Source organism: Leisingera sp. F5, assembly GCF_001593695.1.
The window spans coordinates 1-55,981 of the sequence record NZ_LUKH01000009.1 but is presented as its reverse complement, the minus strand read 5'-3'; the positions used below and the strand labels follow the sequence as shown (position 1 = coordinate 55,981).

Here is a 55,981-nt window from a genome sequence, read left to right as displayed (position 1 = left end):
CAGATTCTTGTCTATCAGGTGCCGATCCCGGAACCTCTGCGCTTCCTTGAGCCGCGCGAAACCGAGACCCGCAAGATGCATGCCTTGCAGGAATACGGGCTGATGCACGTGAAACTTTATGAGGACATCAGCCAGCATGGTGCGATTGCCACCGCCTATGCCTATCCGGTGAAGGTAGAGGGGCGCTATGTGATGGACCCTTCGCCGATCCCGAAATTTGACAACCCCAAGATGGAAATGGCGGCGATCCAGCTGTTCGGCGCAGGCCGGGAGCAGCGCATTTATGCGGTGCCGCCCTATACCAAAGTCGTAAGTCTGGATTTTGAGGACTATCCGTTCGAAGCCAGCAAGGCAGATCATGCTTGCGACCTGTGTGCAGCGGAAGACAGCTACTTGGATGAGGTGATCCTGGATGACGCGGGCAACCGGATGTTTGTCTGCTCCGACACAGATTACTGCCGCTCGCGGCGCAACGCAGGCCATACCGGACGCCTGGGTGAGGAGGCAGCGTGATGACACCTTTGCTGCAAGTGAAGAACATCGCCAAACTCTATGGCGCCCGGATCGGCTGCACGGATGTGAGCTTTGACCTCTACCCTGGCGAGGTGATGGGGATCGTGGGCGAGAGCGGTTCTGGCAAGTCGACCCTGCTGAACAGCCTGGCGGGCCATCTGACGCCGGACCGGGGCGAGGTGATCTTTGACACCCGCGGTGATGGGCCTGTGGACACCGTCACCATGTCGGAACCGGCGCGCCGGATGCTAAGCCGTACCGACTGGGCGTTTGTGCATCAGCATGCCCGCGACGGGTTGCGGATGCCGGTCAGCGCTGGCGGCAACATCGGTGAGCGGCTGATGGCCGTGGGGGACCGCCACTATGGCGCGATCCGGGCGCGCGCCGCGGATTGGCTGGGCCGGGTGGAGATTTCCGAAAGCCGCATTGATGATCGTCCGTCGGCTTTTTCCGGCGGCATGCAGCAGCGGCTGCAGATCGCCCGCAATCTGGTGACCGGCCCGCGGCTGGTGTTCATGGATGAGCCGACCGGCGGGCTTGATGTCTCGGTCCAGGCGCGGCTGCTGGATCTATTGCGAGGCCTCGTCCGCGAGATGGGGCTGAGCGCCATCATCGTTACACACGACCTGGCGGTGGTGCGCCTTTTGGCGGACCGGCTGATGGTGATGAAGGATGGCCGTGTGGTTGAAACCGGGCTGACCGATCAGGTGCTGGATGATCCCCAGCATGGCTATACCCAGCTGCTGGTCTCCAGCGTGCTGCAAGTCTGAGGGCAGGATGATGATTGAACTGAACAATGTAAGCAAAAGCTTCACCCTGCATAATCAAGGCAGCGCGGCGATTCCGGTGATGGAAAACGCCACGCTGAGTGTGAAGCCCGGTGAATGCGTTGGCCTGACCGGGGCCTCGGGGGCCGGTAAGTCCACCTTGATGCGGGTGATCTATGGCAACTATCTGGCAGCGTCCGGCAGTGTGATGGTGGGCGGCGTCGATGTTGCCAAGGCCGAGCCGCGTGAGATCCTGACGCTGCGCCGCGAGACACTGGGGTATGTCAGCCAGTTCCTGCGGGTGGTGCCGCGGGTGCCGGCGCTGGATGTGGTGGCCGAGCCGCTGCTGGCAGTGGGAACGCCGCTGGAACTGGCGCGCGACACGGCGGCCTCGCTGCTGGCGCAGCTGAACATTCCGGAACGGTTGTGGAGCCTCAGCCCGACCACTTTTTCGGGCGGGGAGCAGCAGCGGGTGAATATCGCACGCGGCTTTGCTTATGGCTATCCGGCGCTGCTGCTGGATGAACCGACTGCGAGCCTGGATGCGCAGAACCGCGCTACCGTGCTGGGTTTGATAGAAGATGCCAAGGCGCGCGGGGTGGCGATCATCGGCATTTTTCATGATGAGACGGCGCGCCGACAGGTTTGCGACTGGTTTGTGGATGTGTCGGGCTTTGCGCCCCAGGCCGCGGCATGAGTGTGCCTGCTGAAAAGGGGGCCGTTATCGCGGTGGTCGGGCCATCGGGGGTGGGCAAGGATAGTTTGATGTCTGCCCTGGCGGTCTCCGGCCCCCAGTTGCGGCTGATGCGGCGGGTGATCACCCGCGCGCCCGAGGCCGGCGGGGAGGACTACCAGTCCGTCACGGAGGCCGAATTTTCCGCCCTAGCGGAGAATGGTGTCTTTGCCCTGCACTGGCAGGCGCATGGGCTGCACTACGGCATCCCGCGCGACATAGAAAAGTTGCGGGAAGGTTCGGGGGGTGTCCTCGTGAATCTTTCGCGTTCCGTGTTGCTGGAGGCACAGGACGTGTTCGGGGATTTCATCGTGTTGTCAGTGACCGCCGCGCCGGAGGTTCTGGCAGACCGTCTGCTGGCGCGCGGACGGGAAGATGCGCAAGAGGTACGGCGCCGTCTGACGCGCGCCGCCAATCCGCTTCCCAACGGGCTGTGCCGTGTTCATGAGATTGACAACAGCGGTGCGCTCAGCGCGGCGGTGCAGGCCGCGCTGGCGGCCATTCAGCCGGAAAGGGCGTAGCGATGGATCAGGTGGAACCGGCCGTCCGGCGCCTCGCCCATCAGCGCCAGATCCCGGATTACAAAGGGGGCAGGCAGCAGCGGGAGGAGATGCGTGTTGAGCGCGTCTTGCACTGCAGGCAGCTGCGGCTTGGGCAGTTTGCCGGTCAATGTGATGTGAAAGCGGAACTGGCCCAGGACATAGGGGTAGCCCCAGCGGCTGAGGTTTGCTTCCTGCTCCGGGTTCAGCCCTGCGCCGCGGCGGCGTTCCAGCTCAGCCTCAGACGCGGGCGCGCGGAACGGGTCAAGCTTTGTCACGCAGGCGGCGGCCAGCGCCATCAGCGCGGTCTCGTCCCCGGCCGGGCGCAGGGCCAGGAAACGGCCCAGCCGCGCCAGCTGCAGCCCATCCAGCGTGACCGGTTTTTGCGAGGCGGCCAGCGCCGCGCAGGCATCCTCCAGCGCCGATCGGGTCTGCCCCCCGGCGAGATGCATTGGCGGCTTCAGGGTGGCGTGCAGCCCGTATTTGCGCGGCACATCGGTGATTGCCGCCACATCCAGCCCGTGAACCTGCGGGTGGGGCAGGTCCAGACCCGCTTCCATGTCCCAGCCCAGCCAGCTGGCAGCAAACCGGCTCCACGCGGCCTCGGCAGGCGGGGCGTAATAGATCGCGTATCGCGTGAATGTCACATTGGCCTCCTAAACGTGGCCTTCCATAGCTCGAAAGATGTGAAGTTCAGATGACAGATGAATTGATCTTTGCCAATGCCACGCTGGTGCTGCCGGGCGAGACCCGGACCGGCGTTGTGAAAATCACCGGCGGTGAAATCACTGATATTGCCGAAGGGGCCTCGATCCCGGCAGGAGCCGTGGATTGCGAAGGCGACTACCTCTGCCCGGGGCTGGTGGAGCTGCACACGGACAATCTGGAACGTCACATCCAGCCCCGGCCCAAAGTGGACTGGCCGCATGCCAGCGCCATCATCGCCCATGATGCGGAACTGGCGGGCACAGGGATCACCACGGTGTTTGATGCTATGCGTGTGGGGTCGATCAGCCGCAGGGAAAGCCGCTACGGCGCCTATGCCAGGCAGCTGGCCTCCGAACTGCTGGAGCTGCGGGCTGCGGACGCGCTGAAGATCTCGCATTTTCTGCATCTGCGGGCCGAAGTTTGCAGCGATACGCTGATTGATGAACTGAATGCGTTTGGAGATGCGGACCGTGTAGGGCTGGTTTCGCTGATGGATCACACGCCGGGCCAGCGGCAGTTCCGCGATATCGCAAAACTCGAGCAATACGTGAAGGGAAAGCATGGGTTCGATGATGCGGCTTTTCAGGCACATGTTGCGCATCTGAAAGAGCTGCGCGAAACCTATGGCGACGTGCATGAAGCTGAGGCGGTGAAAGCCGCCAGGCGGTTCGGTGCCGTGCTGGCCAGTCATGACGACACCACAGCAGGTCAAGTGGCTGTTTCAGCCCGGCATGGCATCAGCCTGGCGGAGTTTCCGACAACGGTTGAGGCCGCGCAGGCCTGTCATGCGCAGGGGATCAAAGTCATGATGGGGGCACCGAACTTGATCCGCGGCGGCTCGCATTCCGGCAATGTGGCGGCGCATGAGCTGGCGGAGTTGGAACTGCTGGACATTCTGTCGTCAGACTATGTCCCTGCGGCGTTGCTGATGGCAGCCGTTAAGCTGGGCGATCTCTGGGGCGACATGGCGCGCGGCCTGGGCACGGTAACCCATGCGCCGGCCGATGCAGTCGCGCTGGGCGATCGCGGGCGGCTGGAAACCGGCAAGCGTGCTGATCTGATCCGGTTCCGGTTGAAAGCCGGCGCGCCCGCCCTGCGCGGAGTCTGGTCGCGCGGTGAGCGTGTGGCCTAAGCAGCCCGCAATCCGGAAGGGGGAGAAGCGCCCGCCCTCTTGGGGCGGGGCGTGCGCTGCCCGGCCAAAGGGCCGGGCGTGTACCGGCATCAGCCGGGCCGATAGAACATGTAACGCCCCGGCGGGATACCGTCCGGGCCATCGAGTTCTTCAAAACCCGCCAGCGGCTGGCCGGAAACGATGATGCCGCCCGGCGCCATGACCCGGCCAATAACCGGGGAAAGCGCAGCAGCCTCGGCGACGTCCTTTTCTTTGATGCCAAAGCCGAAATCGTAATGCGCCAGAACGATTTTGCGCCCCTCGGCTGCCAGCCGTTCCAGCATGGGTTTTGCCTCGCCTTGCAGGAAATCCTGTTCCGGCGGCACGCAGGAGGGGTGGCACTGCAGCAGCCGGTCAATGACCCAGATCCGGCGGTTGGGCAACGTTTCACGCAGGTGATCATAGGTGCGGCCGTTGCCAAGCCCCATGTCCAGCACATCGCCGTCCAGCGGGATGACCTGATCTGCGGCCCAGTTCAACCCGTCGCGCTGGGCAGTGAGGCGGCGCAGCATGGAATCAAGACGGCTCATTCAGGACATCCTTTCATCATAGATCCAGGCCTCTGCCGGGCCATCCAGCAGGCGCCTTGCAAGGGCGGCGGTAAAACCCCAGACTGCTTCGTCATGCACCAGATGGTGGGTCAGAAGGCCGTAAGGTTCTGCATTGTCGGCATCGCCAAGCCGGCGGTCGCGCAACTGGCATGCAACCTGATTGATCAGTTGTTCCGGCGGCACCAGGCTGCGGGCGCCTTTCCAGTTGATCGGGTCGAGGTGGGTGTTCACCCGCAGCAGCCCTGAGGCGGGTTTGGCGCTTTTACGCGGCGTAAAAGTGGAAACCGCGGTGAAACCGGCACCGGCCAGCCAGGTCAGCATTTCCGGAGAGATCCGGTTCCAGGGCGGCACGAACATCGGGCGCAAGCCGGTGCCGAACATCTCTTGCAGAGCGGTCAGGCCGCGTTCGGCGTCGTCCAGCAATTCCTCCAGCGGGCGGTGCGCTCCAAACTCGGCTTTCTTCTCGCCGGCAGGGGCATGGTTCTGATGTGCCCATCCATGCACCACCGGGATCAGTTGCGGATGATCTGCAACAAAACGGCCAAGGTCCGGGGTGACACCGTGCGGGATCACCGCGAGATGCACCGGAAGGTCCAGGTCCGCAGACAGTTCTGTCAAACGCTCCAGCTCGGTCGAGTGGGACATCGCGTCGTCGTCCCGCCACCACAAAGGCAGCGTCAATCCCCCCGTCTGCCAGTGCTCCAGTTCCCGGTCCAGACCGCTCCAATCCGGTGTCATTCGCGCCCTCCCGCAAGTTCTGCGGCAATCTCCACACTCCGGGCGGCGCCGTCAAACCTGAAACCGCCTGTAACCCGCGGCGGTGCGTGCAATACCGCCTTGACCGCAGCGCATAGCGTCTCAGCCGAGAGGTCCGCAGTCTTCACCACCTGGATGCCGTTCAACGGGGCCAGGCTGGCGGCGCGCAGGCCTTGTTCGGTTTCATTTCCGGCATCAAACGGGATCAGCACAGCGGGCGTGCCGGCTTGCAGCAGATCCAGTGCTGTGTTGTAGCCGCACATGCTGACGGAGGCAGCGGCATGGAAAAGCATCTGGCGGAAGTCTTTGCGCGCCGGTTCCAGCAGGGCGGGAGAGCCTGCCTTGGCAAAATCTGCGATGCGCTGGCGGGCGTCTGATCCGCCAACCAGCAACCGCCAGGGCGTGTCCGGCATCAGCTTTGCTGCGTCAAGTGCCGCCTGGTAAAGCGGTGCGCCGACGCTGCCGCCGCCGGCACTGACCAGCACCTCGCCGCTGCCTGCCTGCTCCGGGTGCAGGCCAGCAGCCGGAGGGGCAACGTAACCGGTATAGCGCAGCTTGTCGGCCAGCATGCTGGAGACCGGCCAGCTGGCCTCCAGCTTTGTTGCCGCAGGGTCGGAGTGGACCAGCACCGCGTCATAGAACCGGGCGATCACGGCATCGGCTTTGTCCGCTTTTCCGGGCTTGGAGGGCGGGGCGAGAATGTCGCGGATAGAGGAAAGGACCACGGGCCGCCGGGGCAAGGCATGGGCGGCGTCAAGCAGCGCCAGAAACTCCTTGCGCAGGGAACGGCGGCCAAAGGGGTACAGTTCGGTAATCAGCACATCAGGCTGCATTTCGTTCAGAGTTGCACAGAGAACATCTTGGCGCCGGATCAGGCAGGCCGCATTCGCCAGCGTTCCGTCCTCCGCCAGCAGCCGGGTGAAATTCACCCCGTCAGAGCGCAACGGCGGCAGCTGGATCAGCCCGGTCCCGCCAGTGTCAAGCTGCGGGGCGGGGAAGCCGCCGGAAACCACCTGAACCTTGTGGCCGGCAGCGGAGAAGGCGCGCGCGAGCGTCAGCGCACGGGCCAGGTGGCCGGTGCCAAGCAGATGGGTGACGGCAATCAGGACTTTCATGGTGCATCCTTGCGGATCAGCCGGACCGGTTCGGGCCAAGGCATAAGGGTGGAGCCGCTGATTTCGACCACAAACAGCCGGTTGCGCTTGATGCGGAAGGGGGCAGGGCCGTCGAAATCCCAGCCATGGGCGCAGGCCAGGATCATCCGCATGATGCCAATGTGGCAGACCGCCACTGTGTCCTGCTTCAGACCGCGCAACCAGGGTTTAATGCGGGTCCAGACCTCTGCCGGGGATTCTCCGCCGGGCGGGCGGTAGTGCCAGCCCCAGTCCTCGATATCGCGGAATCCGCTGGCTGGGGCGGCTTTCAGATCCAACCCGTGCAGCCCTTCCCAGACACCCCAGTTCATTTCGATGAGTTCCGGTGCGGTGCGGGGCGGTCTGCCTGCAACCAGCTCTGCGGTTTCTGCGGCACGCACCAGAGGGCTGGACCAAAGGTCTGCCTGCTGCCAATCCGGGGACAGGGCGTAGCGGCGCAGCTCTTCGCGGGCTTGGTCATCCAGCGGGATGTCGCTGCGGCCCTGGATGCGGCCGGCGCGGTTCCAGGCGGTGTGGCCATGACGCAAAAGGGCGAGGCGGATCATGCGTGTGTCTCCATCAGCGGCAGAACGGTTGCCCAGAACTGCCGGGCCGCGGCGGGGGCAAGGTGGCGGGACGAAATACGGTCACGTGCATTCTTGCCAGCTTCGGCGCGCAGCGCGGGGTTTGCAAGCAAGCGTGCTGTAAAGGCTGCGAGAGCTCTTGGACCCTGTTCCGGGGCCGGGTAGCCTGAGGGCAGCAGCACATCCCGGACGCCAGGGCGGTCCTGGGCTGCGATGGGCAGGCCGTGGGCCTGAGCTTCCAGGTAGACCATGCCGAAGGCTTCATTGACGCCGGGCCAAAGGAACAGGCTGGCGTTGCCATAGGCGGCTGCCAGCTCTTCGCGGGAAAGCTGGCCGAGGAAGCGCACTTTGTGTCCGTAAGGGGCCATCAGCACCTCGGCTTCGCTGCGGGCGGGGCCGTCGCCTGCAATGTCCAGCCGCCAATCCCCAGGCAGATGAGAGAGCATTTCGGAGATGATGCGATACGAGTCCAGCTTGTCGCCCGGACGCATCATGCCGGCCGTCAGCATCGGGCCGTCCAGCGACGAGGCTACGGGCAGCTGATCCCGCGGTAGGAAGGGGGGCAGATGGGCGACTGCCTGAGCGCCAGAACGGTCGCGATCCAATGCAAAGCGGTCCTGCTGCGTGAAGTAGAAGATCGCCGCGGCAGCGTTGGCTGCGGCGTGAGCAGCCTCGGCAAAGCCAGCCCATGGTCCGGTCAAGCGTTTTATGGCACGGGTGGATTCGATCTGCACATAGGGAATGCCACGGGCACGGGCGACAGCAGGGCCGATCAGATCGGGGGCCTTGTAGTAGTTGTGATAAGTGACCCAGAGGTCCGTTTCCGGCAAGCTTGCGATCAGCCTTTCAGCCTCTGCTTGTGCAGCCTCGCGCAGGCTTGCTTGCAGCGCTGCGTCGCCGTGCCTGTCATAGATCCGCAAGTCAGAAACCAGCTGCACCTCCACGCCGCTGCCGGTGAGCAGACCCATCAGGTTTCGGGCGATCTCGCGGTCGCCAGAGGGCACCGGGTGATGCGGCGGCTTCATCGGTGCGTAGAAGGCAACCCGCTTTCCGGCTCCCGGCTGCATGTCCAGTCAGTTGCCTTGCAGCATCGCGCTCAGCCGTCTTGAAAGCTGGGCAATTCCAGGGTCCATGCCGAAATCACTGCGCAGCCGGGCCAGCGCAGCCTCGGCCATATCTGCCAGCTGTTGCGGGTGCCGGGCAGCGTAGAGCAGGGTTTCGGCCAGCGCCTCAGGGCTGTCCTTGCTCAGCAGGCCATGGGTTCCATGGGTGATGAATTCGGGGATGGCAGAAACCGGAGACGACAGGATTGGCAGGGCCTGCGAGGCGGCCTCCATCAGCACGTTGGGCAGCCCGTCGCGGTCGCCGTCTGCGGCGACCCGGCTGGGCAGCACAAACAGGTCCGAGCGGCGCATCGCCTCGATCACTTCGGGCTGGTCGCATGCGCCGCGCCAGGTGATGCGGTTGGCAATGCCCGCATCCTTGGCCATGCCCTGCAGCAAATCGCCTAAACCGCCGCCGCCGATGTGGGTCCAGTGCCAATCAAGCCCTGGGGGCAGCAGAGCCAGAGCGGCAATCAGCCGGTCAAAGCCTTTTTTCTCAACCAAACGCCCTACTGACATGAAGCGGATCGGATCCTGCGGCTGGCGCAGCCCGCGTTCAGGGGGGGCGGGGAACCGCGACAAGTCCAGCCCGTGGTAAACCAGATCGACCCGGTCCGGAGTATCGGCCATCTGTTGCAGGTGCTTTGCGCCAAAACCGGTGCACGTGGCGCCAAAGGCCGCGCCGTGATGGGCGGCGGAGAGCTTTTCCTTAAGCTCCCAATCCGGCGATGTCCAAATGTCCTTGGCGTGGGCAGAAAAGCTCCAGGGCAGCCCTCGCATGATCGCGGCATAACGCGCAACGGAGGACGGCGTGTGCAGGAAGTGCGCGTAAAGCCCCAGCACTTCCGCGGGCATTTCTGCGGCCAGCACACAGGCCTGGCCAAAGCGGCGGATGCGGTTCGGTGTCAGGTCGCGGCGCAGATCGGCACGCCAAATTCTATAGGCTTCAGCATAGCCCGGCAGCCGTTGAGCCATCGCGCGTGCGTTCCAGACCCGCTCTGGCTCCTCGTAAAGGTATTCGGGAACGTAGTTCACTGGTGCCTGCAGCCGCGCATGCAGCGGGTGGCGCTTGACGTCTGTGGGGTGGCGCAGAGACCAGATCTCAAGCGCGTGGCCGGCGGCCTCCAGGGCCACCAGTTCCTGTGCAATGAAGGTTTCGGACAGCCGCGGCCAGCCCTTGACCACCACCGCAAGCGGCGGGCGGGGCGTGCTCATTCGGCGGCCTCTTGATGTGAGTTCTGCAGCAATGCGTCCACCCGGCGGGTGACATAGTCCAGCCCGTCCAGCAGGCCCTCGGAGCCGGCCGCGGAGGGCGGCGGCTGGTTGGCCAGCGCGCGGATCGCCATGGCCAGCGCCGGGGCGTTCCACCCGTCGCGGGTTTCGTCCAGCATAGTGGTGAGGCCGATTTCCTCGGCCCGGCTGGCGCGGATCCATTGCTCCAGCCGCGGCGTGGTGCGTGGCACGATCACTGCGGGTTTGTCAAAGGACAAGACTTCGCAGAAGGTATTGTAGCCGCCCATGCAGACAACGCCCTGGGCGCCGGCAAACAGGGTTTCGATCTGGGATTCAAAACCGACAGCGGTGACCCGGCCATTCAGCCGGGCGACACGCTCTTCAAAGTCCTCGCGGGTTTCTCCGGACAGGAAGGGGCCATAGACCAGTACAGCGCGCGGGGAGAGTTCCGTGTCGGCTTCATAGGCCGACAGCACCAGGTCCACCATCATTTCGCCATCGCCGCCGCCGCCGGGGGTGACCAGCAGATAGGGCTGTTCGGGCGGCTCCCCCACCTGGCCAAGGTCGCGGCGCAAGTAGCCGGTCCAGTGCATCCGGGCCTGCATCTGCGGGGTGAACGGCAGCCCCGCCGTCGGATCGTAGACAGACCGCGGCCCGTAAACCCAGATTTCATCATAGAAATCGCGGGTGGCCTCAACCGCGTGCTTGCGCTCCCATTCAGCGGCCAGCACTTCGGGCTCATCCAGCACATCACGCAGGCCCAGCACCATCTTGCAGCGGCCCCGCGATTTCAGCAGGTCCAGCGCCGGCATCAGCTCTCCGCGAAAACCAGTGGGTTCCTTGTCGGCCACCAGCACATCGGGGTCGTATTGTTCCACTGTCGAGCGGATCAGCGCGGCGCGCAAGTCAGCGGTTTCCTCGATACTCATGCCCATGGTGCGCGAAGCATAAGAGCCGTCGGAGCGCTTGATCACACCCGGCAGGCGGACATGGTCGACCCGCGTCGGAAACGAGAACCGGCCGGCAACCGGTGAACCGGTCAGGATCAGCGCCGAGGTGTCGGGGTTGGCAGCGGTGAGGGCACCCGCCAGCGCGCGTGAACGGCGCAGATGCCCCAGCCCGAAAGTGTCGTGGCTGTAGAACATGATCCGCGGTCCGCGTGTGCCGGTGCCCGCCGCTGTCTGTGTGGTGCTTGCGGTCGTCATTGGATTGCCTGATCGGGTTGCCGGGCGGCGGATGTCCGGAATCCGGGATCGGCGGCGCAGCAACCAGGCCAGCCGGTATTGCCGCTCGTCCCCGGGCGCGTGCTCTTTTGCTCCGCCATCTTCCGCCTCAGTTTGCGCGCCCCTGAAGCCAGCTGCGGCGGGGGCACGGTCAGTATTTGCCTTTGCTGCTGTTCTGGTCGGGAAGATGATCTGCCTGGCCAGGATTTGCAGCTGTCCGCCCCAAGGGGCGGGATTATGAATTTGTATAGCCCGGAGCCTGTGCGCATGCAATCATGCGCCTTTGCTGCCCGGCGCACAGGAATTTGCGCCCGCGCCATTTGCGCAACGCTCCGTCGCGTGGTTAATTTGGCGCAAGTTTCCAAAAGGATAAGCGTTCATGCTGCAGTATTTGTTTCGGGTTCTCCTTTGCGGCCTGCTGAGTATCGGGCTCGCGGCTCACGCTGACGCGCAGGAAAGTGAGGCAGGCGGAGCGGATAGGCTGTCCAGGGCAATCGAGCAGGCGGCTGAAAGCGGTGTCAGTGTGGTCGTGGTGGACAGCAGCGGCCAGTTGCTGAACGCGCCTCCGGACGAGGAACAGGAAACGGACCATCCTGCATCCGACACGATGGAGCAGCCTTCGGCGCTGATGAAAGCGCAGTCCAGGGTTGCCGCCTTTCGGGCGGAGCTGAACAGCCGGCTTGAGGCGCTGCCTTATTCGATTTTTGAGATGCAGTACATTCTGCGCCAAACCAGCCCGGACGGCCGCATCACGACCTATGCCGAAGTACTGGGCTGGAGTGTTTTGTTCCTGCTGATCGGGCGCTGGCTGTCGACAGAGATTTACGGCAAGCGCATCGCCAAGCGCTTTGTGGTGGCCCGGATCCAGGCCAACCCGGAAGGCTATCAGGAAAAGATGCCATTCCTTGTCTACCGCTTTCTGATGGGGATCGGCGCCACTGTTTTCGCGATGGTTTTCGCGGCTCTCATTTCCTATCTGATCTTCGGCGCTTCGGGCGACCCATCAATCGAATTCACGGCGACGGCTGTCTATACGGCCTTTTTTCTGGCCCGCACGGTGTCCGATCTGTGGCGGATGGTGCTGTCGCCGTTCCTCGCTCAGTACCGGATACCGGTGTTTTCAGACCGGGACGCAAAACGGCTCTATATCTGGGCGTCCCTGCTGGCGACCTACGACATCTCCTCGACGCTGTTTGCCACCTGGGTCGGCGATTTCGGTCTGAACTATAATGTCTATGCGCTGGTTTACGGAGTTCTGGCGCTGGTGGGGATGCTGGGCAATCTGCTGATGGTACTGGTCAACGGGCGCGCGATATCCAACGCTATCCGCGCCGGCCGCCTGCCTGAAAAATGTTCCTGGCTGGTGCGTGTTCTGGCAGTGGCCTGGGCGCCGGTTCTGATGGCTTACATGGCTTTTGGCTGGCTTAAACTGGCTTTTGACCTGGTGCTGGAAAAGGATATTTCGATCCCGCTGATGGCGGGCAGCTATTTTGTGCTGACCACGATCCTGATTGTCTACGGGGCGATCAACTATTTCATCGAACGTTATTTCAACCGCACCCGCCGAATGCAGCCTGCACTGGCGGCAGCCGGCCTGGAAAGGCCCGTGGCGGAGGAGGCAGACACTTCTGGGCAGCCGGGTGAAGAGGCTGTTCCGCCTGAGGCGGAAACTGCCGCGGAAGGCCCTGAAACCCCTGCTTCCAGGCATCCGATTGCCACATATCAGGATCTCGCCCGCAGAGTCGCTGGTATTCTGGCCTTTGTGGTTGGGGCCTATTCGTTGGTGATCGTCTGGAATCCGGACGCCAGATGGACTGAAACCACGGCCGCCGAACGGGTGATCGATGTGACAGTGATCCTGTTCATCGGATACATCGTCTATCACCTGTTCCGGATCTGGATCGACAGCAAGATCGACGAGGAAACCGGCGATGTTTCGGAGGCCGAGCTTGGTGACGAAGGCGGTGCCGGGGGCGCCAGCCGTCTGGCCACTCTGCTGCCCTTGTTCCGAGGGGCGATCCTGGCGGTTGTGCTGGTCTCAATCGTGCTGATCGTTCTGCTGGAACTGGGTATCAATGTCAGCCCGCTGTTCGCCGGTGCCGGTGTTGTCGGCCTGGCGGTCGGCTTCGGCTCGCAGACGCTGGTGCGGGACATCTTCTCCGGTGCCTTTTTCTTGATCGATGATGCCTTCCGCAAAGGCGAATACATCGACATCGGCGACGTTAAGGGCACGGTCGAGAAGATCTCGGTGCGATCGTTCCAGTTGCGTCATCACCTCGGCGCGCTGCACACGATTCCCTTTGGCGAGATTAAGGTGTTGACCAACTATTCGCGTGACTGGGTGATGATGAAACTGCCGATGCGCGTGACCTACGACACTGACGTGGAGAAGGTTCGCAAGCTGATCAAGAAGCTTGGCCAGAAGCTGATGGATGACCCGGTCGTCGGGCACACATTTATCCAGCCGCTGAAATCCCAAGGTGTGATCGAGATGCAGGATTCGGCGATGATCATCCGCGTGAAATTCATGACCAAACCGGGGGATCAGTGGATTGTCCGCAAACGTGTGTACCAGGAGATCCGCGAATTGTTTGCCCGCGAGGGCATCAGATTTGCCCATCGCGAGGTCACCGTGCGGCTGGCGCCGGACCAGGCCGATGAGATGACGCCGAAGCAGAAAGAAGCTGCTGCGGGGGCAGTGCAAGCAGCGATTGACGAAGATCTTCTGGACGAGATGGGCGGCCCGGGCGGCGATGACCGCTGAGCAGGCCGGCTGACCCCGAACGGAGCTCTCCCGCCACCGCGCCGGATCGCTTGCGCGCTCCGCTTGGGGGTGGGCGTGGCGCCGCGCTGCGCGCGCCGCAGCCTCCGGCGGGAGTATTTCTCCCAAAGAGAAGCCGCTGCCGCGGAAACCAGTTTCTTTCTGGTTGGAAATACCCCGGGGTGAATTGGCTGAAAGCCAAGAGGGGCAGCGCCCCTTCTTCATAGACTATTCCGGCCAGCATGCCGGGGCGCTGCCGCAACGGGAGGCGGGCCGGTCCCAGTGCATTTGGCTGGTGTTCAGGGCGAGCGGCGCAGCGAGGCGGCGGCCCGGCCCCCAACCGCTGTTTTCTATCTCCTGGGTGAAGTCGCTGTTCGCCGGTTTGGTGACATCCGGTCCTTCGGCAGATTTCTGCATTCCGGCAAGCAGTTCCGTGGTGCGGGCAAGCGACAGGCGGGCCGCGGGCACTGCTGCCCCTTGGGCAGCATTTGCCAAGGCCGAGAGCACCGCTGCTGCCATCAGATAGCCTGTGGCATGGTCCAGCGCTTGCACCGGTAAAGGGTGCGGATCGTCTGCCCTGGCCTGGACGCGGCCTGTATCGGCGATGCCTGCACTCATCTGCACGAGACTGTCAAAGCCGCGCCGCAGGGCCCAGGGGCCGGTCCAGCCATAGGCATCCAGAGACACTTCAACCGCATTGGGAGCGATCCGGCGGCGGGCGTCCGCGCCGTAGCCCAGACCACCCAGCGCACCGGGACGATAGCCATGCACCAGCACATCGGCATTTGACAGCAACACCTCAAACCGCTGGCGGTCTTGGACCTTGCACAGGTCCAGGGACGCCATGCGCTTGCCGAGCGAAATATCGGATATGATCCCCGGTTCGTCCCAGCCTGGCGGGTCTATGTGCAGCACTTCAGCTCCGAAGCCGGCCAGCGTGCGGGTCGAGACCGGTCCGGCCAGAACCCGGGTGAGATCGAGCACTCTGAGCCCGGCAAGCGGGCGGTCTGCCGTTGCCTGAAGCCTGTCCCGCAGCTGGATCTTGCGCGGTGAGGTCCAGTGGATCAGCGGTTCGGCGGCAACAGCGCGGCCTTGCGGGTGCGCCAGCCAGTCTGCGCGGCTGCGCATGGCGGCGGCTGCACCGCCTGCGGTCACGATCTGATTTTCGAGAAGACCGGCCCGCCATTGCTTCACTGCAACTGCCACGGCCGCGCGATCTCCTGCGCAGTCTAGTACTTTCAGGGCAGCTTGCCGGTGGTGCGGCAGGTTGGTGTGCAGGCGGATCCAGCCATCGGCGGTTTCATAATTGCCGGCAACCGGATCCCACAGGCTGGGAAGCTCCCAGCCCTCGGGGCGGAAGCTATAGCCGAACCAGAGTGACGCCAGACGCTGGTCCACCGTGACCTCCGGCGAAACGGGCGCCAGGTTCAGCGCATTCACCAGCCGCGCCAGTTCCAGCCCCACTGCGGCGATTGAGGCAGTGGCAAGCTCCGAGACCGCAAAGGCACTGCGCCAGTGCCCTGTGCCGGTCAGATGGTAGCTTCCGGGCACGGGCAGGGCAGCGAGCAAGGTCATTGCTGGTAAGGATCCAGGCTGTCGCGCAAGCCGTCGCCAAGAAAGTTGAAAGCCAAGACGATAATCACAATCGGCAGCATCGGGATCGCGGTCCAGGGATAGATCTCGATCGAGGCCAGGTTTTGCGCGTCATTCAGCATCACCCCCCAGCTGACTGCCGGCGCGCGCAGGCCAAGGCCGAGGAAAGACAGCGCGGTCTCGCCCAGGATCATCGCCGGGATCGACAAGGTGGCCGAGGCGATCAAATGCGACATGAAGTTTGGCAGCAGATGCTTGCGGATCACCCGCCCGGAAGAGGCCCCCATCATCTCAGCGGCGCGCACGTATTCCTCTTCGCGCAGGGATAGGAATTTCGCCCGCACCGACCTTGCAAGCCCTGGCCAATCAAGAATTCCGAGGATGATCGAGATGACGAAGAACACCGCAACCGGCGACCAGTTCGAGGGCACCGCTGCTGATAGCGCCAGCCATAAAGGCAACTCAGGCAGGGACCGCAGGACTTCGATCACCCGGTTGATCAGCCAATCGGTCTTGCCGCCGAAGTACCCCGCCATTGAGCCAAAGAAGATGCCGAGAACGAAGGACACGGAAATGCCGATCAGCCCCACTGTAAGCGACAGCTGGGCACCATAGGAAACCCGGCTGAAGATATCGCGGCCCAGCCGGTCGGATCCCAAAATAAAGATCGTCGCCTCTTCGGTTGCGCAAAACAGATGGCGGTTGCTTTCGATGATACCGGCCAGATTATAGGTTTTGCCTTCACAGAAGAATTCAAGCTTCAGCGGACGCGAGGTGTCGGGACTGAATTCCCACTGGAAGGTTTCCAGATTGGCCTCGGACGTCATCGGGTAAACGAAGGGTCCCACGAATTCGCCCTCGTGGAACAGCTTGATTGATTGCGGCGGGGAATACAGATGCTCTGAAAAGCGCTGGTTCGGCCCGTAGGGGGCGATGAAGCCGGCGAACGGGATCATGAGATAGGCGACCAACAGGAATATGCCCGAGATCAGCCCCAGTTTGTGGGTTTTGAACTTGCGCCAGACCAGCAGCCAGTTGGGCGCGTCCAGGTCTTTGCGCTCCAGCTCCAGAATCGAGGCCTGCGGGTCGAAAGGTTCGTCATCGACAAAACGTCCATCAGGCAGCCGGGTCATGCGCCGCGTCCCTCATACCGGATCCTCGGGTCAAGCAGCACCAGCAGAACATCTGAAACCATGGTGCCGATCAAGGTAAGCAAAGCGACAAACATCAGCACGAAGCCCGATAGGAACATGTCTTGGGTCTTTAGCGCGGTCAGCAGGGTCGGACCGATGGTTTGCAGTCCCAGTACCACCGACACCAGAACCGAGCCTGAGATCATTGCCGGCAGCAGGTTGCCGATGTCAGCGACAAAGGGGTTGAAGGCGACGCGCAGCGGGTACTTGGCCAGCATCCGCGATGGTTTCATGCCCTTAGCGATGGCAGTTTCCACATATGGCTTGCCAAGTTCATCCAGCATGTTGGCGCGCAACCGCTGCATCATAGCGGATGCGCCGGCAGTGCCGATCACGAAGGTTGGCACGATCAGGTGGACGAGGATGGACTTCACCTTGTCCCAGTTCATCGGCACGCCTTCGTATTCGGGCGCCATCAGCCCGCCGATCGGCAGATCAAACCAGCGGTGGCCATAGTAGAACAGGATCAGTGCGAGCAGAAAGTTTGGCGTGGCGAGGCCCAGATAACCGATAAAGGCCGAGGTGTAATCAATCCATGTGCGGGCCCGGGCAGCGGCTAAAACCCCCAGCGGCAGCGCCACCGCATAGACAAAGACGACGGCGGACAAGTTTACCAGAACTGTAAGCCAAAGGCTGTCGCCGACAATATCGGCAACCGGGCTGTCGAACTCGAAAGACCAGCCGAAATTGCCTTGGATCATGCCGGAAAACCCGTGCGGGCCGGGCATAAAACCCATCCAGATCATGTATTGCTGCCATAGGGGTTTATCGAGTGCATATTCCTGCCTTAGGAATTCCGCCTTGGCGACACCTGCGGATTGGCCGGTGGCCTGCAGCTCGGCAATTTGGTTGGACAGATAGTCACCGGGCGGCAGGTTGATGATGGCAAAGACCAGCACCGACACCACCAGAAGCGTAAGCAGCATGGTGCCAAACCGGTAAATGGCGTAACGCATAATTTCCATCAGCCCTGGCCATCCTCAAAAAAGAACTCATCCGGACGGTAAAGGCCGAAATGGGCACCGGGGTCCCAGGCCCATATTGCTTGTTTGGGCACATTGCGCAGACGGTTGCTGACCACGACAGGCTGCGGCGCGGCGGCGACGACGCCGATGGCATAAACCTGATCAGCGTGGATCTTCAGCATGGCACGCCAGGCGGCGGCTCGCTCGGCATCAGTCGTGGTCATGTTCCAGTCCTGCATGAGATCCATCAACTGCCGGGCCGGGGCCATGTCAGGCGGCTCCCCCGCGTCGCCGCCGGTTTGATAGAACTGGCCCCACTTCGGCCAGGACAGGAACACCTGATCCGTTGGCGCCAGATAGGCAGGCGAGGTGTAGACCTGCGGCAAGCCATTATCCCAACCGAACCAAGCAGACGCCATGGTGCTGCCAGAAAACACCCGGTTGCGCAGGATATCGCGATCCAGCGGGCGCATCACCAGTTTGACCCCGACATCACGCCAATCGTCCGAGATTATCTGAAGTGCATTCTCGACCTCCTGACGTTCGCCTGCTGTTTCCACGACCAGCTCCATCAACCGCCCGTCGGCCAGATAGCGGATGCCGTAAGCGTCTTTCTCTGTAAGGCCGACCTCGTCCAGCAGCCGGTTGGCCTGCTCCGGGTCGAAATCCGCCCAGGCGGCGCGCAGGGCAGGGTCAAAAAACTCGCTCTGCTCCAGCACGGTCATGGCGCCGGGTTTGGCCAGATTGAAATAGAGCGCCCGGTTGATGGCGCGGCGGTTGATAGCCAGCGACAGCGCCCGGCGCACCCGGACATCGCGCAGCACCCCGCGCCAGACCGGATCCTTGGCATTCAGGTTCGGATAGATCGCGATCTGCGAGGCGGCACCGGACCCCCAGAGATATGTCTTGTAGTTTGCGCCGTCCTTTTCACCTTTGCGCAGGATCGGAATATCACGGAAGCCGAGGCCTCGGGCCTGCAGGTCGGCCTCTCCGGCGTTGGATTTGGCCGCAACCAGGCCGGCAGTCACGATCTCCATTTCCACGGTGTCGATATAGGGCAGCTGCACGCCGCGGCTGTCGATCCGGTGGTAATAAGGATTGCGCACGAATTGATGGCGGATCTTCTTGCCGGGCGAGGCGTTTATCCAGGGCTGCAGTGTTGGAAGCTCGTGATTGTCGAACTTGTACATGTTGTCGTATTTGTTGTGCAGCGCGGCCCAGCTCTTTACGCGGGCATAGTCGACTTCTTCCTCCAGCACGCCCGGGTCAGCGTAATCGGCATGAAATTGCTTCAAGTATTCCGCCGGCCGGTAGATGAAAGGCGGGCGCGCCTGGGCCAGCATGTGCAGGAAGCTGGGGTTGGGGTCGTCCCATTCATAGATGATTGTGGCTTCGTCCGGGAAGCTTACGCGCGGCAGCTTGCCGTTCACGCGCAGGAAATCCGGCGGACCGGCCGGGCTGAGCAGCTCGTGGTTGGCGACATCCTCCCACCAGTAGCGGAAATCGGCAGAAGTGAAGGGATCGCCGCTGGACCAGCGATGGTCGGGCCGCAACCTCAGGGTGTAGCGCCGGTTATTTTCGTTCTCATAGTCCAGCAGAATGTCAGGCTGCAGCCGGTAGTTTTCGTCATAGCCCGCCAGCCGCGCATAGCCATAGACCACCATCTGGCGGATATCCTTGGAACGGGTCACCATTGTGTTCAGCGTGCCGCCCTCAGTGCCGAAGGCCCGGCCTTTGGCAGCCAGGTCGACCACCAGCGGCACCTCTGGCAGGCGTTTGGCCACCGGGGGCAAGTAGCCCGCCTTGACTTCGGAGTTCCAGAATTTGCTTTCCTGCACTTCGGGGCCGCAAAGGGCAGAAATCGGGGCAAGGCATAAAGCAGCCGCCAAAAAGGATTTCAGGGCATCAAGCATGGCAGCGCACCTTATGACCGGGTTCCAGGTGTTTCAGGTTTACCAGACGCGGGGCATCGGACCCGTTAAAGCGGAATTCCTCGGGCCAGCAGTCCGGCGCGCCTGCGCCTTGGGCGACCAGTTTCAAGTCGATGGGCCGGTCAATATCAGGTTCCGGCTGGGCCGCGATCAGCGCCTTGGTGTAGGGGTGCTGTGGATTGTAGAATAAGGTTTCCGGCGGCGCCTGCTCGACAATCAATCCGCGCCGCATCACGGCGACCTCATCTGCGATGCGGGCGACCACGGCCAAATCATGGCTGATGAAAAGATAAGACAGGTTCTGCCGGTCGCGGATTTCCTCCAGCAACAGAAGGATCTGCTCCTGCACCGAAACATCCAGCGCCGAGGTCGGCTCGTCGCAGACGATCAGCGCCGGCTCCAGCATCAGCGCGCGCGCGATCGACAGACGCTGGCGCTGACCGCCGGAAAACGCGTGCGGGTAGCGTTTCAGCATGTCCGGCGACAGGCCGACCAGCCGCAGCATGTCCGCCGCCTTGTCCCGGCGTTCGGCACGAGAACCGATGCGGTGGATTTCCAGGGGTTCCACCAAAGTGTCCTGAAGGCGCATCCTGGGCGACAGTGAGGAGTAAGGGTCCTGGAACACCATCTGGGCTTGCCGTTGAAAGGCGGTGCGCGCGGCACGGTCCATGCTGTGCACTGTAACCGCCGGCTGATCAGGGGCAGGGCGGAACAGTACTTCACCGCCGGGATCCGGAAGTTCTGCCCCCAATGCAATTCGTGCGGCTGTGGTCTTGCCCGAGCCGCTTTCACCGACAACAGCCAGGGTTTTTCCGCGGGTTAACCGCAGATCAACCTCGCGGCAGGCGTGGATCAGGGTCGGAGCTTGCCAGCCCTTGCTGGCTCTTAAAGTGTAGGTCTTGGAGACCGACTTCATCTCCATGATCAGGTCATCGCGTGACGGCGGGATTGCAACGACCGCTTCATCCGGGATTTCCGGCGCGGCGTTGAACAGGGCCTTGGTATACGGATGGGCAGGGGTGCGCAGCATCGGTTCCGCACGGCCGGATTCCATCACCCGGCCCTTGTGCATCACCACCACCTGCTCTGCCATATTGGCGACCACGCCCAAGTCGTGGGTCACCAGGATCATCGCCATGCCGCTTTCGCGCTGCAGCTCTTTCATCAGCCCCAGCACCTGAGCCTGTGTGGTCACGTCCAGCGCCGTGGTCGGCTCATCCGCAATCAGCAGGTCCGGCTTTGCCACCATGGCCATGGCGATCATTGCCCGCTGGCGCATCCCGCCGGACAGTTCGAAGGGATAGGATCTGTAGGTGCGTTCCGGCTCGGGGAACCCGACCCGCTCAAAGCATTCAAGGACCTCCTTGCGTGCCTCACGTTCGCTTTTGCGGCCGTGCAGCCAAAGCACCTCGGACACCTGGTTGCCGATCCGGTGCAGCGGCGACAGCGACCGCATCGGCTCCTGAAAGATCATCGACACGGTGTTGCCGCGCACATCGCGCATCCGGCGTTCATCCAGCGTCGCCAGGTCCAGCTGGCTGCCGCGGCTGTCCAGCAGGATGCGCCCCGACCGCAGCTGCGCCACCTTCGGCAGGATGCGCAGCACGGCACGGCAAGAGACCGTTTTGCCCGAGCCGCTTTCCCCGACCAGGGCGAGTGTTTCGCCTGGCTGCACAGCAAAGCTCACGTCCTTCACGACGGAGCCGCCCTTGCCAAATCCAATGCTGAGATTTTCAACGGACAGCAGCGGGCGCATTCAGAATTGTCCGCCCGGCTGGTTCAACGCACTCATGAGATCGTGTTTTCCCCTGTTTTTTTGAGCCACCTTCGCGCGCTGAAGGCTGCTTAGTCAAACCCCATTTGGCCAGATGCCCGTTGTGCAAAGAAAAATTGATCGGCTTTCCGGTTGTGCGGTTGCGCATTTCCCAGTTCCGCCAGTCCGCATCCGCTCTGCGTATCCAGTGAGTTCGGCCCAGCTTGCCGGGGAAGTATGGCTGTGTCTCACCTAACCGTGCCGGCAGGAGATCTAAGGCAGAATGACCCTGTACTCCAGAATTTGCGGAGCTGCTGTGACCCGGGCGCCACTCGGTCCTTGCAGCAAATGCCTGCTGACAGGATCGAATTGTTGGCGCCAGCAGGCAGCCCGGCATAGGGTGCCAGGGAACGCATGCATTCCGAAAGGCCGCACATGGCGCAAAAACCTGTTCTGCACCGGGACGATCCGGAAGCCGAGCCGCTGGTCGGCAACATTAAGGTCACTCGCAACGACTGGCTGAATGTTGCGATGGATGTGCTGATCTCGGACGGGGTGGAGCAAGTGAAAGTGCTGGCGCTTGCCGAGCGGATGCAGGTTTCGCGCTCGTCGTTCTATTGGTACTTTAAATCACGCCAGGACTTGCTGGATGCGCTGCTCAAGACATGGGAGCAGACCAATACCGCCGGCATGGTGCGCCAGGCCGAAGCGCCGGCCAAGACCATTACTGGCGCAGTGCTGAATGTGTTCCACTGCATTACCAACCCTGATTTGTTCAACACTGCGCTGGACTTTGCCGTGCGGGATTGGTCGCGCCGTTCCGGCAAGGTGCGCAGCCTGCTGGACCGCTCGGACCGCCGCCGGGTAGAGGCGCTGACGGGAATGTTTGCCCGGTACGGCTATGCGGACCGGGAAGCCGTGACCCGGGCCAAGGTGCTTTACTACATGCAGCTCGGCTATGAGATGGCGGATCCGAATGAGAGCCACGCGCACCGGCTGGAGGTGACGCCCGAGTACCTCAAGGTCTTTACCGGGCGCGAGCCGTTGTCCGAAGAGATGGCGGACTTCACCGAATTCACCAAGCAGCACTGGGACGTCTAAGGCACCAGCCGCGGCCGCGGGCGTGCGGTTTTACAGGCTGCGGAGCAAATCTTCAGCCTGCGCGCGCGCGTCCACAGCCGCGTCCAGCCGGACCGGGCCATATCCGCGGATATCCATCGGTGCGTTCAGTACCTTCAGGCAGGCCTCATGCGCATCGGGGCGGTAACGGCTGGCGATGGTCTTCAGCGCGGCCTCAAACCAGGCCAGCAGGTCGCGGTGCAGGCGGGCTTCCTCGTGATAGCCGAAGATGTTGAAGGCCGAACCGCGCAACGTCTTGCCCTTGGCCAGAAAGTGCATCGCCGGTCGCAGCCAGGCCCCAAAGGCCCGTTTTACCGGGCGTCCGCGGGTGTCCTTTTTCCAGTTCAGCAAAGGCGGCGCGAGGTGGTACTTGACACTGAAATCCCCCTCGAACTCATCCTCAAGCTGGTGCTGGAAGGCGTCGCTGGTCAGCAGCCGGGCAACTTCATATTCGTCTTTGTAAGCCATCAGTTTGAATAGCGCCCGCGCCGCGGCGGTGGTCAGTTCTTCCTGCGCCTCCGCAGGCAGTGCGTCGCGGAACCGGTTCAGGGCAGCAGTGTATCGCCCGGCGTAAGCCATGTTCTGATAACCGGTGAGGAAAGTGGCGCGGCGTTCGATCAGCGCGTCCAAAGTTTCCGTCTTTCCGGGCGTCTCCTCAAAGTGGCTGGCGACCAGTTTCGGGTCCTCTGCCATGGCCCGGCCTATGGCAAAGGCGAGGCGGTTCTTTTCAATGGCAACGCCGTTCAGCTCAATCGCCTGGTCCAGCGCCCCGGCACTGACCGGCACCAGCCCTTGCTGCCAGGCAAAACCCAGCATCATGACATTTGCCAGCACAGCTTCGCCCAGCATTGTCTCGGCGGCCTCATTGGCGTTGAAACCGGACAGGTTTTGCTCTCCGACGGCCTCGGCAATGGTTTTCTCGCGCAGGCCTGCCATCAAATCAGCATCGCGTCGCAGCACCAGATCGCCAGTGGGCATTTCCGCCCGGTTCAGCACCACTTTGGTGCCTGCGCGGTAATGCGCCGAGGCCTTGGGCGCCGAACTGACCACCACGTCGCAGCCGATAACCGCATCCGCGCCGCCCTGTTCGATGCGCACCTGGTTCAAGGTGCCGGGTTCCTTGGACAGCCGGATGTAGCTGAGGACAGTTCCGAACTTCTGCGCAAAGCCGGTGAAATCCAGCACGCTTGATCCTTTGCCTTCCAGGTGTGCCGCCATGGTGATCAGCGCGCCGACGGTGACAACACCGGTGCCGCCCACTCCGGTGACCAGCAGGTCGAACGGCACCTTGAGAGAGGGCAGTTCCGGCGCCGGCAGCTTGGCTGTCAATGCGGCGGCGTCCAGCCCCGCGGGCTTTTTTTTCTTCCTGGTGCCCCCCTCGACGGTGACGAAGGAGGGGCAGAAGCCGTTCAGGCAGGAGAAATCCTTGTTGCAGGTGGACAGGTTGATCTTGCGCTTGCGGCCAAAGGGCGTTTCCTTCGGCTCGACGCTCAGGCAGTTGGATTCCACCGAGCAATCGCCGCACCCCTCACAGACAAGATCGTTGATGAAGGCGAACCGCTTGGGGTCCTCCATCTTGCCGCGCTTGCGGCGGCGGCGCTTTTCCGTCGCGCAGGTCTGTTCGTAGATCAGTACAGTAACGCCGGGGATCTCCCGCAACTCACGCTGTACCGTATCCAGCGCGCTGCGGTCATGGAAGGTGGTACCGGCCGGGAAGTCGCTGCGGATAATCTTGCCGATGTCGTCCGAGACCAATGCAATCCGTTCCACCCCCTCGGCACGGCAGGTCTGGGCGATACCATGCACCGAAACCGGGCCGTCCACCGGCTGGCCGCCCGTCATCGCCACCGCATCATTATATAGGATTTTGTACGTGATATTGGTGCCGGCCGCGACTGCCTGGCGAATCGCCAGCGAGCCGGAATGATACCAGGTGCCTTCGCCCAGGTTCTGGAACACATGCTTGTTTCCATTGAACTGCGAGGCCACGGTCCAGGGCACGCCTTCGCCGCCCATCTGCGCATAGCCGGCTGTGTCGCGGTCCATCCAGCTGGCCATCACGTGGCAGCCGATACCGGAAAACGCCTTGGATCCTTCGGGGAGTTTTGTGGAGCTGTTGTGCGGGCAGCCGGAGCAGAAATAGGGCGTACGGGTGGCGCCGGGCACGTTCAACAGCTTCGGTGGTTCCGCCGTGAGTGCCGCTGCCTTGGCCGGCAGGTTTTCCTCCGGGAAAAAACTATCGAGCCGCGCGGCAACGATGGGGGCAAGCAGCAGCGGGCTCAATTCCCCGGTCCAGGGGATCAGGGGGTCCCCTTGGCTGTCGTATTTGCCAACCATTTTTTCGGGTTTGCTGCCGGGCCAGTCATAGAAGTTTTCCTTGAACTGGCTCTCGATGATGCCGCGCTTTTCTTCAACAACCAGCACCTCCTGCTTGCCCTTCACGAATTTCAGCGCGTCGGTGCGGTCCAGCGGCCAGACCATGCCGACTTTGTAAATGTCGATCTTCAGGCGGCGGCAGGCGGCCTCATCCAGACCAAGAAGGCGCAGCGCTTCCATCAGATCCAGATGACCCTTTCCCGTGGAAACAAAGCCAAAGCGCGCGTCCTTGATGTCGTAAATCCGTTTGTCGATCGGGTTGGCCTCGGCAAAGGCGCGCACCGCGTCCAGCTTGGCGTGAATGCGGGTCTCAATCTCGGGCGAAGGCAGGTCGGCACGGCGGATATGCAGCCCGCCAGGATAATCCGGCAAATCGGGGCAGATAAATTCCCGGTCCGGGCGCAGGTCAACTGAACGGGCGCTTTCGACGGTTTCCGACACCGCCTTGAACCCCACCCAAGTGCCGGAGTAGCGCGACAGTGCAAAGCCGTATTCGCCAAAAGCCAGATATTCCGACACATCTGCGGGGTTCAGCACCGGCATGAACCAGGACATGAACGCCACATCCGACTGATGCGGCATCGAAGAACTGACACAGCCGTGGTCGTCACCAGCCACCACCAGCACACCGCCCTTTGCCGAGGAGCCGTAGGCGTTGCCATGTTTCAGCGCATCGCCAGACCGGTCCACGCCTGGACCCTTTCCGTACCACATGGAAAACACGCCCTCGACCTCGCAATGCGGGTCCAGCACCGCCTGCTGCGCACCCAGGACAGCTGTGGCGCCAAGATCCTCGTTTACCGCAGGCATGAACTTGATCCGGTTCGCCTGCATCCGTTCCTTGGCGCGCCAGAATTCCAGATCGACCGCACCCAACGGTGAGCCGCGGTAACCAGAGACAAAGCCCGCAGTGTTCAAACCGGCTTCCTGATCGCGACGCGCTTGATCGAGCATGATCCGGGCCAAGGCCTGGGTGCCGGTCAGGAAAACCCGGCCCTGGGTCATTTTGTACCGGTCGTCCAGCGTGTAGCTGCGAAAATTATGGCTCAGCTTGGTCATCTCGAGGGAGTCCTTGCGCGGTAAATGTGCTTTCCGGAAAAGTAATCCGCAATGCTTGAAAAGATTTGCCCGAGTTACTGCTTTTTCGGTAAATTATGGGTAGAATACCCAAAATGCAGCGATTAAGTGAGAAAAGTAACCGAACCATGAAGCTTGACGACCGCGATTCCCGTATCCTCACCCTGCTGCAGGAAGACTCCCGCATCTCCAACGCCGATCTGGCTGAGGCAGTGGGTATGTCGCCGTCGGCCCTGTGGCGCCGGGTGCGGGCGTTGGAGGAGGAGGGCGTTATTGAGCGTTACGGTGCGGTGGTGAATGCACCGGCAATGGGGCTGGGGTTCCAGGCTATCGTGCATGTGCACTTAACCCGCCACGATCCGGACAAGCTGGTGGAATTCATTCGCGCGGTGGAGAGCAGCCCGCTGGTTCAGGAATGTTACGCAACGACTGGGCAGTCCGATTATCACCTGCGGGTCCTGGCTCCGGATCTGGATGCCTATAACCGGTTTCTGGAGGATTTCCTGTTCCGCCTGCCAGCAGTTGCCAGCGCCCAGACCAATGTGGTGCTGCGCACGATCAAACGGGACAGGCCGGTCGTGCCTTAGAAAATTCGCTTGCGGCGGGTGTACTAGCGCAAAGTCGAAGGCGGGGCTGTCATCCAGCGTCTTCTTTGCAAAAATACTCCGGGGGTCTGGGGGCCGGCCCCCAGCTTGCGGGTGCGGTTACATCGCCGCGTATTTCACCCAGGCCCAAGCCATGGCGATATAGGTCAGCTGATGCAGCGCCTGGTCCGATCCCATGGCCTGCCAGAACATCGCTTGCTGCGGGTTCAGCTTTTTGCGCTCCGAAAACCGGGCCTTGCCGAAATCGATGTGAAAATGCACGACCCATTCCAGCGCCGCCAGCACCAGGATGAACGGCACAGGTGCACTGAACAACGCATACACAATGGCCGAGCCGATCACGTGGACACCCGCATGCTGGGCACGCCCCATATGGACATAGGCGCAGCGGCCGGACAGCATCTTGGGCGTTTGCAGAAAGAAGTCGGCAAACAGGTGCTTGACCTGCAACGCGCAGAGCAGCAGCAGAACGGATCCGACATATTCCGGCAAACCGATTGACCTCCAGCATGGATACCTCGCTGGAACCTTACGGATTTTTCGCCGTCTGGCAAATGCCGCGCCGGCAGGGTGCCGCAACGGGACAAGGCAGTCTTCTGCCCATTGCCTGTGCCTGCCAAACCGCGCTACCCATAAGGCAGACCACATCCGAAGCCGCCATTTATGGAGCTTTCCCCATCGAACGCTCTTTGTTCCGTTTCATCTGGAAGTACTCGAAACGCGACCAGCTGGTGCTGCTGCTGGTCACGGCCTGCCTGTTCCCGCTTCTTTACCTGACGCTGGAGCTGCCGAAACGGATCATCAACGATGCGATCGGGGCTGAGAGCTCCACCATAACTCTGCTGGGACAGAGCTTTGATCAGCTGACCTTCCTGTGGATCTTGTGCGGCGCTTTCCTGCTGTCAGTGCTGTGCCACGGCCTGCTGAAAATGCGCATCAACACCATGAAGGGCGTACTGGCCGAGCGGATGCTGCGCCGTTTCCGCTATCAGCTGATCGCCCGGGTGCTGCGCTTTCCGCAGCCATATTTCGAGCGGGTGAGCCAGGGCGAGTTGGTATCGATGGTCACCTCCGAATCCGAGCCGATGGGCGGGCTGATGGGAGACGCGGTCAGCCAGCCGGTGCTGCAAGCGGGGCAGATGCTGACCATCCTGTTCTTTCTGTTCCTGCAGAATTTCTGGTTCGGCATGGCAGCGATTGCGCTCATTCCTTTGCAGGGCTGGCTGATCCCGATGCTGCAGCGGCAGATCAACCTGTTGAACAAGAAACGCATCAAACAGGTGCGGGCGCTGGCCACTGAGATCGGCGAAAGCGCTGCGGGCGCCGCGACGCTGCGGATCAATGGCGGCTGGCGTTACCGGATGGCGATCATCACGGCTAGGCTGGGGCGGCTGTATGACATCCGCTTCCAGATCTACCAGAAAAAGTTCTTCATGAAGTTTCTCAATAACTTCATCACGCAGCTCACGCCGTTCTTCTTCTATGCTGTCGGCGGCTTTCTTGTGCTGCAGGGCAAAGTCTCGCTGGGCGCGCTGGTGGCGGCGCTTGCGGCCTACAAGGATCTGGCATCGCCCTGGAAAGAATTGCTGACCTACTACAACCAGACTCAGGACATGGGTTTGCGCTGGGAGGTGATCCTGGAGCGCTTTGCGCCGCAGGGCATGGTGGATGAGAAGTTGTTGAGCGGCGAGCCGGAGGAGCTGGAACGCCTGCGCGGCGATGTGGTTCTGGATGCGGTCAATGTGCGTGATACGGATGGCAATCTGGTGCTGGAGGAGCTGAGCGCAACTTTCCCCGCAGGGCAGGTTATCGGTATTGCAGCCCCCTCCGAGGAAGACCGCCGGGCCCTGGCGGAACTGCTGACGCGGGAAATCCTTCCGTCAACCGGAACCGTGTCCGTGGCAGATCGGAACCTCAGCGGGCTGCACCAGGCAACGGTGGCGGCGCGGATCGGCTATGCCACCTCGCGGCCGGTTCTGTTCCAAGGGTCTTTTGGCGACAACGTGATGATGCCAATGCGGCTGCGCCCATTGGGGGCAACCCGCGATCTGCAACAACTTGAGATTGCCAAACGCGCCGGCAACAGCCCGGATCCCTTTGATGCGCCCTGGCTGGATCCCAAATTGGCCGGTTTCTCCAGCGAGGCAGAGCTGCGGAGCTGGTGGCTGCAGCTGGTTGAAGGGATCGGGTCTGATACCGCCCTGTTCCGCCGCGGTATCGAACAATGCTTCGAGGCGCCCGCCCACCCGGATCTGGCGGAGCGGCTGGTCGGGCTGCGCCCATCGGTGCGCAAGGCCATTCTGGACGCCGGTCTTGACGTGCATGTGCATTTTCTAGAGCCGGAAACATACAATCCGGCCCTGCCGGTTGCGGAAAACCTGCTGTTTGCGGCTTCGCAACAAGCAATGACCGGCGAGATTCTGCATGGGCATGCAGAATTTCTTGATCAGCTCAAGCAGTTGGAACTGGACGAAGGTTTGGTGGCACTGACCCGTGATGTGGTGGAGATGCTGCGCCAAATCTTCGGCATGGATGGCACTGGCCACCCGCTGTTCCGCAAGTTGGGATTGGATGTGGGCGCCTATGAAACGGCACTGTCGCTGGTCGACCGGCCGGGCACCGTCAATGCGGCGGCGCTCAGCCGCGAGGAGCTGGCGCAGCTGCTGATCGTGCCTTTCACCATTTCGGCGGAACAGATCGGTCCGGCCTTTGAAGAGGCGATGAAGGAGCGGATTCTTGGCTTCCGCCGCAGCCATGGGCAAAGCTTGCTAAAAGCTTTGGGCGCCGGCTTTGTGCCGTTTGCAGAAGAGGCAATCGCCCCCACGCTGACAGTTCTGGAAAACGCTCTGTTCGGCAAAATATCGGATGCAGCCGGGGCCAAGGGCGATGAGGTGCGAAAACTGGTCTCGGAACTGATGGTGCGCGAAGGTCTGCGTGACCAGGTGGTGGAGCTGATCTTTGACATGCCGATTGCGGTGGGCGGGCAGGGGCTGGCTGCCAGCTTTGCCGAGCCGCTGGCCTTTTGCCGGGCCACAATCAAGAAACCGGATATCCTGATCCTTGATTCCGCGATGGCAAGCTATGATTTGGAAACCCGGGTCGCAGTGCATAAGAACCTGCGCAAGCTGCTGCCCGGAACCACGCTGATCTACCTTGCACCCAGCTACCAGAGCCCGGATGTGTTCGATGTTTTCTTTGAACTGCGCCAGGGCCGTCTGGTCAGCGACGAGGCGCAGGTTGCGGCGGCTGGCGACGGTGCGGCGAGCCAGGATCTGGCCCGCAAGCTGAGGGCGCTGGAGCAAACTGAACTGTTCTCGGGCCTGAACCGGCGTCAGTTGCGCCTGCTGGCGTTTGGCGCCCGCTGGTATGATGCCGCAGCGGGCGAAGTGGTATTCCTGAAGGATGATGAAGCGTCGGACGGGGCCTATATGATCCTTGAAGGCGAGGCAGAGCTTTACTTGCCGCAGCCTGGCGGTGAGGACCGGCTGATCACCACGGTTGGCCCCGGTCGGCTGGTGGGGGAATTGGGTCTGATCCGCCATGAAGCCCGGGCGCTGAGCATGATCGCGGCGACGGACCTTAGCTGCTTGCGGATTGGCGAAGAAGAATTTCTGGCAGTGGTGGAAAATGACGCCTCCACGGCCTTCAAGCTTTTGCAGGTGGTGGCGGGCTACGTCTCCAATTGATCCAGGAATTGAGACAGGGAAAAAGAACATGAAACTGCTGCGGTACCGCGCGGGCGGGGAAGTACGGCCTGGCCTTCTGGACAGCAAAGGCGCAATCCGGGATTTATCGGCGCATGTGCCGGACATCACCGGTGCGGTGCTGGGGGACGAAGCCTTGGCCCGGCTGGCAGCGCTGGACCCGGCGGAACTGCCGCTGGTGGAAGGAAACCTGGAACTGGCGCCTTGTGCCGGACAGACAGGGAAGTTCCTTGGCATCGGCCTCAACTACACCGATCACGCAGAAGAGATGGGCATGGCGCTGCCGGAGCATCCGATCCTGTTCCTCAAGGCGTCCTCTTCTATTTGCGGTCCGGATGATGACGTAATCCTGCCGCGCGGCTCAGTGGCAGCGGATTGGGAAGTCGAGCTGGGCGTGGTAATCGGCACTGCAGCCAAATATGTCTCCGAGGGAGACGCGTTGAACCATGTGGCGGGCTATTGCGTGGTCAATGATGTGTCCGAGCGCGACTATCAGACCAAGCTGACCGGCCAATGGACCAAGGGCAAGAGCTGCGACACCTTTGGGCCAATCGGTCCCTGGCTGGTGACGCGGGACGAGGTGCCGGATCCGCAGAACCTGTGGCTGACCTGTGATGTGAACGGCGCGCGCCAGCAGGCCGGAACAACGGCCACGATGGTGTTCACCGTGGCACAGATCATTTCGCATCTGAGCCAGCTGATGACCTTGCAGCCGGGCGATGTGATCGCTACCGGCACACCGCCGGGCGTCGGAATGGGGCGCAAGCCGCAACCGGTCTATCTGCAGCCCGGCGATGTGATGCGGCTGGAGATCGAAGGGTTGGGTGTGCAGACCCAAACGGTGCGGGCTGACGCGTGACGGACCGCAGGCGGGTTCTCCCGCCCGTTCCGGCGCATTCGCAGAATGCGCCTCCCCGGTTGGGCGTGGCGCTGCGCCATGCGCAGCGCGGGCCTGAATTCAGCGGCGCTAAAGCGGAACATACAGAATCTGCCTGGATGCCCGCGGTCGCGGAAACGAGCATTCAAGCGCCGCTGCAGAATTGTTTGTACAACAACGCTATCAATTCTTGTGTGTTGCCGTCAGTCAGGGAATAGAAAACCGTCTTGCCTTCCCGCCGCGTGGTAACCAGATCATCTTCACGCAGCCGGGCGAGCATTTGGCTCACCGCGGCCTGGCGCATGTTTAAAAGGGCTTCCAGCTCGCCCACAGACTTCTCGCCGGTGCCAAGATGGCATAGGATCATCAACCGCCCTTCATGGGCAAGCGTTTTGAGGAAAGCAGCCGCGGCTGCGGCACGTTCCTGCATGTCGATTGGGGTTTCGGGGTTGAAGAGGTCGTTGTTCTGGGCAGGCAATATGCGGCATCCTGGCTGGTCGTATGCCGCATATTGCCTCTATTTTCCGGGCCGAGTCACCCAGGAATTCCAGTTTCAGTCCACGATCGGCGGAGAGCCACCGGCAAAGGCGTTGCCATTGGCGTAATCACAAGGCGCTTCTTGCATATTGAGGTGCAGGTCAGTTCCGGTGAACGGATGGGCACGGGCAAGGTCTTCGTCCACCTCAATGCCCAGTCCCGGTGTCTCTGGCGGGATGACAAATCCGTTCTCTATCCGGATGGATCCCTTGATCAGCTGATCGTGGAAGGGGGTTTCGATGGTTTCCAGCAGTAGAATGTTCGGGATTGAGGCTGCCAGGTGGATGTTGGCCGCCCATTCCACCGGTCCTGCATAAAGATGCGGCGCCATCTGTGCGTTGAACACTTCTGCGATGGCCGCGACCTTCTTCATTTCCCAGATCCCGCCTGCGCGGCCCAAGGCAGGCTGCAGAATCTCGGCGGCACCAGCCCGCAGCACAGCGGCAAATTCCGCCTTTGTGGTCAGTCGTTCGCCTGTGGCCACAGGAATGCGCACGTTGCGGGCAACGCGGGCCATGTCTTCGATATTGTCGGGCGGGGTAGGTTCTTCAAACCAGAGCGGGGAATAGGGCTCTATTGCCTGGCCCAGGCGGATGGCACCTGCAGTGCTGAACTGGCCGTGGGTGCCAAACAGCAGGTCCGCCTTGTCGCCCACCGCATCGCGGATCGCGCTGCAGAAGGCTGCCGACATCGAGATGTCCGACATCGCAGGCATATGCCCGCCGCGCATCGTATACGGACCTGCGGGATCGAATTTCAGTGCGGTGTAGCCTTCGCTGACCTTTTGCGCCGCGGCCTCGGCAGCCAAGTCAGGCGAGGTCCAGAACTCCGTGATGTCCTGATGCGGCAGCGGGTAGAGATAGGTATAGGCGCGGATGCGGTCATTCATCCGCCCGCCAAGCAACGCATGAACCGGACGGCCGCGGTCCTTGCCCAGAATATCCCAGCAGGCGATTTCCAGGCCCGAGAATGCGCCCATTACAGTCAGGTCCGGGCGCTGGGTAAAACCCGAGGAATAGGCGCGGCGGAACATCAGTTCGATGTTTTCCGGGTTCTCACCCTCCATGTGGCGCTCGAATACGTCGCGGATCACATAGGTCATCGCATCTGGGCCGACGGATGACGCGTAGCATTCGCCCCAGCCGGTAACACCGGTGTCCGTGGTGACCTTTACCAGAATCCAATAACGCCCGCCCCAGCCAGGGGCAGGCGGGGCGGTTACGATGATATCCAGATCTTGCAGTTTCATAGTCTAGCTCTCCGAATCCTCGGCAAAGGCTGTTAACTCCTTATCGATCTCAACAATTGCGGCCTTTGTGCTGAAAAAGGCCAGGTCAGGGGCCTCTGTATCATCCATGAAAACCTCGATCTCGATCTGCACCCTCGACCCGTCAAAGGCGCCGTCAATCCGCCAGCGGCGGGTTTCCTCCAACGCCATGTCTTGGATCGCGCCGGTAACGGAAGCGGTGAAACCCGCAGGCAGGCCGAAACGGGGATTGTTGGCCAGCCGGGTCAGGAAAGGGCCGACACTGCCTGCATCAAAGTTCATCGATGCCTCAGACGTGATCGGCGGAGCCTTGGGGGCCTCGGGTTTGAAGAGGTCGGTCAGAAATTTCAGCACGCCCTGCGCTCCGCATTGAAAGTGTCAACCGAAGACAATCACATTGCGTTTGGCTGAACCAGTCTTGGTGTCGGCGATGGCCTCGTTGATCTGCTCCAAAGACCAGCGCCCCGAGATCAGCTCGTCCAGTTTCAGGCGGCCCTGCTGGTAGAGATCCACCATCCACGGGATATCGCGCTGGATCACCGCGTCCCCCATTTTCGACCCGATCAGCCCCTGACCCACAGCTGCCAAAACCACCGGTTCATAGGCAGCCTTGGCACCAGAGTGAGGCATCCCGATCAGCACCGCCTTGCCGCCGCGCGCCAGATAGCGGGGCGCCTGGTCATAGGCCGGTATGGCGCCAACGGTGATCAGCACCGCATCAGCACCGCGGCCGCCAAGCGCCTTGTATGCAGCTTTCCATGGTTTTTCTTCGGTGGCGAGCACCCCGTGGGTGGCGCCGAACTCCATGGCGATCTCCAGTTTCTCCGGGCTCATATCCACTGCAACGATGCGGCGGGCGCCGGCGATGCGGGCGCCTTGGATTGCGTTGAGGCCGACGCCGCCGGCGCCGATCACCACCACATCCTGGCCCGCACGCAGCTGAGCCGCATTGACCACCGCGCCCACGCCGGTGATCACCCCGCAGGAGACCAGCGCCGCCACGTCCTTGCCCATGTCCTCCGGGATCTTCACGATCTGGCGCTGGTCCACCACGACCTTCTCGGCAAAGGCGCCGCAGGCCATGGCCTGATCCAACGGCTTGCCGTCCGCGGTTTTCAGCGGGCCATTCACGGTATCATGCGGCGTTTCGCAGATCACCGGCCTGCCGCCGGCGCAGGAGGGGCAGGTGCCGCAGCTGCGGATCAGGGTCACGACGACCGGGTCGCCGGTCTTGAACCCGGTGATGCCGCTGCCCAGTGCTGTGATCACACCGGCAGCCTCATGCCCGTAGACAGCAGGCAGATGCCCGCCCCAGGCGCCCTCGGCATAGGAAATGTCACTGTGGCAGATGGCGACCGCGTCCAGTGTGACCTCAACCTCGCCCATCCCAGGGGGCGCCAGCTGGACCTCCTCGATCACCAGCGGGGCGCCGAATTCATGGCAGACGGCAGCTTTGATGGTTTGCATGTTCTCTCTCCCCGTTTTCAAACAGGGTGGCGCGGCGGGTGCCCCCCAGGCAAGCCGGAATGCGGCAGCGGCGCGACAGAGCGGTGCTTTTACGCGACGGAAGATTTGCTGCGCAGGAACACTACGCAGCCGGCGGCCATCAGAAGCAGCGCCAGCAGGAACGGCGCCCCAGGCATATAAAAGCCAGCGCCCTCGCCTGTAAAGCGGGCGAACACCGCCGTCATCATCAGCGGCGACAGGATCATTGCCAGCGCATTCACGGCAGTTATGACACCTTGCAGTTCGCCCTGCTGGTTGTCGTCAACCGCCTGCGCCATCATCCCTTGCAGCGCCGGCTGGACAACTGCCCCCAGCGCCGAGACCGGGATCAGCAGCATCGCAAATGTGCCATTGGAGATGAAGGCAAGGATGCCAAAGGCGATGAAATCAAACAGCTGCCCCCAGATCACCGTCCGCCGCTCGCCGAACCAAACCACCGTGTAGCGCAGCAGCCAGCCTTGCACCAAAGCCATCGAGATCCCGTAAACCGCCAGCGACAAGCCAATCACCTGCGGCTGCCAGCCGAAGCGTTCCAGCGTGAAATAGGCCCAGATCGCAGGGTAGACATAGATCGCAACAGAATAGAGGAAATAGACCCACAACAGCGGTTTGATGCCCGGAATGCGCCCGACCGCCCGGAAGGCTTCGAACGGGTTGGCGCGGCGCCATTCAAATGGGCGGCGGTTCTTGTTCTGAACTGTTTCGCCCATCACAAACCAGCCGAGGGCGAAATTCGCCAGCACCAGAACCGCAGCGGCATAGAACGGCGCCCGGGTGCCCAGTTCACCCAGCAGCCCGCCCATCAGCGGGCCCAGTACAAATCCGGCACCAAAAGCCGCACCCAGCAGGCCGAAGTTGGCGGCCTTCTTTTCCGGCGGCGAGATGTCGGCGATGTACGCCCCTGCCGTTGAATGGGTGGCGGCAGTGATCCCGCCCAGTATTCGGCCCAGGAGCAGCAGCCACATTGTGCCGGCAAGAGCCATGATCAGGTAATCCAGCGCCATCACAAACAGCGAGACCAGCAGCACCGGCCTGCGCCCCACTGCGTCGGACAGGCTGCCGAGGATCGGGCTGAACAGGAATTGCATCACCGCAAAAACGGTGCTGAGCACGCCCCCCCAAACCGCAGCCTGCGCCAGCGAGCCGCCCTGCACCTCGGTGATCAGGCCGGGCATTACCGGCATGATCAGCCCGATGCCCATGGCATCAATCATCACAGTCGCCAGAACAAAGACAAGGGACAGGCGGTTACGGCGCTCTGTCCTGCCGCCATTGTCGTTTTTTGCTGACAGCGCGGGCAATCCTGCTCTCCTCAGCGGTTTCTATTCGCCGCCCAGTTCTTCCGCCTTCTTGGCAAATTGCAAGGCGTCCCACGGCGCCCGGCCCATTTGCCGCGCCGGATCAAACAGCGCCGCCGCGTCCAGACTTTGATAGTCCCGCGCAACGAGCACCTGCAGCGGGGTTTGTGTCGATTGAGCTTCCTGGCACAACACCTTGACTGCATCCTGCGCATCGGGCCGCGGCATTTCTGCGGTGAGGGCGAAACTCAGCGCCTCGGCGTGGATCATGCCCAGCCCGTCCGACAGCGAGGATGCCATAGCCGCCGCATTGGGTGCGAGACTGGCGCAAAGCGCCCTGCCGGCCTTTGCCGCACTGGCTGCACCCAGTACAATCTGAGGCAGACACATCCATTCGGTGAACCAGGCGGCCCCGTCGCGCTGATGCCGCTGCATAGAGGCGCCCTGCAGGACGGAAAGCAGACCGCTGCCCTGCCCTGCCAGCGCCACCAGCACCGAAGGTGCCACCGGGTTCTGCTTCTGCGGCATGGTCGAGGAGGCGCCTGCAGCGCCCAGATAAATCTCCCCGATACCGCTTTGCACCAGCGCGATGCAGTCATCGCCGAGCTTGCCAAGGGAGAGGTTCACCCGCACCAGCCAGTCCGCAATCCGCAAGACCGGTGTGCGGTCAGTATGCCAGCTGCACCCCGGATCGCTTAGTGCGAGCCCCTTGGCCATGGCTGCGCGCACTTCCGCCCCTTGCGGCCCCAAGGCGGATGAGGTCCCCGCAGCCCCCGACAGGGACACCAGCAGGCAGCTCCGGCGCAGGCCGGGCAGTTCCTCCAGCAGCCCCAGCAGCGGGGCACCCCAGCCCGCTGCAACCGCGCCAAAACTGGTTGGAGTAGCGTGCTGGCCATATGTGCGGGCGGCCATCGGCAGCTCCGCATGTGTCTTGGACAAGACGCCAAGCGCTTTCACTGCTGCGGTCACATCCGCTTCCACCAACGCCAGCGCCTGGCGCAGCCGCAGCATCAGTGCGCTGTCCATGATGTCCTGCGAGGTGGCGCCCCAATGCACATACTGCGCATGTTCTGGCGCTTTCATCTCCTCGCGGAACGCAGCTACCAACCCCGGCACCGGCACGCCGTTTTGCCCGGTGGGCCGCTTCAGCACGCCGGGATCGACGGCGATTTCCACCACGGCCCGGCCGATTGCTGCAGCGCTTTCCTGCGGGATCACTCCGGCCGCGCCTTGGGCCTTGGCCAGAGCACCTTCCACCAGCAGCATGGCGCGCACCTCGGCGCTGTCAGAGAACAGGCGGCTGGCCTCGCCGCTGCCGAAGAGATCACCGTACACTTGGCTGTCAAAGACCGAACCTGCCATCAGAAGTCCTTTGCAATATGCCCGATCAGATCTGAGAGCCCCTCAGGATCCGCAAAAAAGGGCGAATGGGAAGTTTGCATTTCATAGACCCGCTGCGGTGGCAGCTGCGACGCCATTTGCGCTTGGTATTCCGGCGGGATCACCCGGTCTTGGGCACAGCGGATATAGACCTTGGGCACGCTCTCGAAGCGCTCGCTCAGCCGGATTGGAGTGTCTTGCGGCGGGATCGGCTGCGGACAGAGGTTTTCCAGGGCAAAGCGCACAGCCTCGGCTCCGCAGTCGTGGTAGAACAGATCCGGCGCAGTTTCGGGCAAAAAACTGTAACTCGTGCCGGCTGGGTTCTTGGCGGTTGCCCCGAACAGCGTTTGCCGCGGTCCAGCCTTGCGCATATCGATCAGGGAGCTGCCGCTGACAGGGATGTAGGCGCAGAGGTAGATCAATCCGCGCAGGTTTTCTGGGGCGGCCTCCGCCGCGGCGGAAATGGGAAACCCGCCCCAGGAATGCCCCAGCACGAGGGTGTCCGGAGTGGAGGCTGCCGCGATGGCTTCAGCCGTTTCTGCCAAAGTGACGCTTGCCGGATCCCGGCCGTCGCCATGGCCGGGCAGGGTGATCGCACGGGCGCTGTGGCCGCGGCCTTCCAGCGCCGGGATCACATCGCGCCAGCACCAGGCGCCATGGCAGGATCCATGGATCAGAAGAATCTCAACCAATGTGCCCGGTCTCCTGCAGGAAAGCGGTCAGGCGCTCAGCGTATTCCTCAGGCTGCTCGACGCAAGGGATATGGCCTGCACGGCGGATCAGGTGGAACCGGCTGCCGGGGATCAGATCGACCGTCTCGCGCACCAAATCGGGCGGGGTGGCGCCATCCTCCGATCCCGAGATGCCAAGGCAGGGAAGCCGTAGACCGCTGGTAGGCGTATAGAAATCTGTGCCCGCAATTGCCGCGCAGCAGCCGGCATAGCCATCGCGGGACTGTTGAACCAGCATGTTGTTCCAAAGCTGCAGTTGAGGCGACGCGCGAAAGCCGCGGGAAAACCAGCGCTCCATCACGGCATCGGCCAGTGCCCCGACACCCTGCGCTTGCACAATCTGCACGCGATTTTTCCACATCTCAGCTGTGCCGATTTTGGCCGCGGTGTTCGACAGCACCAGCGCCCGGATCTGGTCCAACCGCTTCACTGCCAGCCCTTGCGCGATCATGCCGCCAATGGACAGCCCTACGAAAACACAATCGCGCACTTCCAGAAAATCCAGCAACCGTTCTGCATCGCGCACCAGCGAGCCCATCGAATAGGGGGCTGGCGGGCAAGACGACAGCCCATGGCCGCGCTTGTCATAACGGATAACGCGCAGGCCCGCTGGCAGCAGGTCCACTACCGCATCCCAGACCCTGAGGTCTGTGCCCAGCGAATTGGCAAAGACGATGGGCGCGCCATCCGCGTCGCCGTCAATGCGGTAGTGAAGCTGGACATCGCCCAGGTCTGCGATCTGCATGGAGTGCCTCATTGCTGTTCCGCCGCAGTCTACCTGCGCCGGGGCGGCGAGGTAAACCAGCCGCTGGCCGCAGGCGGTGGAATTTTCTTGAGTAAGAAAATTGGCCGGAAAAATCGGATTTTTCCGGTGCTCCTCAGCTGTGCAGCTCCATATGGGCCATGATCTGCCCATGGTCTGATGCCAGCTTGTTATAGGGTGCCTCCGGGTGGCTGCCGTCGGTCAGATGATCGTTGAATACACTGTAGTACTGCATCTCCCCCAGCGCACCGCTCCAGGCGGAGTCGAAATGGCGCGACATGTAGATCTGGTCGATGCTTTCATGCACTCCGCCAAAAGCGGTGGTGTAGACCACGTCACGCAAGCTCTTCTTCAGGAACATTTTCTCAGCCGGGCGCAGCCGCAGCCGGTCGATGGCTTCGTGGATCTGCCTGTCTTCTTCTTCGCTGTAGCGGTCACCGCCGTGCCGGGCATCATGGCGCAGCATCCAAGTGTAGTTCTTGAATGGCGCCTCGCCCGAGATGATTTCGCTGCTGACCGCGTTTTCGCCGTCATTGAAATCCCCCAGCACCATCACCGGGCGGCCTTGTTCCAACTCGTCCAGAATTGCACGGCGCAGCACCCAGGCTTCTCCCATCCGCCGCAATGCCGCGCGTAAGGACCCCAAGGCACGGCCTGCGGCGTCATATGCCGTCAGCACGGATTCCGGAGCGTAAGACGCCCCTTGCGGTGTGATGTATTCACCCAGCTTCGATTTCAGATGGCAGTTGAAGACGGTGATGACCAGATCGCCAACCGGCACGCGCACTTTCAGCATCGGGCGCGACAGGCGGCGCAGGGTATAGAACCCAGCGTCGTCATCTTCGCCCAGGCAAGCCATCGGAATGTCCAGCGGCTGAGCCAGCTCCTGGATCACCTCTGCGTCGCCTTCAAATCCGAACCGCGACAGGACCGCAAGACCTGGGCGCCGCTTTCCAGGCTCGCCCGTGTCATTAACATTCGGAGCGAATGCCAGCGCGGCTCCGGCACAAGACCCATAGGCCAGCTTCTGAAAAATCGCCTTGCGGTGATAGCGCTTGGAGGGGTCGGGGATGCTGGCTGCATTCGCCTCGGCCCCGCGACGGTCCGCTTCTGTAATCACCTGGCGCAGCGGTGCCTCTTCAAAGATCTCTTGAAACCCAACGATATCCGCATTCAGCGTCAGCAGCTGGTCGGCCATCCAATCTGCTTTCCAGGCGTATTCCTCGGGCGTGTAGCTTTGAAAACGGTAGTATTCCCGCTCCGGTCCGATCAGATTTTTGACATTGAACGAGGCGATGGTGAAACGTGTCATGAACGGCCCCCTTTGCTGCCGTACGGATTCCCGTGCGGTCAGAGTTCAAGCATAACGCGCCAGCGCCTCCTGGAACAGCGCTGCATCCACATTGCCGCCAGTGGCGACTGCAATCACGGCTTCGCCGCCGATCTTGTCAGGGTGGAACAAGGCCGCCGCCAGCGACGCAGCCCCACCGGGTTCCAGAACGATTTTCAGCCGCAAAAAGGCCAGCGCCATCGCCCGCAGTGCCTCTTCCTCGGTGATGACCAGGCCCGGCCCGCATAGACGGCTGAGGATGGGAAAGGTGATTTCTCCCGGTTGCGGTGTCAGGATCGCGTCGCAGATAGAACCTGATTGGCCGGGGTTCTGCCGGATTTCACCAGCGGCCAGCGACCGGGTCACGTCGTCGAACCCTTCCGGCTCCACCGGGCGCACCCGCAGGTCCGGTGCGCGCGCCTCAAGGGCCAGAGCGATCCCCGACGACAATCCGCCGCCGCCGCAGTTGACCAGAATATCCGCCCTTGTGATGCCTTCGGCAGCGGCCTGCTCCGCAATCTCCAACCCGCAGGTGCCCTGACCGGCAATCACCAGCGGTTCGTCGTATGGTTTGATCAGAGCCAGCCCGCGTTCCCCAGCTTGCCGGGCTCCAACGGCTTCGCGGCTTTCCCCGCCGGCGCGGTCGTACTGCACAACCTCAGCGCCCAGGTCACGGGTGTTCTGGATCTTCAGCTGCGGCGCATCAGCGGGCATCACGATCACAGCTGGCGCTTTGTGCGCTTTGGCTGCCGCGGCCACGCCTTGCGCATGGTTGCCGCTGGAATAGGCAATCACCCCGCGCGCGCGGGCCTCGTGCGGCAGCGCCGATACCGCCGACCAACCGCCGCGAAACTTGAAGGATCCGGTGTGCTGCAGGCATTCGGCCTTCACAAACACACGGCGCCCGGCGATTTCATCCAGAAACGGCGAAGACAGCATTGGAGTAAGACGGGCATGGCCTTTCAGCCGCGCTGCGGCAGCTTCGATCATGGAAATTGAGGTCATTTGATCCAGTCCAGAACTGAATGGATAAGGGCGAGCGCCTCCGGCTCATCCAGAAAGGGCACATGGCCGCGGTTTGGAACTTCCACGGCTTGCAGCGCGGGCAGGCGGTGCTGCATTTCCGTATAGGTTCCGGCGCTCAAAATGTCCGAGTTTGCACCGCGGATCACCCCGCAGGGCAGGCCTTCCAGCGCCAAAAACAAGGGCCAGAGGTCCGGTGCCGGGCCCGCCTCTGCTTGTACCAGCAGCGCGTCCCGCAGGCGCGGATCATAGCGCAGGCTGAGCCCGTCGGCGTCTTCATCGTAGAATGCCTCGGCTTCCTCGCGCCAACGTGCAGCCGGGACGCCGGGAAAGGCCGGCGCCATCAGGGCAGCAAGTGCTTCTGCAGCCTGTGCATGTGTCTTTGCGGCCGGGCGGCGGCCCAGGTAATCCATGATCCGGGCAATGCCGCCTGCGGGGATCTCCGGGCCCACATCGTTCAGGACCACCGCTGCAAGCCGGTCTTTGGCGATGGCGGCCAGTGTCATCGCCACCAATCCGCCGCGAGAAGTGCCAAGAACGGCAGTGCGGTCCAATCCCAAATGATCCAGCAGCTCCAACACATCCTGCGCTTCGCGCAGAACATTGTAGGTCATGAAATCCGGATCATGATCCGACTGTCCCCGTCCGCGGGCATCTTGGGTGATCATCCGGCAGCCTGTGGCATGAGGTGCAAAATAGCGGAAATCGCGGCTGTCCCGGGTCAGGCCCGCCAAACATAGCAACGGCACCCCCTCCCGGGTATCGGAGTAATGCAGCTGCAGCCTGTCTGAGGTTTCAAAAAACGGCATGTGGAAACGTTTATCCCTTGGCCAGATCGGAAATTGTGGTGAGGTCCAGCAGGATATGGGCCGGCTTCCAGGGCAGCCTGTCAACAGGCTCGCCAGCCCGGTTGACCCAGGCGGTAACGAACCCGTAACCCGCTGCCCCCGCCGCGTCCCAGCCGTTGGATGAGACAAACAGCACCTCCTCCCGGGCGCAGCCGAACCGGGCGCCAACCAGATCGTAAACGCGGGCGTCGGGCTTGAAAATGCCGACGCTCTCCACCGACAGCACGCCGTCCAGCACATTGCCTAGCCCCGCGGATTGCACCGCGCCGTCCAGCATGGCCGGGGACCCATTAGACAGGATTGCGGTGTTCATGCCTGCGCTCTTCAGCGCGTTCAGCATTGCGGGCACTTCCGGATAGGCCTGCAGCTGCCAATAAAGATCCAGCAACCGCTGGCGCAAAGCCGCATCTGCTGCCAGCCCGGCCGCCTCCATCGCCCAGTCCAGCCCGTCCTGCGTCACATCCCAGAAATCGGCATGGGCATTGGTGATCGCCCGCAGCCAGGTGTATTGAAGCTGCTTCAGCCGCCAGTGATTTGCCAGCTCCGCCCAGCTGTCCTGCAGATGGGGAAACTCCGGTTCTCTGGCGGCCTGCCGCGCCGCAGCGGCCACATCGAACAAGGTTCCGTAGGCGTCAAAGATACAGGTGGTAATTGGCATGGGGCTCTCCATTTGCTGGAGCGTTGCACGAAGCCATGGGAGGGCAAAGCGGGAAATTGTACCCATACGGGTTTACATCACGTCCGCGGGCGCTAGGCTGCGCCCCTTTATGAACCCGCAACCAATTGGAGGTCATATGACCGGGGTAAAGAACGGCGACACCGTGCGCATCCACTACACAGGCAAGCTGACGGATGGCACCGTTTTCGACAGTTCCGAAGGCCGTGATCCACTAGAATTCACCGTCGGTGCAGGTCATGTGATTGCGGGCATGGATGCGGGGCTTGAAGGTATGGCCGCGGGGGAGAGCAAGACGCTGGATATCCCTTGCGCCGAGGCATACGGCCCGATCAACCCCGCTGCGCGCCAGGAGATCCCCCGCGAGGGCATCCCCGAGGATATCCCGCTGGAACTGGGTACTCAGCTGCAGATGCAAAGCCCGGACGGCCAAGTTCTGCCAGTGACTGTGGTCGAGGTCGGCGACGAGACTGTCACCTTGGATGCCAACCATTTCCTGGCGGGCAAAGATCTGATTTTCGACATCGAGCTGGTCTCGGTATCCTGACGTTTTGCTTGCGGGCAGGCGGCACTCCCGCGCCCAACGGAAGCGGGCTTTGCCAGAAGCCCGGCGACGGGCGGGAGTGTGCCGGATCAAAGGCTAATCGGTTCCGCAGGTGAGCTTCGGCATGTTGAAGCTACAAAGCGGTGAACACGCAAAAAGGCGCCTCTCAGGCGCCTTTTTCTATATGCCAGCGTTGCCGGGCGGGCTACAAGTAATCTTGCTGCGGCATTCCCAGCACGTGGAAACCGCCATCGACCCGGATAATTTCACCGGTCGTGCAAGCGCCTGCATCAGACGCAAGGTAAACCGCGGTGCCGCCTACCGCCTCCAGCGTGGCGTTGTCGCGCATTGGCGCGTTCTGGGCCGTGTGCTTGAAGGTCTTGCGCGCACCGCCGATGGCGGCTCCGGCCAGCGTCTTCATCGGTCCAGGCGAAATTGCGTTCACCCGGATACCTTCGGGGCCCAGGTCATTGGCCAGGTAGCGGGTCGCCGATTCCAGCGCTGCCTTGGCCACGCCCATCACATTGTAGTTCGGCACCACCTGGTTCGATCCCTGATAGGTCAGCGTCAGCAGGGTGCCGCCGTTTTCCTTCATCAGCGGATGCGCCCGGCGCGCCACTTCGATAAAGGAATAGGCAGAGATATCCAGCGAGTTCTTGAAGTTCGCCCTGCTGGTGTCCAGGAACCGGCCCGTAAGCTCGGACTTGTCCGAATAAGCAATTGCATGCACCACAAAATCAATTGACGGCCAGCGGCCTCCGAGCTGTTCAAACGCCGCATCCAGAGAGGCGTCGTCTGTCACATCCACATCAACCATAAAATCCGAGCCGACACTTTGCGCCAGCGGCTCCAGCCGCTTGCCAAAGGCTTCGCCCTGATAGGTGAAGGCCAGCTCGGCACCGGCCTCGGCCATGGCTTTGGCAATGCCCCAGGCGATGGAACGGTCATTGGCAACGCCCATAATCAGGCCGCGTTTGCCGGTCAGCAATCCCGCCATCGTCACTTATCCCTTGTATTTGCTCAGAACCATCGAGCCATTGGTGCCGCCAAAGCCGAAGCTGTTGGTCATCACCGAGTCGAGGCCGGCGTTTTCCACCAGGCTGGTGGCAATCTCGCCAGGCTGAATGCCTTCGGCGAGGGTGTCGATATTGATCGACGGGGTGATGAAATCATTGTCCAGCATCAACAGGCAAAAGATCGCCTCTAGCGCACCGGCAGCGCCCTGGGCGTGGCCGGTCATCGACTTGGTCGAGGAGATCGGCGGCACCAGGCCTTCGCCGAATACACGGCGGGCGGCTTCAACCTCACCCACGTCGCCGACAGGAGTCGAGGTGCCATGCGCGTTGATGTAATCCACCTTGCGGCCTTCGGGAAGGGTCGACAGCGCCAGGCGCATCGCCCGCTCGCCGCCTTCACCAGAGGGCGCCACCATGTCGTGGCCGTCGGACGTGGCTGCAAATCCGGTCACTTCCGCGTAGATCTTCGCACCGCGGGCCAGCGCGTGGTCCAGATCCTCCAGCACCACGATGCCGCCGCCGCCGGAGATCACAAACCCGTCGCGGTCCTGATCAAAGGCGCGGCTGGCTGCGGTGGGGTCGTCGTTTTTCTTAGAGGACATCGCGCCCATGGCGTCGAACAGACAGGACAGGGTCCAGTCCAGCTCCTCACCGCCGCCGGCAAACATCACGTCTTGTTTGCCCATCATGATCTGCTCAGCCGCGTTGCCGATGCAGTGCAGCGAGGTCGAGCAGGCCGAGGTGATGGAATAATTGATGCCCTTGATCTTGAATGCCGTCGCCAGGTTGGCGGAAATGGTCGAAGACATGCATTTCGGCACCGCAAAAGGGCCGATGCGCTTGGTTGCGCCAGTCTTGGCGACCACCTGATGCGCGGCCAGCATAGCAGAGGTTGACGGGCCGCCGGAGCCTGCCACCAGGCCGGTGCGCTCGTTCACGACCTGATCTTCCGAGAGGCCTGCATCGGCAATTGCCTGGCTCATCGCGATATGGGCATAAGCCGCACCTGGTCCCATGAAACGCAGGGTGCGCTTGTCCACATGTTCCGCGGTGTCGATCTTCAGCGTGCCGGCCACCTGGCTGCGAAAGCCGTGCTCAGCCATTTCGGGGCTGGCTTCAATGCCGGATTTGCCGGCTTTCAACGAGGCGGTGACCTCTTCAGCATTGTTCCCGATGGAGGAGACAATCCCCAAACCGGTGACGACGACGCGACGCATAGGCGTACTCCTTGGATTAGATCAAAGGGAAAAAGGGTCAGCTTTCGTCTGCCAGCCCGACCTTCATGTCCTTGACCTGATAGATTTCTTCACCATCCGCCAGCACGCGGCCATTGGCAACGCCAAGCTTGAGCTTGCGGTCAATGACGCGTGTGAAATCCACGAAATAGGTGAGCATTTTGCGGTCTGGTTTGACCATGCCCTTCAGCTTGACCTCGCCAACACCCATGGCCATGCCCTTGCCGGTCATGCCGCGCCAGCCCAGATTGAAGCCGGTCAGCTGCCACAACCCGTCCAAACCCAAACAACCGGGCATAATCGGGTTGCCGGGGAAATGGCAGTCAAAGAACCACAGGTCCGGGGTAATGTCGAATTCAGCAACAACATGGCCTTTGCCGAACTCACCGCCGTCCGCGCTGATGTCTGTAATGCGGTCCATCATAAGCATCGGCGGTGCAGGCAGCTGGGCGTTGCCCGGCCCGAACAACTCGCCCCGCGCGCATTTCAGCAATTCGTCCTTGTCAAAGCTGCTCGGGTAATCGGCCATTCGGGCGCATCTCCTGCCTGGGGTCTGGTCTATAAGTATATCTGGCCTCCTGTAACACCCGGCCAAAGGGTCCTGCAAGGGGACCCAGCGTCACTTCCTGCGCTGAATGTGCCACAAGCACCCGAGAAATACCTGCCTAGCTGCGAATGAATTTCATTTGAAAAACCCTGGGTGTTGCTCCTATATATACGGTCAGCAACGCGATGCAGGATCTGCTCATGACGCCAAACAGCGAAGATGCGGCCACACGCTGGCTGACGGAGGCCGGGCTGAGACCCACCCGGCAGCGGGTGGCGCTTGCCGAACTGCTGGTCGGTGACGGTAAACACCGCCATATCACCGCCGAAAGCCTGTTCGAGTCGGCTAAGAAAAAAGGCGCCGCTGTATCGCTGGCTACCGTCTATAATACTCTGCGCGCCTTTTGTGACGCCGGTGTGCTGCAGGAGATCCCGCTGGACGGTTCCAAAAGCTATTTCGACACCAACACCCATGACCACCCGCACTTCTTCTGGGAGGACGAGGGCCGCGTCAGCGACGCACCCGCCCAGGAGCTGGTGATTCACAAGCTGCCAGAAGCGCCGGAGGGGATGGAGATCGCCTCAGTCGACGTGGTGATCCGCCTGCGCAAGGTCTGATCTGCCGGCACTGAGCACTGTGCGCAGAATTTCACGTGCCTTGAAGGCCGGCGAAGCGTCCGGCAACTGCGCATGCGCCGCCAGAATCACCGGCTCCTCGGCGGCCTGGTCTGTGATCCGTATAGCGCTCAGTGGTTTGCCATCATAACTCATCCCGCCCGGCGGCAGGCTGTAGCTGATGCCAACCCCCTCGCCATTGGCGGTCAGGCTGCGCAGAAGCTCCAGCGAATCCGCCCGGTGTGCAATCCGCGGTACCAGCCCATGCGCCTTGAACAGCCCCAGCATGTGCTGCACCGACAGCCCCTCCTGCGACAGCACCAGCGGATGCAACGCCACCTCTGCCAGGGAAAGGTGGCTGCGCTCCGCCAGCGGATGTTCAGGCGGGACCAGGGCGTGCGGTGAAAACCGGTCCAGTTCCGCCCGGCTGAACCCGGCATCCAAGCCCAGGTCATAGGTAATGGCCAGATCCGCCTCGCCCTCGGTCAGCGCGGTGATCAGCGGCTTGAATCCGCAGGCGCGGTATCTGATCTCCACTCCTGGCAACACCTTGCGCAGGGCCTTCAATGCGGGGGCCAGCAGGAACGGCGCAAGGTCCGAGAAACAGGCCAGCATAAGTTGCCGCTGCCCGGAACCGGCCCCTTTCGGATCTTCCAGGCGCCTGGCTTGATCCAGCAGTTCCTGCGCCTGCGCCGCGAAATTCCGGCCCTGCGGTGTCAATGCCAGCGCCGCGCCGCGGCGGCGCAGGAACAGAGCATGGCCCAAGTGCTCTTCGATCCGGCTGAGGGCTGCAGACAGGGCAGGCTGGCTTACATGCACTGCCTCTGCCGCTGCTGACAGGCTGCCATGCTGCGCCACAGCGCAGACGTATTCATAGTGACGCAATGTAATATATAACATGAAGTGAAGCGTATATTAGAAAGATATGATTTGAAACTATGCCCTTTGACCGGCAGGAATAACGCATCAGAATTGCATCATTCACCAGCGGAGGCAGCAATGGTTCACCCCCTTATCACCCAGGAACATGTCGAACAGTTTCAGCGCGACGGTGTTGTCCTGATCCGCGGCCTTTTTGCCGAACAGGTTGAGCTGCTGCGCGCCGGGGTGGCTGCCAATATGGACAATCCGGGGCCCTATGCGTCCAACAACGAAAAGGCCGGCCAGACCGGGCGGTTCTTTGACGATTACTGCAACTGGACCCGCATCCCCGAGTTCCAGCAGGCGATCGAACAATCGCCAGCGGCCGAAGTCGCCGCTGACCTGATGAAATCCACGTCGGTGCAAATGTTTCACGACCATGTTCTGGTCAAGGAACCCGGCACCTCAATGCCGACCCCGTGGCATCAGGACGGGCCTTATTACTTTGTTGAAGGGCAGCAGACTATCAGCTTCTGGTCGCCGCTTGATGAGGTGAAGGAAGCCGCATTGCGTTGCGTCGCAGGTTCACACAAATGGGAAAAGGAAGTGCTGCCAACCCGTTGGGTCTCCGAGGAGGACTTTTTTGCGGACGAAGGGCAGTATATGCCTGTTCCTGATCCTGACGCCGAAGGCATGACCGTGGTCGAATACCCGATGCAACCGGGTGATGCGATCGCCTTTAACTACAAGACGCTGCACGGATCCCGCGGCAACACCTCAACTGCGCGCCGCCGTGCGTTTTCGCTTCGGCTGGTGGGCGATGATGCACGCTATGTTGAGCGTCCCGGCCCCACGTCGCCGCCATTCCCGGGTCACGAAATGCAGCCCGGCCAGCGGCTGCGTGAGGATTGGTTTCCGGTCCTGCTGCAGCGGTAACAGGGGAGGGGGCTTTGCCCCCTCAGGCCTGACGGCCTTCACCCCAGGGTATTTTTGACCAGAAAGAAGCAGAAGCGGGCAGCCCTGGTTGTGCGCCTATTTTTTCAGGTCACGGCGGATGCCCATGTTTTCGGCGTTGGAAAAAGAACAGGTTTTGCAGATGCTGAACTGTTTGAGGAAGCCGCGCTTGCGGGCTCGGGCGGCCTCGTCCGAACGGTAGGCGGCGAGGAAGCCGTCCTGCTCGACGTTCGGCAACTGGATCACCTGGTCATAGTCGATACAGCACAGACCCAAGTCGCCGTTCCAGAACACCACCGACTGAAACAGCGGCACCGTGCACATCGCATGGCTGGTATGGCGCGGGTGGCGGCGCAATTCCTTTTGGCGCGGCAGGAAGTGGGCGAACTCTCGTTTCTGGTCGGCAGAGGTGTAGGAGCCGATCGAGAATGTCTTGAACCGCACCCGGTCAAAACCCGCCTCCTTTGCCCAGCCTTCCATCTCGTCCATCTGAGGCTCGGAATAGCTGGTCAGCAATGTTTGCAGCACGGTGACCGGAGTCTTGAAGCCCAGGTCCCTTTTGATGTTCAGGAACTCTTCAATACTGGCTTTTACCTTATCGAAGTCGGAATTGACCCGGTAGGTTTCCTGCGCCTCCTTTGAAAACCCGTCCATGCAGAGATTCACGCGGGCAAGGCCCGAGCGGATCAGGCGCTCGCTCATTTCCGGGGTGAGGCGGGTGGCATTGGTCGACAGATACGTGTCATGGCCGTTTTCATGCGCGTAGGCGATGAAATCGGGCAGATCCCTGTGCAGGGTCGGCTCGCCCGAGAAGCTGAAATAGATTGCGGGTTTTTCCGGCTGGTCCTTGAAGTCGTCGATGATTTTGCGGAACACGTTCGGTTTCATCATGCCGCGTTTGCGCTGCATGGCAAAGGTGACCGGGCATACCGGGCAGCGCAGGTTGCAGCTGTTGGTGGCGTCGATGATGATGATCTTTGGCGGCCGCCGGAAATACGCCAGCGGCAGCAGCCGGGCTAGCAGATGCAGCGCTCGTTCATGCAGTCCCGGCGGCTTGGCGGGCAGGTCGGGCTGCGCTGTTTCCGGCTTCAGGTCCGGAACGGGGGCTAGATCTTTCATGCGTTGGCCTCAATATGCTGCGTACGGGATCCACCTTAAGGGCCGGGCGAGGCGAGGCAAGCCTTTGCGGAGTCACATCGCGTGAGCATTGCGTGAGCCGCCAAGCGGAAAAGCTGCACCCGGCTTGCCTGGGAAGCAGCCTGCGAACAGGCACTGGCAGTCGCATTGCGTTTGAAAACGGAAGTCCCCTGCTGCGGCCGCCGCTTTTGGACAAGATTGTTGATTTCGAAAAGAGTCAGCTGGGCGCCATGAAGGGCTGCAATACGCTGATAGCCAAGCACGGACTGGGGGCCGCAGGCCCCTCAATGCGGACATGTCAGAAAGGGAGAGAGATCGGTGACCCAATCCAATCGCACGTCCGGGAGCGGATCCCAGCGCCAGCCAATGACACCGGCGGAGCGGCTGAACAGAATAACCGAAGACGCCATGTGTATCGGCTGCGGTCTGTGCCAGTCCGTGGCGGGGCCCGATACAGTGCGGATGGAGCTGGTGGAGACCGGCTATGAACGCCCGGTGGTGCGGGGGGCGCTGACCCACGAAACAGTTGACCGGATCCTGGACCTGTGTCCCGGCACCCGTGTTGAAGGGCTGCCGGAGACGGAATTGACCGGAACCACCCGCCATGATCTGGTTTGGGGGGCCTATCAGCACATGGCGCTGGCCTATGCCGCGGATCCGGAGGTGCGGCACAAAGGCGCGACAGGCGGGGTGCTCACAGCGCTGGGGATGTTCCTTGTGGAGACCGGCGAAGTTGATTTCATCCTGCACGCGAAGGCGTCGGACCGGGTGCCGGCCTTCGGTGACCGGGCGGTGTCGGAAACTGCGGCGGATGTGCTGGCTGCCGCCGGGTCCCGCTATGGTCCCACTGCACCGCTGATCGATGTGCTGGAGCAGTTGGACAAGGGCCGCCCCTTTGCTTTTGCCGGCAAGCCTTGCGATGTGGCGGCGCTGCGCAATCTGGCGCGGGCGGATGCGCGGGTGAATGCCTTGGTGAAATTCATGCTTACGCCGGTCTGCGGCGGCTTCATGCCGCCTCAGGGCCTGTCCCGTTTTCTGCAGCAGGACCTTGGCATTGATCCGTCGCAAGTCACTGGCTTGCGCTACCGCGGCCACGGCTGCCCTGGGCCAACGCGCGTCGAGATGGCAGACGGCACTGTGGTTGAGAAGCGCTACACCGATTTCTGGGGCACGGATGAGAGCGCCTGGGTGCTGCCGTTCCGTTGCAAGGTTTGCCCGGACGGTATCGGCGAGGCTGCTGACATCGCCGCCGCCGACACCTGGCCCGGCGGCTCACCCGACCCGGAGACTGAGGATGATGACCCGGGCGCCAATGCCATCGTGGTGCGCAGCGCGCGCGGTGCGGATCTGGTGCGCCGCGCGGTTGAGGCTGGCTATCTGACCGTGGGCGCAGAGGTGGATCCGCGCTATATGGACAGCGTTCAGCCGCATCAGCGCAACAAGAAATTCGCAGCTGGCGCCCGCCACGAAGGCCTGCGCGCCGAAGGCAAGACGGTGCCACGCACTGCCCGCCTGCGGCTGGATGCGCTGATGCAGGATCTGGGTCCGGAGCAGGCCGCCGCACAGCGCGACGGCACGCGCGCTCGTGTGCGCGCCGGAAAGGCCTCCGAACCTGCGCCGAAACTTGCGGATTGATTTTGAGCCTCGGGATATATCCCTCCGGCGGGGTTGGCCGGAGCGGCAGCCGTCCGGGGGTTATTTCGAGAAACTCATAGGCAGGTTGAAGCTGATTTGATTGATCTGCAGCTTTTTCGGCGCCGATGGGAATTTACCGGCCCGGGTGACGGCTTGCAGAGCCGCCTGATCAAAGGCTGCGATGCCTGAGGACTTGGCAATCCGGTGGCTCAGCAGCTGGCCTGATCGGGAGATGGTAAGGCGCACCACAACCTGGCCTTTGCCGCTGGCGCCGGCGGGGTAGCGTTTGCGCCGTTCCACACGGGCGCGGATCTTGGCGCCCCAGATACTGCGCAGCTTGGCCCTGCGGCCGGGCACCGCCGTTGCCGCCTGTGCTCCGCCGGATTGTCCGGCCTGAGCGCCGCCGCCCGATCCCGCGGCCCGTTGTTCAGCCCGGCCGGCCGAGGCCTGTTCGGATTTGCGGGCCTGCTGCGGCTGAGGTTCGGGCGCCGGTTTGTGTTGCGGTTCCGGCTTTGGCTCTGGTCTCTGGGGCTTTGGCGGTGGCGGCGGCGCGGTTTCGATTTGCAGATTATCCGCCCTTGCCGGCGCGGGTATTGCAATCTGTACTGCGGCCCGCGGTGCCTGATCAAGCGCTAGTTGCGGCAGGGAAGGGACGTTGGCCGGCGGCAACGGTTCAACGCTTTGGGCTGCGATCCGGGGGGAGGTCTGCGGCGGCTGTTCCCAGACTTCGGCCATTGCCGCTACAGCATCGGGCGCTGCCTGTATCGCCACCATCGCAGTGCCGCCCGCGCCGCTGGATTGCGCGCCGGAACCGGGCACGCGGGCAAACAGCGCCACATGGATCAACACGGCGATGCCGGCAAAAACGGTGAGTTCGGCAGCACGTTTCATGGCTGCCGGACCACCAGTTCAGCCTGGCTGAGGCCTGCTGCCGCCAGCTGGCGCAGAATGCGGGCCAGGGCTTTTGCCTCCAGCCGGGCGTCGGCGCGCAGTTGCAGAACCGGGCTGCCGCCGCTGACCGCCGCCAGCCGCGCAAGGGCTTCGCTGTCTTCGGCCCCATCGAAATGCATCCGGCCTTCGGCGTTGACGTAAAGTACAGGAGCGGCTTCTGGTTCCGCCTCGATTGCTGCGTCCGGCGGCGTCACCTCAAACGGGTCAGGCTGCGCCAAGCGTGAGGTCATCAGAAAAAAGATCAGCAGCAGGAACACCACATTGATCATCGGCACGATGGATTCAGTCCGCGGACGGCGGGGCGTCTCTGTCAGGTCCATGCGCGTCTCCTTATTCCACCAGCACAAAATTGCTGTAGCCCGCCTGCCGCAGCCGCCCGGTCACATCAGTGATGCGCTGCAGGTTGGCGCCGTCGCGGCCGCGCAGCACCAGCATATCGGAGGGTTTCTCCATCAGCGGTGCCAGTGCTTGAGTCAGATTGCTGTCTGCCACCGGCACGCCATTCACATCCAGATTGCCCGCACCGATCCCAATCAGCCGCGGCGGCCCGGAATAGCTGCCGCCCTGCGCAGCCAACGGCAATTGCAGTACCGCATCGGTGCCAAAGCGCGACGCAAGCATGAAGAACACCAAGAGCAGAAACACCACGTCGATCATGGGCGTCAGGCTTGGCTTGCGCCGCGGCTTCAGGGTTTCGGTGAACTCCATGGCTCTACTCGGCCGCCAGTTTCAGCGGCTGCGGATCATGGGCGATAAAGATACGGGCGGCACTGTCTTCAATATCGCGGCGGATACGGGTGATCACCGCTTCGAACCAGGTGAGTGCGGCAGAGGCGGGGATCGCCACTGCCATACCTGCGGCAGTGGTCAGCAATGCCTCCCAGATGCCGCCCGCCAGCAGCGCAGGATCCGCCTTGGAGCCGGCTGCCTGCAACGCCTGGAATGCGGCAATCATACCCAGAACGGTGCCCAGCAGGCCCAGAAGCGGGGCGATGGTGGCAATCAGCTCCAGCGCGCCAAGACCGGTGGCAGCGCTGGCGAGATGCAGTTTGGCTACTCTGGCGGTTTCCTCGCGGGCGCGGTCCTCGGGCAGGGCAGCGGCGGCGGTCAGCGCTGCGCTGACGACTTTGGAGCGCACTCCGATCCGGTTGTTGACGATGAATTGGGCCGCGGTGAGGTCCCCGCGTTCAAAGGCTTGCACGGCCTGTCCTGCCTTGCCGCGCGACCAGGCGCCGATCAGCGCCAGGCGCCAGACCTTCCACAGAATCAGGGCCATTGTAATCACCGACAAGACGGCGATCGCCCAGATTGAAGGGCCGCCATCGCGCAAGAACTTCAATGCTTTGGATGAAGCGTCACGTGCCGCCTGTGCCAGTTCATCCTGACTGGCGGGAGGGTCTGAAGGGGGCACAGTGCCAGCCTCGGCTGCTGTCACCGGTTTCTTGCTTCCCTCCGGCAATTCAAGCCCCGGCGCGCTGGCTGGAAGTTGAGGCACAGAGGCCCCGGGCGCGTCCAATGCAATTTCCGGCACCGGTGCGGCAGGGGTTTCCTGGGCTGCGGCCCAGGCCGCGGGCAGCATCAAAAATGCCGCCAGCGCTGCAAAGGAACGAATGGTCATGACTGGCTCCAATATGCTGCGATGTAACTGGTTTTCGGATCTGCCTGCTCTGCCTTGAGCGCCGCGCGCACGTGCTGGGCCTCTGCCTTTTCACCGGCAAACCAGAGGAAATGCCCAGGGTACTGCCCCCGCTCCGCCAGCGCGCGCTCGGCAAGGGTCCCGCTGCCGTCCCGGCTGAGCCACGTGACCTCGATGCCGTCAGGCGCCGGGACCAGATAGCCGCAGTTTTCGCCGCCGTCGGCCAGGAGGGTGGCCTTGCCCAGGCTGTCTGCGGGCAGGCTTTCCAGGATGCGCGCCGCGGCGGGGAGAGCGGTTTCGTCGGCATAGATCAGGATGCGCGAGGTTTCGGGAATGCCGCCGCCGCCGGGTCCGGCAATTGCCAACAGATCGCCTGCGGCGGCCTGCCGGGCCCAGCCGGTGCCGCGCCCGCCATCGTGCACGAAGACATCAAATTCCATCTCGCCCGTCTTCTGGCAGATCCTGCGGGTGGTATAGACCGGCCGGTGCAGCGCCTTGTCCCCTTTGGGCCAAAGTGTTGCGCCGTTTTCGCCAAGGCGCGGCCATTCGGGTGTCTGGCAGGCGGCGGGCGGCAGCAGCAGGCGGAAATGGATGGCATCTTCCTGAAATCCGGAGAGATCCCCGCCCTGGACCCGCACCCGCAGAAAACAGCGGCCAACCGGAATGACTGACAGCACGGTGGTGAAATGCACATTCGGCGGCAAAGCCCCGGCGGCGGCGGTCCCGCTCCAGCGCAAGTTGTTCGCGGCTTCCGGCTGCAGCAGTTTCAGTTGTTCGGCGAACCCCTCTTGCAACATGAACAGACGGTCGGGCATGGCCGCAGACACGGTGATTTCAGTCCTGCCATCGCACAGCACAAAATGGTAGTGGCCGAATCCGGGCACATCAACGGTGACCCGCTCCGGGCTGTCTTCCAGCACAGGCATTCCATATTCCTGGGCCTGCAGCAGTATCATTCGGCGCAACGCAGCAGGGGTAATCCCGGGCAGCGCGGCGCAGGATTCCAGCGGAAATGCCGGATTTATCGTCATTTGGGGCCTCGTTCACAAAGGAATGACATGCGGCGCGTCATGCACCGGGTCGGCAATGACCCGGCAGGCCAGTCCGAATACCGATTGCATCACCGCTTCGGTGACAATTTCACTGGGGCGGCCTTGGCAGAAGACACGGCCGTCCTTGAGGACGATCACATGGCTGGCAAAGCGCGCCGCCAGGTTGATGTCATGCAGAACCATGGCCACTGTGCGGCCGGTCTCCCGGTTCAGTTTCTGCACCAGCTTCAGCAGCTCGATCTGATGCGGCAGTTCCAAATAGGTGGTCGGTTCATCCAGCAGCAGGATTTCGGTGTCCGGCGCCAGCGCCATGGCAATCCAGGCGCGCTGGCGCTGGCCGCCGGACAGGCTTTCCAGCGGACGCCCGGCCCAGGATATCATGCCGGTCAGCTCCAGCGCCTGCTCCACCGCGGCTGCATCCTGATTGGACCATTGCCGCAGTGCCGATTGATAAGGGGTGCGCCCCCGTGCTGCGAGGTCCCGTACAGTCAGCCCCTCTGGTGCAGCGTGGGATTGCGGCAGAATTGCCAGCTTTCGGGCAACTGCACGGCTGCGCTGGCGGTGGATGGCCTTGCCGTCCAGCACAACCTGGCCGCTGCCGGCGGCCTGCAGCCGGGCCAGCGACCTCAGCAAGGTGGACTTGCCGCAGCCGTTGAGGCCGGCAATCACCGTCAGGGCGCCGTCCGGGATCTCTGCACTGAGATGATCCAGCACGGGGGCGCGGGCATAAGCGACCGAAAGCGCTTCGGCATACAGGCGGGCAGTTGCAGGCATCAGATGGCTCCATTGCGGACATGCGCGGCCAGCAGCCACAGCAAAAGCGGTGCGCCTATCAATGCGGTAAATACACCCGCGGGCAGCTGGACCATGGGCAATGCGCGGGCGGCACTGTCTGTCAGCAGGGCTATCAGCGCACCGCTGGCTGCTGCCCCCAGCAGGATGCCGGTTGCTGTCACCGCCAGGCGCAACCGTGTCAGGGGCAGCCCCAGGCTGGTTGCGATGCCATCGTCCATCGCCAGCCGGGTCAGCGGAAAATGCAGCCACAGCGCCAGCGGCACCAGCACTGCCAGCCCGCTCCAAACCAGCTCCGCATCGTGCCAGGTGCGGGCATTCAAAGAGCCGGTCAGCCATTGTGCCATGTCGGCGGAGCTCAGCACATCCATACGGCTGATCAGCCGTTCCAGCAGCAGCCCGTCTTTCCAGGCCAGCAGGGTGACGGCACCGGCTGTCAGCAGTGCGCCGGCAATGGCGCCGGGCAGGACCATGCCGCCGGTCAGGATCATCGCGCACAGCGCGCCGCAACTGGCGCCTGCGTTGAAACCGATCACATCCGGGGCTGCCAGCGGGTTGCGCATCATCAACTGAAACATCGCTCCAGACGGGCCAAAGGCCGCTCCGGCCCCCAGCGCGGTCAGAATGCGCGGCAGCTGGTAGTCCAGCACAATCATTTGCTGCGGGGGGCTGCCGTCTCC

General features: G+C 62.4%; 53 protein-coding genes (1 of these 53 cut by a window edge). 14 read left to right on the top strand and 39 right to left on the bottom strand.

The features are described 5' to 3' along the window. The 4 genes in view from A2I95_RS07690 to phnN are tightly spaced (at most 10 nt apart) and all read left to right on the top strand, a layout consistent with a single transcriptional unit that may run on beyond the window. On the top strand, nt 1-513 hold the 3' portion of the coding sequence (locus A2I95_RS07690; protein WP_291729210.1) for an alpha-D-ribose 1-methylphosphonate 5-phosphate C-P-lyase PhnJ. 372 nt of this gene lie to the left of the window's left edge; 513 of the gene's 885 nt are visible here — the last part of the coding sequence; its start codon lies off the left edge, out of view; it ends in the stop codon at nt 511-513. After that, on the top strand, nt 513-1,283 hold the full coding sequence (gene phnK / locus A2I95_RS07685) for a phosphonate C-P lyase system protein PhnK (protein ID WP_291729209.1): 771 nt from the start codon (nt 513-515) through the stop codon (nt 1,281-1,283). The genes A2I95_RS07690 and phnK overlap by 1 nt, the downstream gene beginning before the upstream one ends. Nucleotides 1,284-1,293: 10 nt before the next feature. Then, nucleotides 1,294-1,977, top strand: a complete 684-nt coding sequence (gene phnL / locus A2I95_RS07680) for a phosphonate C-P lyase system protein PhnL (protein ID WP_291729367.1) — start codon at nt 1,294-1,296, stop codon at nt 1,975-1,977. Next, the gene (phnN, locus tag A2I95_RS07675) at nt 1,974-2,534 is read left to right on the top strand and encodes a phosphonate metabolism protein/1,5-bisphosphokinase (PRPP-forming) PhnN (RefSeq protein WP_291729208.1); all 561 of its coding nucleotides are present in this window, start codon (nt 1,974-1,976) and stop codon (nt 2,532-2,534) included. The genes phnL and phnN overlap by 4 nt, the downstream gene beginning before the upstream one ends. On the opposite strand, the gene A2I95_RS07670 is transcribed toward phnN, so the two are convergent. Then, nucleotides 2,516-3,199 carry a DUF1045 domain-containing protein gene (locus A2I95_RS07670; RefSeq protein ID WP_291729207.1) on the bottom strand — a complete coding sequence of 228 codons (684 nt, stop codon included), beginning with the start codon at nt 3,197-3,199 and terminating at the stop codon, nt 2,516-2,518. The two genes, phnN and A2I95_RS07670, sit on opposite strands and share 19 nt — an antisense overlap. Nucleotides 3,200-3,249: 50 nt before the next feature. Here A2I95_RS07670 and A2I95_RS07665 point away from each other — a divergent pair, with 50 nt between their 5' ends. Beyond that, entirely contained in the window at nt 3,250-4,392 is a 1,143-nt protein-coding gene (locus A2I95_RS07665) for an alpha-D-ribose 1-methylphosphonate 5-triphosphate diphosphatase (protein ID WP_291729206.1), read from the top strand. A gap of 89 nt (nt 4,393-4,481) precedes the next feature. On the opposite strand, the gene A2I95_RS07660 is transcribed toward A2I95_RS07665, so the two are convergent. Genes A2I95_RS07660 through A2I95_RS07630 form a run of 7 tightly spaced genes read right to left on the bottom strand, consistent with a single transcriptional unit; the run spans nt 4,482 to nt 10,996 of the window. Then, nucleotides 4,482-4,961 (bottom strand): class I SAM-dependent methyltransferase, encoded by a 480-nt coding sequence (locus A2I95_RS07660; RefSeq protein WP_291729205.1) that lies wholly within the window; start codon nt 4,959-4,961, stop codon nt 4,482-4,484. Then, nucleotides 4,962-5,720: a polysaccharide deacetylase family protein gene (locus A2I95_RS07655; protein WP_291729204.1), complete on the bottom strand. Its 759-nt coding sequence runs from the start codon at nt 5,718-5,720 to the stop codon at nt 4,962-4,964. Continuing rightward, complete coding sequence (locus A2I95_RS07650; RefSeq protein ID WP_291729203.1) at nt 5,717-6,853, bottom strand: glycosyltransferase; 1,137 nt, start codon at nt 6,851-6,853, stop codon at nt 5,717-5,719. Before A2I95_RS07650 ends, A2I95_RS07655 begins: the two co-directional genes overlap by 4 nt. After that, nucleotides 6,850-7,437, bottom strand: coding sequence for a histidine phosphatase family protein (locus A2I95_RS07645; protein WP_291729202.1), 588 nt, complete (start codon nt 7,435-7,437; stop codon nt 6,850-6,852). The genes A2I95_RS07650 and A2I95_RS07645 overlap by 4 nt, the downstream gene beginning before the upstream one ends. Beyond that, nucleotides 7,434-8,522: a glycosyltransferase family 4 protein gene (locus A2I95_RS07640; protein ID WP_291729201.1), complete on the bottom strand. Its 1,089-nt coding sequence runs from the start codon at nt 8,520-8,522 to the stop codon at nt 7,434-7,436. The genes A2I95_RS07645 and A2I95_RS07640 overlap by 4 nt, the downstream gene beginning before the upstream one ends. 6 nt (nt 8,523-8,528) lie before the next feature. Beyond that, nucleotides 8,529-9,773: a glycosyltransferase family 4 protein gene (locus A2I95_RS07635; protein ID WP_291729200.1), complete on the bottom strand. Its 1,245-nt coding sequence runs from the start codon at nt 9,771-9,773 to the stop codon at nt 8,529-8,531. Then, nucleotides 9,770-10,996 carry a glycosyltransferase gene (locus A2I95_RS07630; protein ID WP_291729199.1) on the bottom strand — a complete coding sequence of 409 codons (1,227 nt, stop codon included), beginning with the start codon at nt 10,994-10,996 and terminating at the stop codon, nt 9,770-9,772. The genes A2I95_RS07635 and A2I95_RS07630 overlap by 4 nt, the downstream gene beginning before the upstream one ends. 397 nt (nt 10,997-11,393) lie before the next feature. Between A2I95_RS07630 and A2I95_RS07625 the strand changes: the two genes are divergently transcribed. Continuing rightward, nucleotides 11,394-13,778: a mechanosensitive ion channel family protein gene (locus tag A2I95_RS07625; protein WP_291729198.1), complete on the top strand. Its 2,385-nt coding sequence runs from the start codon at nt 11,394-11,396 to the stop codon at nt 13,776-13,778. 225 nt (nt 13,779-14,003) lie between these two features. On the opposite strand, the gene A2I95_RS07620 is transcribed toward A2I95_RS07625, so the two are convergent. Genes A2I95_RS07620 through A2I95_RS07600 form a run of 5 tightly spaced genes read right to left on the bottom strand, consistent with a single transcriptional unit; the run spans nt 14,004 to nt 21,213 of the window. Beyond that, nucleotides 14,004-15,350: a CoA transferase gene (locus A2I95_RS07620; protein ID WP_291729197.1), complete on the bottom strand. Its 1,347-nt coding sequence runs from the start codon at nt 15,348-15,350 to the stop codon at nt 14,004-14,006. Beyond that, nucleotides 15,347-16,501: an ABC transporter permease gene (locus tag A2I95_RS07615; RefSeq protein WP_291729196.1), complete on the bottom strand. Its 1,155-nt coding sequence runs from the start codon at nt 16,499-16,501 to the stop codon at nt 15,347-15,349. The genes A2I95_RS07620 and A2I95_RS07615 overlap by 4 nt, the downstream gene beginning before the upstream one ends. Further along, the gene (locus A2I95_RS07610; RefSeq protein WP_291729195.1) at nt 16,498-17,526 is read right to left on the bottom strand and encodes an ABC transporter permease; all 1,029 of its coding nucleotides are present in this window, start codon (nt 17,524-17,526) and stop codon (nt 16,498-16,500) included. The genes A2I95_RS07615 and A2I95_RS07610 overlap by 4 nt, the downstream gene beginning before the upstream one ends. Next, entirely contained in the window at nt 17,526-19,439 is a 1,914-nt protein-coding gene (locus A2I95_RS07605; protein WP_291729194.1) for an ABC transporter substrate-binding protein, read from the bottom strand. Before A2I95_RS07605 ends, A2I95_RS07610 begins: the two co-directional genes overlap by 1 nt. Next, the gene (locus tag A2I95_RS07600) at nt 19,432-21,213 is read right to left on the bottom strand and encodes an ABC transporter ATP-binding protein (protein WP_291729193.1); all 1,782 of its coding nucleotides are present in this window, start codon (nt 21,211-21,213) and stop codon (nt 19,432-19,434) included. The genes A2I95_RS07605 and A2I95_RS07600 overlap by 8 nt, the downstream gene beginning before the upstream one ends. Nucleotides 21,214-21,645: 432 nt before the next feature. Here A2I95_RS07600 and A2I95_RS07595 point away from each other — a divergent pair, with 432 nt between their 5' ends. After that, the gene (locus A2I95_RS07595; RefSeq protein WP_291729192.1) at nt 21,646-22,311 is read left to right on the top strand and encodes a TetR/AcrR family transcriptional regulator; all 666 of its coding nucleotides are present in this window, start codon (nt 21,646-21,648) and stop codon (nt 22,309-22,311) included. A 30-nt stretch (nt 22,312-22,341) separates the two neighbouring features. Here the strand turns inward: A2I95_RS07595 and A2I95_RS07590 are convergent, their stop codons facing one another. Continuing rightward, entirely contained in the window at nt 22,342-25,764 is a 3,423-nt protein-coding gene (locus tag A2I95_RS07590) for an indolepyruvate ferredoxin oxidoreductase family protein (protein ID WP_291729191.1), read from the bottom strand. Between the two features lie 146 nt (nt 25,765-25,910). Between A2I95_RS07590 and A2I95_RS07585 the strand changes: the two genes are divergently transcribed. Beyond that, entirely contained in the window at nt 25,911-26,369 is a 459-nt protein-coding gene (locus A2I95_RS07585; protein WP_291729190.1) for an Lrp/AsnC family transcriptional regulator, read from the top strand. A gap of 117 nt (nt 26,370-26,486) precedes the next feature. On the opposite strand, the gene A2I95_RS07580 is transcribed toward A2I95_RS07585, so the two are convergent. Beyond that, nucleotides 26,487-26,879, bottom strand: a complete 393-nt coding sequence (locus A2I95_RS07580; protein ID WP_129372014.1) for a DUF3307 domain-containing protein — start codon at nt 26,877-26,879, stop codon at nt 26,487-26,489. A gap of 197 nt (nt 26,880-27,076) precedes the next feature. On the opposite strand from A2I95_RS07580, the gene A2I95_RS07575 reads away from it, so the two are divergent. Continuing rightward, the gene (locus tag A2I95_RS07575) at nt 27,077-30,073 is read left to right on the top strand and encodes a cyclic nucleotide-binding domain-containing protein (protein ID WP_291729189.1); all 2,997 of its coding nucleotides are present in this window, start codon (nt 27,077-27,079) and stop codon (nt 30,071-30,073) included. A 28-nt stretch (nt 30,074-30,101) separates the two neighbouring features. Beyond that, nucleotides 30,102-30,950 (top strand): fumarylacetoacetate hydrolase family protein, encoded by an 849-nt coding sequence (locus tag A2I95_RS07570; RefSeq protein WP_291729188.1) that lies wholly within the window; start codon nt 30,102-30,104, stop codon nt 30,948-30,950. Between the two features lie 163 nt (nt 30,951-31,113). Here the strand turns inward: A2I95_RS07570 and A2I95_RS07565 are convergent, their stop codons facing one another. The 12 genes from A2I95_RS07565 to A2I95_RS07510 form a co-directional block, all read right to left on the bottom strand. Continuing rightward, complete coding sequence (locus A2I95_RS07565) at nt 31,114-31,398, bottom strand: helix-turn-helix transcriptional regulator (protein ID WP_027257549.1); 285 nt, start codon at nt 31,396-31,398, stop codon at nt 31,114-31,116. A gap of 123 nt (nt 31,399-31,521) precedes the next feature. Beyond that, a complete protein-coding gene (locus A2I95_RS07560) occupies nt 31,522-32,754 on the bottom strand; it encodes a mandelate racemase/muconate lactonizing enzyme family protein (protein WP_291729187.1) in 1,233 nt (410 codons plus the stop codon). A 3-nt stretch (nt 32,755-32,757) separates the two neighbouring features. Continuing rightward, nucleotides 32,758-33,126: a hypothetical protein gene (locus A2I95_RS07555; protein ID WP_291729186.1), complete on the bottom strand. Its 369-nt coding sequence runs from the start codon at nt 33,124-33,126 to the stop codon at nt 32,758-32,760. Between the two features lie 24 nt (nt 33,127-33,150). Continuing rightward, on the bottom strand, nt 33,151-34,239 hold the full coding sequence (locus A2I95_RS07550) for a Zn-dependent alcohol dehydrogenase (RefSeq protein ID WP_291729185.1): 1,089 nt from the start codon (nt 34,237-34,239) through the stop codon (nt 33,151-33,153). An 89-nt stretch (nt 34,240-34,328) separates the two neighbouring features. Next, on the bottom strand, nt 34,329-35,492 hold the full coding sequence (locus A2I95_RS07545) for a TCR/Tet family MFS transporter (protein ID WP_291729366.1): 1,164 nt from the start codon (nt 35,490-35,492) through the stop codon (nt 34,329-34,331). Between the two features lie 108 nt (nt 35,493-35,600). After that, nucleotides 35,601-36,938: an adenylosuccinate lyase family protein gene (locus A2I95_RS07540; protein WP_291729184.1), complete on the bottom strand. Its 1,338-nt coding sequence runs from the start codon at nt 36,936-36,938 to the stop codon at nt 35,601-35,603. Beyond that, on the bottom strand, nt 36,938-37,648 hold the full coding sequence (locus A2I95_RS07535; protein ID WP_291729183.1) for an alpha/beta fold hydrolase: 711 nt from the start codon (nt 37,646-37,648) through the stop codon (nt 36,938-36,940). Before A2I95_RS07535 ends, A2I95_RS07540 begins: the two co-directional genes overlap by 1 nt. Further along, nucleotides 37,641-38,432 (bottom strand): 3-oxoadipate enol-lactonase, encoded by a 792-nt coding sequence (gene pcaD, locus A2I95_RS07530; RefSeq protein WP_291729182.1) that lies wholly within the window; start codon nt 38,430-38,432, stop codon nt 37,641-37,643. The genes A2I95_RS07535 and pcaD overlap by 8 nt, the downstream gene beginning before the upstream one ends. Nucleotides 38,433-38,565: 133 nt before the next feature. Then, a complete protein-coding gene (locus A2I95_RS07525; protein ID WP_291729181.1) occupies nt 38,566-39,762 on the bottom strand; it encodes an endonuclease/exonuclease/phosphatase family protein in 1,197 nt (398 codons plus the stop codon). 45 nt (nt 39,763-39,807) lie between these two features. Beyond that, nucleotides 39,808-40,785, bottom strand: a complete 978-nt coding sequence (locus A2I95_RS07520; protein WP_291729180.1) for a threonine/serine dehydratase — start codon at nt 40,783-40,785, stop codon at nt 39,808-39,810. After that, nucleotides 40,782-41,612: an alpha/beta hydrolase gene (locus A2I95_RS07515; protein ID WP_291729179.1), complete on the bottom strand. Its 831-nt coding sequence runs from the start codon at nt 41,610-41,612 to the stop codon at nt 40,782-40,784. The genes A2I95_RS07520 and A2I95_RS07515 overlap by 4 nt, the downstream gene beginning before the upstream one ends. Nucleotides 41,613-41,622: 10 nt before the next feature. Continuing rightward, complete coding sequence (locus A2I95_RS07510; RefSeq protein ID WP_291729178.1) at nt 41,623-42,309, bottom strand: haloacid dehalogenase type II; 687 nt, start codon at nt 42,307-42,309, stop codon at nt 41,623-41,625. 136 nt (nt 42,310-42,445) lie between these two features. Between A2I95_RS07510 and A2I95_RS07505 the strand changes: the two genes are divergently transcribed. Next, nucleotides 42,446-42,874 carry a peptidylprolyl isomerase gene (locus A2I95_RS07505; RefSeq protein ID WP_291729177.1) on the top strand — a complete coding sequence of 143 codons (429 nt, stop codon included), beginning with the start codon at nt 42,446-42,448 and terminating at the stop codon, nt 42,872-42,874. A gap of 202 nt (nt 42,875-43,076) precedes the next feature. On the opposite strand, the gene A2I95_RS07500 is transcribed toward A2I95_RS07505, so the two are convergent. The 3 genes from A2I95_RS07500 to fabA are packed head-to-tail and all read right to left on the bottom strand — an operon-like array spanning nt 43,077 to nt 45,651. Beyond that, complete coding sequence (locus tag A2I95_RS07500) at nt 43,077-43,868, bottom strand: enoyl-ACP reductase (protein ID WP_291729176.1); 792 nt, start codon at nt 43,866-43,868, stop codon at nt 43,077-43,079. Between the two features lie 6 nt (nt 43,869-43,874). Further along, entirely contained in the window at nt 43,875-45,104 is a 1,230-nt protein-coding gene (gene fabB, locus A2I95_RS07495) for a beta-ketoacyl-ACP synthase I (protein WP_291729175.1), read from the bottom strand. A 37-nt stretch (nt 45,105-45,141) separates the two neighbouring features. Then, nucleotides 45,142-45,651, bottom strand: coding sequence for a bifunctional 3-hydroxydecanoyl-ACP dehydratase/trans-2-decenoyl-ACP isomerase (gene fabA, locus A2I95_RS07490; RefSeq protein WP_129371999.1), 510 nt, complete (start codon nt 45,649-45,651; stop codon nt 45,142-45,144). A 218-nt stretch (nt 45,652-45,869) separates the two neighbouring features. Here fabA and irrA point away from each other — a divergent pair, with 218 nt between their 5' ends. After that, nucleotides 45,870-46,286: an iron response transcriptional regulator IrrA gene (irrA, locus tag A2I95_RS07485; RefSeq protein WP_291729174.1), complete on the top strand. Its 417-nt coding sequence runs from the start codon at nt 45,870-45,872 to the stop codon at nt 46,284-46,286. Here irrA and A2I95_RS07480 read toward each other — a convergent pair. After that, on the bottom strand, nt 46,251-47,183 hold the full coding sequence (locus tag A2I95_RS07480; protein ID WP_291729173.1) for a LysR family transcriptional regulator: 933 nt from the start codon (nt 47,181-47,183) through the stop codon (nt 46,251-46,253). The two genes, irrA and A2I95_RS07480, sit on opposite strands and share 36 nt — an antisense overlap. Before the next feature lie 99 nt (nt 47,184-47,282). On the opposite strand from A2I95_RS07480, the gene A2I95_RS07475 reads away from it, so the two are divergent. Beyond that, nucleotides 47,283-48,080, top strand: a complete 798-nt coding sequence (locus A2I95_RS07475) for a phytanoyl-CoA dioxygenase family protein (RefSeq protein WP_291729172.1) — start codon at nt 47,283-47,285, stop codon at nt 48,078-48,080. A 96-nt stretch (nt 48,081-48,176) separates the two neighbouring features. Here the strand turns inward: A2I95_RS07475 and A2I95_RS07470 are convergent, their stop codons facing one another. Continuing rightward, a complete protein-coding gene (locus tag A2I95_RS07470) occupies nt 48,177-49,217 on the bottom strand; it encodes a radical SAM protein (protein ID WP_291729171.1) in 1,041 nt (346 codons plus the stop codon). Nucleotides 49,218-49,553: 336 nt separating this feature from the next. On the opposite strand from A2I95_RS07470, the gene A2I95_RS07465 reads away from it, so the two are divergent. After that, nucleotides 49,554-50,870 (top strand): Coenzyme F420 hydrogenase/dehydrogenase, beta subunit C-terminal domain, encoded by a 1,317-nt coding sequence (locus A2I95_RS07465; protein WP_291729170.1) that lies wholly within the window; start codon nt 49,554-49,556, stop codon nt 50,868-50,870. A 60-nt stretch (nt 50,871-50,930) separates the two neighbouring features. Here A2I95_RS07465 and A2I95_RS07460 read toward each other — a convergent pair whose 3' ends face one another. The 7 genes from A2I95_RS07460 to A2I95_RS07430 form a co-directional block, all read right to left on the bottom strand. Further along, nucleotides 50,931-51,761 carry an energy transducer TonB gene (locus A2I95_RS07460; protein WP_291729169.1) on the bottom strand — a complete coding sequence of 277 codons (831 nt, stop codon included), beginning with the start codon at nt 51,759-51,761 and terminating at the stop codon, nt 50,931-50,933. Beyond that, complete coding sequence (locus A2I95_RS07455) at nt 51,758-52,141, bottom strand: biopolymer transporter ExbD (RefSeq protein WP_291729168.1); 384 nt, start codon at nt 52,139-52,141, stop codon at nt 51,758-51,760. The genes A2I95_RS07460 and A2I95_RS07455 overlap by 4 nt, the downstream gene beginning before the upstream one ends. Nucleotides 52,142-52,151: 10 nt before the next feature. Then, nucleotides 52,152-52,529, bottom strand: coding sequence for a biopolymer transporter ExbD (locus A2I95_RS07450; protein WP_291729167.1), 378 nt, complete (start codon nt 52,527-52,529; stop codon nt 52,152-52,154). Nucleotides 52,530-52,533: 4 nt separating this feature from the next. Continuing rightward, entirely contained in the window at nt 52,534-53,439 is a 906-nt protein-coding gene (locus tag A2I95_RS07445; protein ID WP_291729166.1) for a MotA/TolQ/ExbB proton channel family protein, read from the bottom strand. After that, a complete protein-coding gene (locus A2I95_RS07440) occupies nt 53,436-54,383 on the bottom strand; it encodes a siderophore-interacting protein (protein ID WP_291729165.1) in 948 nt (315 codons plus the stop codon). The genes A2I95_RS07445 and A2I95_RS07440 overlap by 4 nt, the downstream gene beginning before the upstream one ends. 117 nt (nt 54,384-54,500) lie before the next feature. Then, a complete protein-coding gene (locus tag A2I95_RS07435; RefSeq protein ID WP_291729164.1) occupies nt 54,501-55,283 on the bottom strand; it encodes an ABC transporter ATP-binding protein in 783 nt (260 codons plus the stop codon). Further along, the coding region (locus tag A2I95_RS07430) for an iron chelate uptake ABC transporter family permease subunit (RefSeq protein WP_291729163.1) at nt 55,283-55,981 on the bottom strand (699 nt) is incomplete at its 5' end. The genes A2I95_RS07430 and A2I95_RS07435, both read right to left, overlap by 1 nt.

What these genes read in the sequence shown, in the direction of transcription:
- A2I95_RS07645 (WP_291729202.1), bottom strand. Translation starts at nt 7,437, where the DNA reads ATGATCCGCCTCGCCCTTTTGCGTCATGGCCACACCGCCTGGAACCGC.
- A2I95_RS07435 (WP_291729164.1), bottom strand. Translation starts at nt 55,283, where the DNA reads ATGCCTGCAACTGCCCGCCTGTATGCCGAAGCGCTTTCGGTCGCTTAT.
- phnK (WP_291729209.1), top strand. Translation starts at nt 513, where the DNA reads ATGACACCTTTGCTGCAAGTGAAGAACATCGCCAAACTCTATGGCGCC.
- A2I95_RS07480 (WP_291729173.1), bottom strand. Translation starts at nt 47,183, where the DNA reads ATGTTATATATTACATTGCGTCACTATGAATACGTCTGCGCTGTGGCG.
- A2I95_RS07525 (WP_291729181.1), bottom strand. Translation starts at nt 39,762, where the DNA reads ATGACACGTTTCACCATCGCCTCGTTCAATGTCAAAAATCTGATCGGA.
- A2I95_RS07630 (WP_291729199.1), bottom strand. Translation starts at nt 10,996, where the DNA reads ATGACGACCGCAAGCACCACACAGACAGCGGCGGGCACCGGCACACGC.
- A2I95_RS07450 (WP_291729167.1), bottom strand. Translation starts at nt 52,529, where the DNA reads ATGGAGTTCACCGAAACCCTGAAGCCGCGGCGCAAGCCAAGCCTGACG.
- phnN (WP_291729208.1), top strand. Translation starts at nt 1,974, where the DNA reads ATGAGTGTGCCTGCTGAAAAGGGGGCCGTTATCGCGGTGGTCGGGCCA.
- A2I95_RS07445 (WP_291729166.1), bottom strand. Translation starts at nt 53,439, where the DNA reads ATGACCATTCGTTCCTTTGCAGCGCTGGCGGCATTTTTGATGCTGCCC.
- A2I95_RS07665 (WP_291729206.1), top strand. Translation starts at nt 3,250, where the DNA reads ATGACAGATGAATTGATCTTTGCCAATGCCACGCTGGTGCTGCCGGGC.
- A2I95_RS07600 (WP_291729193.1), bottom strand. Translation starts at nt 21,213, where the DNA reads ATGCGCCCGCTGCTGTCCGTTGAAAATCTCAGCATTGGATTTGGCAAG.
- pcaD (WP_291729182.1), bottom strand. Translation starts at nt 38,432, where the DNA reads ATGCAGATCGCAGACCTGGGCGATGTCCAGCTTCACTACCGCATTGAC.
- A2I95_RS07570 (WP_291729188.1), top strand. Translation starts at nt 30,102, where the DNA reads ATGAAACTGCTGCGGTACCGCGCGGGCGGGGAAGTACGGCCTGGCCTT.
- fabB (WP_291729175.1), bottom strand. Translation starts at nt 45,104, where the DNA reads ATGCGTCGCGTCGTCGTCACCGGTTTGGGGATTGTCTCCTCCATCGGG.
- A2I95_RS07585 (WP_291729190.1), top strand. Translation starts at nt 25,911, where the DNA reads ATGAAGCTTGACGACCGCGATTCCCGTATCCTCACCCTGCTGCAGGAA.
- A2I95_RS07640 (WP_291729201.1), bottom strand. Translation starts at nt 8,522, where the DNA reads ATGCAGCCGGGAGCCGGAAAGCGGGTTGCCTTCTACGCACCGATGAAG.
- A2I95_RS07470 (WP_291729171.1), bottom strand. Translation starts at nt 49,217, where the DNA reads ATGAAAGATCTAGCCCCCGTTCCGGACCTGAAGCCGGAAACAGCGCAG.
- A2I95_RS07515 (WP_291729179.1), bottom strand. Translation starts at nt 41,612, where the DNA reads ATGCCGTTTTTTGAAACCTCAGACAGGCTGCAGCTGCATTACTCCGAT.
- A2I95_RS07460 (WP_291729169.1), bottom strand. Translation starts at nt 51,761, where the DNA reads ATGAAACGTGCTGCCGAACTCACCGTTTTTGCCGGCATCGCCGTGTTG.
- A2I95_RS07605 (WP_291729194.1), bottom strand. Translation starts at nt 19,439, where the DNA reads ATGCTTGATGCCCTGAAATCCTTTTTGGCGGCTGCTTTATGCCTTGCC.
- A2I95_RS07615 (WP_291729196.1), bottom strand. Translation starts at nt 16,501, where the DNA reads ATGACCCGGCTGCCTGATGGACGTTTTGTCGATGACGAACCTTTCGAC.
- A2I95_RS07510 (WP_291729178.1), bottom strand. Translation starts at nt 42,309, where the DNA reads ATGCCAATTACCACCTGTATCTTTGACGCCTACGGAACCTTGTTCGAT.
- A2I95_RS07595 (WP_291729192.1), top strand. Translation starts at nt 21,646, where the DNA reads ATGGCGCAAAAACCTGTTCTGCACCGGGACGATCCGGAAGCCGAGCCG.
- A2I95_RS07620 (WP_291729197.1), bottom strand. Translation starts at nt 15,350, where the DNA reads ATGACCTTGCTCGCTGCCCTGCCCGTGCCCGGAAGCTACCATCTGACC.
- A2I95_RS07550 (WP_291729185.1), bottom strand. Translation starts at nt 34,239, where the DNA reads ATGCAAACCATCAAAGCTGCCGTCTGCCATGAATTCGGCGCCCCGCTG.
- A2I95_RS07565 (WP_027257549.1), bottom strand. Translation starts at nt 31,398, where the DNA reads ATGCAGGAACGTGCCGCAGCCGCGGCTGCTTTCCTCAAAACGCTTGCC.
- A2I95_RS07505 (WP_291729177.1), top strand. Translation starts at nt 42,446, where the DNA reads ATGACCGGGGTAAAGAACGGCGACACCGTGCGCATCCACTACACAGGC.
- A2I95_RS07660 (WP_291729205.1), bottom strand. Translation starts at nt 4,961, where the DNA reads ATGAGCCGTCTTGATTCCATGCTGCGCCGCCTCACTGCCCAGCGCGAC.
- A2I95_RS07655 (WP_291729204.1), bottom strand. Translation starts at nt 5,720, where the DNA reads ATGACACCGGATTGGAGCGGTCTGGACCGGGAACTGGAGCACTGGCAG.
- A2I95_RS07650 (WP_291729203.1), bottom strand. Translation starts at nt 6,853, where the DNA reads ATGAAAGTCCTGATTGCCGTCACCCATCTGCTTGGCACCGGCCACCTG.
- A2I95_RS07440 (WP_291729165.1), bottom strand. Translation starts at nt 54,383, where the DNA reads ATGCCTGTGCTGGAAGACAGCCCGGAGCGGGTCACCGTTGATGTGCCC.
- A2I95_RS07625 (WP_291729198.1), top strand. Translation starts at nt 11,394, where the DNA reads ATGCTGCAGTATTTGTTTCGGGTTCTCCTTTGCGGCCTGCTGAGTATC.
- irrA (WP_291729174.1), top strand. Translation starts at nt 45,870, where the DNA reads ATGACGCCAAACAGCGAAGATGCGGCCACACGCTGGCTGACGGAGGCC.
- A2I95_RS07590 (WP_291729191.1), bottom strand. Translation starts at nt 25,764, where the DNA reads ATGACCAAGCTGAGCCATAATTTTCGCAGCTACACGCTGGACGACCGG.
- A2I95_RS07455 (WP_291729168.1), bottom strand. Translation starts at nt 52,141, where the DNA reads ATGGACCTGACAGAGACGCCCCGCCGTCCGCGGACTGAATCCATCGTG.
- A2I95_RS07500 (WP_291729176.1), bottom strand. Translation starts at nt 43,868, where the DNA reads ATGGCGGGATTGCTGACCGGCAAACGCGGCCTGATTATGGGCGTTGCC.
- A2I95_RS07540 (WP_291729184.1), bottom strand. Translation starts at nt 36,938, where the DNA reads ATGGCAGGTTCGGTCTTTGACAGCCAAGTGTACGGTGATCTCTTCGGC.
- A2I95_RS07545 (WP_291729366.1), bottom strand. Translation starts at nt 35,492, where the DNA reads ATGATTGATGCCATGGGCATCGGGCTGATCATGCCGGTAATGCCCGGC.
- A2I95_RS07520 (WP_291729180.1), bottom strand. Translation starts at nt 40,785, where the DNA reads ATGACCTCAATTTCCATGATCGAAGCTGCCGCAGCGCGGCTGAAAGGC.
- A2I95_RS07610 (WP_291729195.1), bottom strand. Translation starts at nt 17,526, where the DNA reads ATGGAAATTATGCGTTACGCCATTTACCGGTTTGGCACCATGCTGCTT.
- A2I95_RS07560 (WP_291729187.1), bottom strand. Translation starts at nt 32,754, where the DNA reads ATGAAACTGCAAGATCTGGATATCATCGTAACCGCCCCGCCTGCCCCT.
- A2I95_RS07635 (WP_291729200.1), bottom strand. Translation starts at nt 9,773, where the DNA reads ATGAGCACGCCCCGCCCGCCGCTTGCGGTGGTGGTCAAGGGCTGGCCG.
- phnL (WP_291729367.1), top strand. Translation starts at nt 1,294, where the DNA reads ATGATTGAACTGAACAATGTAAGCAAAAGCTTCACCCTGCATAATCAA.
- fabA (WP_129371999.1), bottom strand. Translation starts at nt 45,651, where the DNA reads ATGGCCGATTACCCGAGCAGCTTTGACAAGGACGAATTGCTGAAATGC.
- A2I95_RS07475 (WP_291729172.1), top strand. Translation starts at nt 47,283, where the DNA reads ATGGTTCACCCCCTTATCACCCAGGAACATGTCGAACAGTTTCAGCGC.